50 protein-coding genes and 1 pseudogene (2 of these 51 running past the window's edge) are annotated in these 57,671 nt (G+C 48.8%); 19 read left to right on the top strand and 32 right to left on the bottom strand.

Translation table 11 applies throughout. From position 1 onward, the window contains the following. Nucleotides 1-731, bottom strand: partial view of a hypothetical protein gene (locus tag DXT99_RS00740; protein ID WP_246000377.1) — the 5' portion only. The gene continues 664 nt to the left of window position 1, outside the view; only the first 731 of its 1,395 coding nucleotides appear in the window; the start codon lies at nucleotides 729-731; its stop codon lies off the left edge, out of view. A 580-nt stretch (nucleotides 732-1,311) separates the two neighbouring features. Between DXT99_RS00740 and DXT99_RS00735 the strand changes: the two genes are divergently transcribed. Both DXT99_RS00735 and DXT99_RS00730 read left to right on the top strand, forming a co-directional pair. Next, nucleotides 1,312-1,575, top strand: coding sequence for a hypothetical protein (locus tag DXT99_RS00735; protein WP_115563596.1), 264 nt, complete (start codon nucleotides 1,312-1,314; stop codon nucleotides 1,573-1,575). Nucleotides 1,576-1,736: 161 nt separating this feature from the next. Continuing rightward, entirely contained in the window at nucleotides 1,737-2,006 is a 270-nt protein-coding gene (locus DXT99_RS00730; RefSeq protein WP_115563595.1) for a hypothetical protein, read from the top strand. A gap of 330 nt (nucleotides 2,007-2,336) precedes the next feature. Here the strand turns inward: DXT99_RS00730 and cysK are convergent, their stop codons facing one another. The 4 genes from cysK to DXT99_RS00710 form a co-directional block, all read right to left on the bottom strand. Beyond that, a complete protein-coding gene (cysK, locus tag DXT99_RS00725; protein ID WP_115563594.1) occupies nucleotides 2,337-3,251 on the bottom strand; it encodes a cysteine synthase A in 915 nt (304 codons plus the stop codon). 137 nt (nucleotides 3,252-3,388) lie between these two features. Then, the gene (gene epsC, locus DXT99_RS00720; protein WP_115563593.1) at nucleotides 3,389-4,222 is read right to left on the bottom strand and encodes a serine O-acetyltransferase EpsC; all 834 of its coding nucleotides are present in this window, start codon (nucleotides 4,220-4,222) and stop codon (nucleotides 3,389-3,391) included. 179 nt (nucleotides 4,223-4,401) lie between these two features. Continuing rightward, nucleotides 4,402-5,565 carry an MFS transporter gene (locus tag DXT99_RS00715; protein WP_115563592.1) on the bottom strand — a complete coding sequence of 388 codons (1,164 nt, stop codon included), beginning with the start codon at nucleotides 5,563-5,565 and terminating at the stop codon, nucleotides 4,402-4,404. An 87-nt stretch (nucleotides 5,566-5,652) separates the two neighbouring features. Next, on the bottom strand, nucleotides 5,653-6,171 hold the full coding sequence (locus tag DXT99_RS00710) for a hypothetical protein (RefSeq protein WP_115563591.1): 519 nt from the start codon (nucleotides 6,169-6,171) through the stop codon (nucleotides 5,653-5,655). A gap of 85 nt (nucleotides 6,172-6,256) precedes the next feature. Between DXT99_RS00710 and DXT99_RS00705 the strand changes: the two genes are divergently transcribed. Then, entirely contained in the window at nucleotides 6,257-8,233 is a 1,977-nt protein-coding gene (locus DXT99_RS00705) for a peptidylprolyl isomerase (protein ID WP_181884987.1), read from the top strand. Further along, nucleotides 8,230-8,649, top strand: a complete 420-nt coding sequence (locus tag DXT99_RS00700) for a VOC family protein (RefSeq protein ID WP_115563589.1) — start codon at nucleotides 8,230-8,232, stop codon at nucleotides 8,647-8,649. Before DXT99_RS00705 ends, DXT99_RS00700 begins: the two co-directional genes overlap by 4 nt. 236 nt (nucleotides 8,650-8,885) lie before the next feature. Here the strand turns inward: DXT99_RS00700 and DXT99_RS00695 are convergent, their stop codons facing one another. Then, the gene (locus DXT99_RS00695) at nucleotides 8,886-9,548 is read right to left on the bottom strand and encodes a thioredoxin family protein (RefSeq protein ID WP_246000376.1); all 663 of its coding nucleotides are present in this window, start codon (nucleotides 9,546-9,548) and stop codon (nucleotides 8,886-8,888) included. 226 nt (nucleotides 9,549-9,774) lie between these two features. On the opposite strand from DXT99_RS00695, the gene DXT99_RS00690 reads away from it, so the two are divergent. Then, nucleotides 9,775-10,743 (top strand): NAD-dependent epimerase/dehydratase family protein, encoded by a 969-nt coding sequence (locus tag DXT99_RS00690; protein ID WP_115563588.1) that lies wholly within the window; start codon nucleotides 9,775-9,777, stop codon nucleotides 10,741-10,743. A gap of 334 nt (nucleotides 10,744-11,077) precedes the next feature. Here the strand turns inward: DXT99_RS00690 and DXT99_RS00685 are convergent, their stop codons facing one another. Then, a complete protein-coding gene (locus DXT99_RS00685) occupies nucleotides 11,078-12,100 on the bottom strand; it encodes an AraC family transcriptional regulator (RefSeq protein ID WP_115563587.1) in 1,023 nt (340 codons plus the stop codon). 92 nt (nucleotides 12,101-12,192) lie between these two features. Between DXT99_RS00685 and DXT99_RS00680 the strand changes: the two genes are divergently transcribed. Continuing rightward, a complete protein-coding gene (locus DXT99_RS00680; RefSeq protein WP_115563586.1) occupies nucleotides 12,193-12,576 on the top strand; it encodes a DUF6334 family protein in 384 nt (127 codons plus the stop codon). 163 nt (nucleotides 12,577-12,739) lie between these two features. Here the strand turns inward: DXT99_RS00680 and DXT99_RS00675 are convergent, their stop codons facing one another. The 3 genes from DXT99_RS00675 to yidD form a co-directional block, all read right to left on the bottom strand. Next, the gene (locus DXT99_RS00675; RefSeq protein WP_115563585.1) at nucleotides 12,740-13,435 is read right to left on the bottom strand and encodes an ABC transporter ATP-binding protein; all 696 of its coding nucleotides are present in this window, start codon (nucleotides 13,433-13,435) and stop codon (nucleotides 12,740-12,742) included. A 66-nt stretch (nucleotides 13,436-13,501) separates the two neighbouring features. Continuing rightward, nucleotides 13,502-14,977 carry a DUF5687 family protein gene (locus tag DXT99_RS00670; RefSeq protein WP_115563584.1) on the bottom strand — a complete coding sequence of 492 codons (1,476 nt, stop codon included), beginning with the start codon at nucleotides 14,975-14,977 and terminating at the stop codon, nucleotides 13,502-13,504. A gap of 208 nt (nucleotides 14,978-15,185) precedes the next feature. Further along, nucleotides 15,186-15,407 (bottom strand): membrane protein insertion efficiency factor YidD, encoded by a 222-nt coding sequence (gene yidD / locus DXT99_RS27310; protein ID WP_220273326.1) that lies wholly within the window; start codon nucleotides 15,405-15,407, stop codon nucleotides 15,186-15,188. A gap of 97 nt (nucleotides 15,408-15,504) precedes the next feature. Here yidD and DXT99_RS00660 point away from each other — a divergent pair, with 97 nt between their 5' ends. Then, nucleotides 15,505-17,829, top strand: a complete 2,325-nt coding sequence (locus DXT99_RS00660; RefSeq protein WP_246000375.1) for a S46 family peptidase — start codon at nucleotides 15,505-15,507, stop codon at nucleotides 17,827-17,829. Between the two features lie 74 nt (nucleotides 17,830-17,903). On the opposite strand, the gene DXT99_RS00655 is transcribed toward DXT99_RS00660, so the two are convergent. Together DXT99_RS00655 and DXT99_RS00650 are read right to left on the bottom strand one after the other, a co-directional pair. Next, nucleotides 17,904-19,382 carry a SusD/RagB family nutrient-binding outer membrane lipoprotein gene (locus DXT99_RS00655; protein WP_181884986.1) on the bottom strand — a complete coding sequence of 493 codons (1,479 nt, stop codon included), beginning with the start codon at nucleotides 19,380-19,382 and terminating at the stop codon, nucleotides 17,904-17,906. A gap of 18 nt (nucleotides 19,383-19,400) precedes the next feature. After that, entirely contained in the window at nucleotides 19,401-22,592 is a 3,192-nt protein-coding gene (locus DXT99_RS00650; RefSeq protein ID WP_115563782.1) for a SusC/RagA family TonB-linked outer membrane protein, read from the bottom strand. A 381-nt stretch (nucleotides 22,593-22,973) separates the two neighbouring features. Here DXT99_RS00650 and DXT99_RS00645 point away from each other — a divergent pair, with 381 nt between their 5' ends. Further along, complete coding sequence (locus DXT99_RS00645; RefSeq protein ID WP_115563581.1) at nucleotides 22,974-23,810, top strand: PorV/PorQ family protein; 837 nt, start codon at nucleotides 22,974-22,976, stop codon at nucleotides 23,808-23,810. 180 nt (nucleotides 23,811-23,990) lie between these two features. Further along, entirely contained in the window at nucleotides 23,991-26,081 is a 2,091-nt protein-coding gene (locus DXT99_RS00640) for a ComEA family DNA-binding protein (protein ID WP_115563580.1), read from the top strand. A 148-nt stretch (nucleotides 26,082-26,229) separates the two neighbouring features. Here DXT99_RS00640 and sigZ read toward each other — a convergent pair whose 3' ends face one another. The 8 genes from sigZ to DXT99_RS00600 all read right to left on the bottom strand — a co-directional run bounded on the left by sigZ (nucleotide 26,230) and on the right by DXT99_RS00600 (nucleotide 35,111). After that, nucleotides 26,230-26,844: an RNA polymerase sigma factor SigZ gene (gene sigZ / locus DXT99_RS00635; RefSeq protein WP_115563579.1), complete on the bottom strand. Its 615-nt coding sequence runs from the start codon at nucleotides 26,842-26,844 to the stop codon at nucleotides 26,230-26,232. Between the two features lie 183 nt (nucleotides 26,845-27,027). Continuing rightward, a complete protein-coding gene (locus DXT99_RS00630) occupies nucleotides 27,028-27,450 on the bottom strand; it encodes an ArsI/CadI family heavy metal resistance metalloenzyme (RefSeq protein ID WP_115563578.1) in 423 nt (140 codons plus the stop codon). 185 nt (nucleotides 27,451-27,635) lie between these two features. Next, nucleotides 27,636-29,543, bottom strand: a complete 1,908-nt coding sequence (locus tag DXT99_RS00625; RefSeq protein ID WP_115563577.1) for a DUF3857 domain-containing protein — start codon at nucleotides 29,541-29,543, stop codon at nucleotides 27,636-27,638. A 54-nt stretch (nucleotides 29,544-29,597) separates the two neighbouring features. Then, nucleotides 29,598-31,562 carry a DUF3857 domain-containing protein gene (locus DXT99_RS00620; protein WP_181884985.1) on the bottom strand — a complete coding sequence of 655 codons (1,965 nt, stop codon included), beginning with the start codon at nucleotides 31,560-31,562 and terminating at the stop codon, nucleotides 29,598-29,600. Between the two features lie 645 nt (nucleotides 31,563-32,207). Further along, nucleotides 32,208-32,576 carry a hypothetical protein gene (locus DXT99_RS00615; RefSeq protein WP_246000374.1) on the bottom strand — a complete coding sequence of 123 codons (369 nt, stop codon included), beginning with the start codon at nucleotides 32,574-32,576 and terminating at the stop codon, nucleotides 32,208-32,210. 184 nt (nucleotides 32,577-32,760) lie between these two features. Then, nucleotides 32,761-33,534, bottom strand: a complete 774-nt coding sequence (locus DXT99_RS00610; protein ID WP_115563575.1) for a TIGR03915 family putative DNA repair protein — start codon at nucleotides 33,532-33,534, stop codon at nucleotides 32,761-32,763. Between the two features lie 16 nt (nucleotides 33,535-33,550). After that, nucleotides 33,551-33,691, bottom strand: coding sequence for a hypothetical protein (locus tag DXT99_RS26920; RefSeq protein ID WP_181884984.1), 141 nt, complete (start codon nucleotides 33,689-33,691; stop codon nucleotides 33,551-33,553). A 154-nt stretch (nucleotides 33,692-33,845) separates the two neighbouring features. Then, on the bottom strand, nucleotides 33,846-35,111 hold the full coding sequence (locus DXT99_RS00600; protein ID WP_115563573.1) for a putative DNA modification/repair radical SAM protein: 1,266 nt from the start codon (nucleotides 35,109-35,111) through the stop codon (nucleotides 33,846-33,848). A gap of 321 nt (nucleotides 35,112-35,432) precedes the next feature. Here DXT99_RS00600 and DXT99_RS00595 point away from each other — a divergent pair, with 321 nt between their 5' ends. From DXT99_RS00595 to DXT99_RS00570, 6 genes are all read left to right on the top strand, one after another. After that, the gene (locus DXT99_RS00595; protein ID WP_246000373.1) at nucleotides 35,433-37,274 is read left to right on the top strand and encodes a BamA/TamA family outer membrane protein; all 1,842 of its coding nucleotides are present in this window, start codon (nucleotides 35,433-35,435) and stop codon (nucleotides 37,272-37,274) included. Between the two features lie 73 nt (nucleotides 37,275-37,347). Next, complete coding sequence (locus DXT99_RS00590) at nucleotides 37,348-37,974, top strand: Dps family protein (protein WP_115563571.1); 627 nt, start codon at nucleotides 37,348-37,350, stop codon at nucleotides 37,972-37,974. 213 nt (nucleotides 37,975-38,187) lie between these two features. After that, nucleotides 38,188-39,024, top strand: coding sequence for a CvfB family protein (locus tag DXT99_RS00585; RefSeq protein WP_115563570.1), 837 nt, complete (start codon nucleotides 38,188-38,190; stop codon nucleotides 39,022-39,024). 359 nt (nucleotides 39,025-39,383) lie between these two features. Beyond that, entirely contained in the window at nucleotides 39,384-40,055 is a 672-nt protein-coding gene (locus DXT99_RS00580; RefSeq protein ID WP_115563569.1) for an oxidoreductase, read from the top strand. A 44-nt stretch (nucleotides 40,056-40,099) separates the two neighbouring features. Then, the gene (locus tag DXT99_RS00575; RefSeq protein WP_115563568.1) at nucleotides 40,100-40,885 is read left to right on the top strand and encodes an SAM-dependent methyltransferase; all 786 of its coding nucleotides are present in this window, start codon (nucleotides 40,100-40,102) and stop codon (nucleotides 40,883-40,885) included. A 113-nt stretch (nucleotides 40,886-40,998) separates the two neighbouring features. Continuing rightward, nucleotides 40,999-41,490 carry a hypothetical protein gene (locus tag DXT99_RS00570; protein ID WP_115563567.1) on the top strand — a complete coding sequence of 164 codons (492 nt, stop codon included), beginning with the start codon at nucleotides 40,999-41,001 and terminating at the stop codon, nucleotides 41,488-41,490. 120 nt (nucleotides 41,491-41,610) lie between these two features. Here DXT99_RS00570 and DXT99_RS00565 read toward each other — a convergent pair whose 3' ends face one another. From DXT99_RS00565 to cmk, 9 genes are all read right to left on the bottom strand, one after another. Continuing rightward, complete coding sequence (locus DXT99_RS00565) at nucleotides 41,611-42,246, bottom strand: hypothetical protein (RefSeq protein WP_115563566.1); 636 nt, start codon at nucleotides 42,244-42,246, stop codon at nucleotides 41,611-41,613. A gap of 152 nt (nucleotides 42,247-42,398) precedes the next feature. Continuing rightward, nucleotides 42,399-43,340: a succinylglutamate desuccinylase/aspartoacylase family protein gene (locus DXT99_RS00560; protein WP_115563565.1), complete on the bottom strand. Its 942-nt coding sequence runs from the start codon at nucleotides 43,338-43,340 to the stop codon at nucleotides 42,399-42,401. Then, nucleotides 43,341-44,243 (bottom strand): 30S ribosomal protein S6--L-glutamate ligase, encoded by a 903-nt coding sequence (rimK, locus tag DXT99_RS00555; RefSeq protein WP_115563564.1) that lies wholly within the window; start codon nucleotides 44,241-44,243, stop codon nucleotides 43,341-43,343. A gap of 7 nt (nucleotides 44,244-44,250) precedes the next feature. Further along, nucleotides 44,251-44,733, bottom strand: a complete 483-nt coding sequence (locus DXT99_RS00550) for an ATP-dependent zinc protease family protein (RefSeq protein WP_115563563.1) — start codon at nucleotides 44,731-44,733, stop codon at nucleotides 44,251-44,253. A 145-nt stretch (nucleotides 44,734-44,878) separates the two neighbouring features. After that, the gene (locus DXT99_RS00545; RefSeq protein ID WP_115563562.1) at nucleotides 44,879-46,084 is read right to left on the bottom strand and encodes a PQQ-dependent sugar dehydrogenase; all 1,206 of its coding nucleotides are present in this window, start codon (nucleotides 46,082-46,084) and stop codon (nucleotides 44,879-44,881) included. Between the two features lie 189 nt (nucleotides 46,085-46,273). After that, on the bottom strand, nucleotides 46,274-47,086 hold the full coding sequence (locus tag DXT99_RS00540) for an alpha/beta fold hydrolase (RefSeq protein ID WP_115563561.1): 813 nt from the start codon (nucleotides 47,084-47,086) through the stop codon (nucleotides 46,274-46,276). Between the two features lie 222 nt (nucleotides 47,087-47,308). After that, nucleotides 47,309-47,887 carry a DUF502 domain-containing protein gene (locus DXT99_RS00535; protein ID WP_246000372.1) on the bottom strand — a complete coding sequence of 193 codons (579 nt, stop codon included), beginning with the start codon at nucleotides 47,885-47,887 and terminating at the stop codon, nucleotides 47,309-47,311. Between the two features lie 83 nt (nucleotides 47,888-47,970). Further along, nucleotides 47,971-48,861 carry a 4-hydroxy-3-methylbut-2-enyl diphosphate reductase gene (locus tag DXT99_RS00530; protein ID WP_115563560.1) on the bottom strand — a complete coding sequence of 297 codons (891 nt, stop codon included), beginning with the start codon at nucleotides 48,859-48,861 and terminating at the stop codon, nucleotides 47,971-47,973. 10 nt (nucleotides 48,862-48,871) lie between these two features. Then, nucleotides 48,872-49,576: a (d)CMP kinase gene (gene cmk, locus DXT99_RS00525; protein WP_115563559.1), complete on the bottom strand. Its 705-nt coding sequence runs from the start codon at nucleotides 49,574-49,576 to the stop codon at nucleotides 48,872-48,874. 262 nt (nucleotides 49,577-49,838) lie between these two features. Between cmk and ade the strand changes: the two genes are divergently transcribed. Continuing rightward, nucleotides 49,839-51,479, top strand: a complete 1,641-nt coding sequence (gene ade, locus DXT99_RS00520) for an adenine deaminase (protein ID WP_115563558.1) — start codon at nucleotides 49,839-49,841, stop codon at nucleotides 51,477-51,479. A gap of 35 nt (nucleotides 51,480-51,514) precedes the next feature. After that, the gene (locus DXT99_RS00515) at nucleotides 51,515-52,357 is read left to right on the top strand and encodes a sulfite exporter TauE/SafE family protein (RefSeq protein ID WP_115563557.1); all 843 of its coding nucleotides are present in this window, start codon (nucleotides 51,515-51,517) and stop codon (nucleotides 52,355-52,357) included. 265 nt (nucleotides 52,358-52,622) lie between these two features. Here the strand turns inward: DXT99_RS00515 and DXT99_RS00510 are convergent, their stop codons facing one another. Beyond that, nucleotides 52,623-53,057 carry a response regulator gene (locus DXT99_RS00510; protein WP_115563556.1) on the bottom strand — a complete coding sequence of 145 codons (435 nt, stop codon included), beginning with the start codon at nucleotides 53,055-53,057 and terminating at the stop codon, nucleotides 52,623-52,625. Nucleotides 53,058-53,412: 355 nt separating this feature from the next. Continuing rightward, nucleotides 53,413-54,396, bottom strand: a pseudogene (locus DXT99_RS00505) (PLP-dependent cysteine synthase family protein); the annotation flags it as partial. Between the two features lie 328 nt (nucleotides 54,397-54,724). Between DXT99_RS00505 and sucD the strand changes: the two are divergent. Both sucD and DXT99_RS00495 read left to right on the top strand, forming a co-directional pair. Further along, on the top strand, nucleotides 54,725-55,615 hold the full coding sequence (sucD, locus tag DXT99_RS00500; protein WP_115563554.1) for a succinate--CoA ligase subunit alpha: 891 nt from the start codon (nucleotides 54,725-54,727) through the stop codon (nucleotides 55,613-55,615). Nucleotides 55,616-55,777: 162 nt separating this feature from the next. Continuing rightward, on the top strand, nucleotides 55,778-57,172 hold the full coding sequence (locus tag DXT99_RS00495) for a mercuric reductase (protein WP_115563553.1): 1,395 nt from the start codon (nucleotides 55,778-55,780) through the stop codon (nucleotides 57,170-57,172). A gap of 424 nt (nucleotides 57,173-57,596) precedes the next feature. On the opposite strand, the gene DXT99_RS00490 is transcribed toward DXT99_RS00495, so the two are convergent. Then, nucleotides 57,597-57,671: the 3' portion of a porin gene (locus DXT99_RS00490; RefSeq protein WP_115563552.1), read on the bottom strand. It continues 1,014 nt past the right edge of the window; 75 of the gene's 1,089 nt are visible here — the last part of the coding sequence; its start codon lies off the right edge, out of view — the gene reads right to left on this strand; the stop codon is at nucleotides 57,597-57,599.

Genomic DNA, 57,671 nt, shown 5'->3' with positions numbered 1-57,671 from the left:
TCCCTATCTTTGGGGATAGGGCGGTAAACATGGTCTCCGCTCTCTTCATAAACTGCCCACTCCCACTGCCCCTCATGCCTGTCCCGGTCACCTATCAGCAGGTCCAGTAGTCGGGCTTTAGCGAAAGCCAACTGGTCGATAGCGTAGTTGTTGTGGCCGTAGCGATGTTTAAGCATCTTCTTAGTGCCTACTATGTCATAGGCCTCTTGCAAGTCCCCGACCAGGGCGCGTTTGTCATTGTACTTTTCCTCCAGCATGTATAGCTTATCACTCAGCAGCTCTTTGTGCTCTCCCAACTTCTCTTCGTTGGGCTTCACGTATACCAGCATCGGACTTGCCTGCGGAATTTTCGCTGCTATGGCCAGCGGAGCCACTACCAAATCGGCGTAGGGATGAAGCGCCGAAGTCTGGTCAAGTACAAGGTCGGAGATGAATGTTTTGCGGAGCGGAAACGGTAAATCAATCTCCGGTCTTTTGTCAACGGTGCGCAGGGAGTATGTCATCTTATCGCTGCCCACCATGGTAACATTGATGGTCTGCATACCACCACCTATCTTCTCAATCTCAAGGCCTCCCTTCACTGTATCCACCCGCAGCACAGGCACTGTAACAGGTATTATCCAGGACTTGCGGTGGCGTGCCCCCCAAAGCACCTTATACAAAAAGCCGCGGGCATAATGACTGCCAGCCTGCACCGTTACGCTGTCGATGGTGGTAGGTGCCTGTTGCAACTGTCGATGTATAGCAGGATCAGCAACGGGAGTCTCTACATAGAAATTTTTCCTGGCACATCCAGAATAAAGGAATAAAAACAGGAGCGTGATTAGACCCAATAAAGGATTAAGTCTATATATGGCAAATTGTGTATGCATGGTGTAAGTACTTCTGTTGCCAGATAAATGTTCAGAGCCTTACCTCTAAACGGGCAAAAAACTGAGGCAGGGTTGGCCACATAGCTTAATAAGAAGCCGAAACAAAACGAGTCACACCAGAAAAGAACCCGCTTAAACAGCAGAAAAGATGACCAGACCATAAATTTTAACTACAAACAAGGAGAAGTGACACCTTATTTATGTTACTTTCTACACATTTTTACCAAAAATCAATCTGTAATATATATAAGTATGAATATATTATCATACTTAAAACAGGGTTTATTTAACTCTACCCTGTACTCGGCCTTGATGCTTTATTGTGCCCTTAGCTGCTTTTCCCTCAGAATTGATGTTACTTTACCCCTGCAATATTACTGTTAGCAAATATATTATGTTCGTATTGTTGTAATGTATTAGAACCTAAAACCTCTGACTTATGAACACTTTAGCAAAATCTACACTCGCTTACGCTTCAGAAAGCTTTGGAAGCAACGTTTCGGTGTTTTCCTTCCCGGTTAAGGCAGGGTCTTCCCTAAACGAAGACATTATTGGTTTTTCTACCACAGACGGTCACGTGGTTACTTTTAATGCCGGTACAAATGCTATCAGCAATGGTGCGGGTATCTTCATCGGGGACTATTTTGTCGGCTTCGCAGATGGTCCTTTTAGTGATACAGCCATGCCGTTTATAAAGTACTAATTAATTTTTATTACTGTAACATCAAGCTTAACATAGCCTGTATGAAGCTATACCTTGATTATAGCTTTACCCTTTTATACTTTACAGAGGAAGAACACAGCGCCTGGCCAGGCTAAGAGTAATGAAAAAGCTTATCTTTAGTATAAAAAACTTATACTAAGATGGACCATAACTCTTTTAATCCTCAGAACCCCAAAGTAACCTTAGACAGGTTTATTGCCGATTACTATGTAAAGCAGTCGGCTATGGACGCCAGAATAGGCTCTATTCTATCAAACCAGGCAAGAATTATCGCTCACCTCGAAGGCAGGGACCTGGAAGAGGTAAGAAAAGAAGTTTATGACCGGGTAGCACTCAACGTGAAAGACAATGCCAAATTAACATTGGAAGACCTGGGTTTTAGCTCCGAAGATCCTGGAGAAGATATGTAAAGCGCTTCTGCTAATAACGGGTCATTCAATTGTTACTTTTAAGCAATTTCGCTTCCTGCTTTTTTTCCCTTTCTTCCAAAAGGAAAAGGCATTTTCTTGCCTGCCGTCTAAGTAAGAGCTGGTGTGCTAGCTGCAGGTATTTACAAGAGTCCTTCAGGATTGTTGAACAAAAACGCTTTACCCATTTTTAAGTGCACCTTCCAGAAAAGGAAGTGAGCTAAAGGCTCAGATATACTTCACTTATAACACTATAAGCAGGCAGGCCTATATACGAAAGCGCCTCCTGCTATAAAACAGGAGGCGCTTGAAACTCAGGATGGAATGTTCGTGCTATACAAACAGGCCTTCAACCGACAAATAACGTTCGCCGGTATCGTAGCAGAATGTCAGCACTTTGGAGCCTTCCGGGATTTCTTCTATTTTTTTCCCAACAGCAGCAAGGGATGCTCCCGAGGATATGCCTATAAACAAGCCTTCTTCGCGGGCAGCACGGCGGGTATAGTCAAATGCTTCGTCGGCATCCACCTGCACCACGCCATCCAGAAGCGTTGTGTCCATGATGCTTGGTATAAAACCTGCGCCCACTCCCTGGATAGGGTGTGGCCCGGGCTGTCCGCCGCTCAACACAGGCGAGGCTGAAGGCTCTACCGCGTAAACTTTCAGGTTAGGGAAGCGGCCTTTCAGCACTTTTGCCACGGCCGTAATGTGCCCACCGGTACCAACCCCGGTAATGATATAGTCCAGCCCATCAGGAAAGTCCTCCAGTATCTCCTGCGCTGTGGTGTCGATGTGAATCTGTGTATTGGCTTCGTTGTCGAACTGCATCGGCATCCAGGCGTTATTGTTTTCCTCCACCATCTCACGGGCGCGTTCAATGGCACCTTTCATGCCCTTTTCGCGCGGTGTCAGTTCTAGTTTGGCACCATAGGCAGCCATCAGGCGGCGGCGCTCAATAGACATCGACTCCGGCATTACAAGAAAGATCTGGTATCCTTTTACGGCAGCCACCATCGCCAGACCTACGCCTGTGTTGCCAGAGGTAGGCTCCACAATAACACTATCCTTGTTCAGTAAGCCTTTGCGCTCGGCATCTTCAATCATAGCCAGGGCGATGCGGTCTTTAATGCTGCCGCCGGGGTTGCTGCGCTCCTGCTTCATCCACACCTCTACATTTTTGTTGTAAAGCTTATTAATGCGCACATGCGGTGTATTACCAATTACTTCTAATATCGATTTCGCTTTCATGTTTTATCTTGATTTGTGTTTTAAGTACTCCGATAAATTAAATAAGGCAAGCCATCTTCTAATATACAATTTAAGCTACTTAAGACCACCATCACATTCTAAAGAAAGTATTGCGATATCTGTGCCTCTTACAGAGCCTAAATAGAAAAGTTTACCACATCAGTCGGGTCAGCGGAGCGGCGCACATTTATCTGCGGCCTGTGGTATACCCTGGAGTAGGCCGGCACACTCTCCGTCAGCCACACATTGCCCCCGATGGTGCTGTATGCGCCCACCACCGTATTGCCGCCAAGTATGGTAGCCCCGGCATATATCACCACGTGGTGCTCAATAGTAGGGTGGCGCTTGATGTTCGCCATGGTTTTATCAACACTTAAGGCTCCCAGCGTTACACCCTGATACAGTTTCACATAATTGCCGATATGACAAGTCTCCCCAATAACAATCCCGGTGCCATGGTCGATGCAGAAGTGCGTGCCAATCTGCGCACCGGGGTGAATGTCGATGCCGGTCTGGCCGTGGGCGTATTCTGACAGCACCCGCGGAAGCAGCGGCACCTGCAAACGGTACAGCTCGTGGGCCAGCCGGTGAATGGCCACTGCCTTAAAGCCCGGGTATGTTCTGATTACTTCCTGCACACTCTGCGCGGCAGGGTCACCGGCGGCAATAGCCTCAGCATCGAGCAGCAGGAGCTGGTGAATCTGGGGCAGGTGCTGCATCATCTGCTGTACTACCTCCTCCGATGGCATGGGCAACTGCTGCTCCATACCCGATAGAACCCGCATCAGGTTCTGCTGTAAGCTGCTGGCATATTCCTCCAGTTCCCTCACTGTTTCAAAACGTTCATCGGCCAGGGCCGGGAAGAGCAAATGGAGTACCCCCTCTACCAGGTGGCAAATGGCTGAAGCCGGTACCTGATGCTTTGCCTGTTGGTGATGCTGGAAGAGTGTATTTATAAACTGACTGTTCATTATGATTTTATCAACGTATCCCGTAGAATATTGTGTTGCAATTAACAAAAAAAGAGGATACTTGTTTAAGCGCTTTTTATAAGCGCTGTCTAATCTGCAAGTTCTAAACTATTTCTGGCGCTGTATTATACATCAGCAATAACACTAAAAGTCTTTTGTCCTTCTTCTTACTTCATCCCCTACTCCTTCTTTACAAAAAGAATAAGATACAAAAAGGATATGAGAGCAAAAGCGGCCGAGAGCCAGAAAACCAGTGTAAAGTTACTGGCGTCGTTGTTGTAGAGCCATCCTGAGCAGAAAGCGCCTATACCAATACCCGCCTCAAGGGCAATATACATGGTTGCCATCGCCCGCCCCCGGCGTGCCTCATGACTGAGGTCAATTGTCCAGGCGTAAATGGTGGGTGAGTTCATGCCCTGCGCCACGCCGAACAGAACACCTGCCAGCAATAACTCTGTCGGCGACGATACCAGCCCAATAAAAACCATGGCCACCGTGAGCAGGCTTGTGCTGATACGGAGCACGTTTATCCGCCCATACTTATCAGAGGCGCGGCCGGCAAGAAACCGGATAGCCAGGGAGGCCAGCGTGAAACTGGTGAAGAAGAGCCCTTTGTTCCGGATGCCCAGGTGTTCACTGAAATCCGGGATGATAGTGAGAATGGTACCGTAGGCGAAAGTAGAAAACAGCATGACAACAGACGGCGCCAGTACGCGCGGTTCAAAAATCTCGCTTCGGGATATTTTGAGCAACCCCATTCGGAAGGGGTGCGGGTTGTCCAGTGTTTCGTGCATCCGCACCAGCACCCCAACTGACAGAAAGGCCGCCAGCGAAGAAGCATAAAACATGGTATCCACGGAAAAATGGTTCGCGATAGCGCCGCCCGCTGCAGGCCCCGCTGCCATTCCCAAACTGCCGGAAAGACCAATAAGCCCCATTGCCTCGCCACGCCGCCCTACCGGTATCACATCGGCTACATAGGCTGCTGTGCCTGTAGGTGTAAAACCAGTAGAAAAGCCATGCATAAAACGCAGGAACAGGAAAGCCGCCACGGTGCCCGTAAGCGGGTACATGAAACCGGCCACCACGCAGACGGCCCCGCCCACTATCATCACGGGTATGCGTCCTATCTTGTCTGCCAGTTTTCCGCTAAAAGGCCTTGAAAGGCCTGCTGTCAGCGTGAAGAGGGATATTATTAAGCCTTTGTACTCGGCACCACCCAGACTGCTCAGGTAGTCGGGCAGTTCCGGTATAATCATGTTAAAACTCGCGAAGAAGAGAAAGGAGCTCAGGCAAAGCAAGCCAAACTGCACCCCATACACCCGCGTAAGCTGTTCTGCCATACGTTATGTTTCAGGCTGCAAAGTTGGCAAACCTTCTGCTGCCACACCACCCCGGCCGCAAAAAACATCTGTAGTGTAAGAAGGGGATTACTGCAGCATGATTTCTTTCTGCTGCACCATCTCTCTGATTTGCTCTTTCACCTGCTGCAGTACTTCATCATTCTGGATGCGCCCCAGGTTTATATCATGCTCCTCCTCATTTTTCAGCAGGAACTTCACTCTATACTTCTCTATCTGCACGGTATCAACCTCCTCCCAGTCAAACTCGTGCTCCTTTTGCCGAAACTTGGCACGGTAACACACTCCTTTCTCTGTCAGGGTAAGGTGCCGGCGGTATTTTGGCTTATGGTCGAGCCAGAGGTTAAAGAAGTAATAGGCAGGTATAAACAGGTTGACCAGGAAAACAAGCACCAGCTCTACGGTATACATCTCTGACAGAGCAAGATGCACCAAAAAGCCTAACTGCACAGCTACAGCAGCAAAAGCCAGCAGCATCAGGCGTTGTTCTGCTTTCGGCTTCAGTGTGTAAGCACCTTTAAATAATCTGACACTTATTTCCTGCATGAGCAACAGCGGGTAGTTTTGTGTAAAATAGATAATTCCCATCAAATATCAAAATTGTACTCTGCACATAAGCTTCAGGCCCTCTTCTATATTTTCTTTATCTTGAGGGCGTATTATGAACAGAAAAATGAAACTACGCTATACCTGGGCGCTTGCCCTTGGTGCACTCTCTGCTTGCCAGTACCTGCCTTCAAAACAAACAGACACTCCGGTGGCTATAAATAAGTTTGAGGATAAAACCCTGCAGCAAATCTATACCTTACAGGACGAGCGCAACACGATTGAATTACTGCCTTACCTGAGCCACACCTCACCGCAATACCGCACCGAAGCAGCCCTGGCCTTTGCCTCTGTGCAGGACACACTGGCGGTGCCTCCCCTATTGCAACTGCTTACAGACACTGCCGTGGCTGCACGAATAGCCGCGGCTTATGCCCTGGGCCAGATTGGCCATACAAGGGCAGAAAACGACATCATACAACACCTGCAGCAAGAGCAAAACCCTGGGGTGCAGGCCGAGTTGTTAGAAGCCTTAGGCAAAGTATCCACACCTGCCGGTGCGGTATTTCTGAACCGCTATACACCCGAAAATGAAACAGCAATGGCAGGCCAGTCGTGGGGCCTGTACCGTGCTGGCCAGCGCCAGCAGGTAACGCAGCAGGGCACAGCAGAGGCGGTGCAGTTAATAACGGCAGACAACCCCTACGAAGCCCGGCTGGCAGCGGCACATTACCTGGCCCGCACCCCTAAAATAGACCTGACACCTTACCGCCGGCAACTGCTTACCTCCGCCACATCCGACACGGCACCCGAGGTGCGCATGGCTGTGGTACAATCGCTGGCAAAGGTGAGAGCCAACGACAAGGCACAGTTTTTATCTACCCTTGCACAAAGCGACCCGGATTACCGTGTGCGCCTGAGTGCTATAAGAGCTATGGGTGGTTTGGAGTTCAGAGAAATAAAGCCTGCCGTGCTGGCTGCCGTGCAGGATGAAAACATTAACACGGCGGTAGCCACTTCTGAGTTCCTGGTGGCGAACCCTGCCGGAGTAGAAGTAGATGCCCTGCTGCAAGTCATGTCGCAGTTGCAGGATGCCCGGGTGCGCGGCAATATCATCTGGGTGATTCTCCGCAACAGCCAGCCGCAGAGCAAAGCGTACCTCAACAACCGCTACAAACAACAGTACCAGCACGCACGTGGCCCTTACGACAAAGCGCACCTGCTGAAGGGGCTCTCCGGCTATTACGACAACTACAGCTTTATTGCAGATGAAATGTTCTCCGCGCAGGACCCTGTTATAGCCACCACTGCCATGGATGCGCTCATCCTGATGCGCCAGCAGCCCGATTTCCCCAGAAGCCTAGAAAGCGAGTTTGCAGAGATATTCAGAAAAGCTGTCGGAACCGGTGATGTGGCGCTGGTGGGAATGGCCGCTGCCGCCATACGCGACCCGAAGCTGAACCTGCGGGACCACTACCGTAGCTTTGGCTTTCTGGTGGAGGCGAAGCAAAAACTGCAGCTGCCCCGCGACATGGAAACAAACATTGAGCTGCAGAAGACTCTTGACTATCTGAATAACCGGGAGGAGAGCACTACACCACAAAACCCTTTCACGCACCCCATCGATTGGGCACTGGTGAAGAGCATACCTGCAGACCAGCAGGTAGTACTGCATACAGAGAAAGGAGCTATTACCCTGCAATTGTTTGTGGAAGATGCCCCCGGATCTGTCGCTAATTTTGTAGCGCTAGCCAGGCAAAACTTCTTTGACAGCCTCTACTTCCATCGGGTGGTACCCAACTTTGTGGCCCAGGGCGGCGACAAGCGCGGCGATGGCTGGGGAAGCTCTGATTACTCTATCCGGTCAGAATTTGCGCCGCTGCGCTATGGCGAGGGCTATGTAGGCATGGCCTCGGCAGGGAAAGACACCGAGAGCAACCAATGGTTTATCACCCACTCCCCCACACCGCACCTCGACGGCCGCTATACTATTTTCGCGAAAGTAGTAGATGGCATGCAGGTAGTGCACCAGTTGGAAGTCGGAGACAGGATTCTGGATGTGGAGTTAAAAAAAGCAATAACAAACCAGGTAAGCGCAAGATGAAGACTGATTGGCCGGGCAGCCTGCCGGTAACACAGGTACGAATCGCCCGCCCCACTGATAAACTGCCCGAAGTGGAACGGTTCTACTGCGAGGGCATTGGCCTGAGAAAGCTGGGTTCTTTTGAAGGTCATAATGGGTATAATGGCATCATGATTGGCCTGCCCGGTTTCCCCTACCACCTGGAGTTTACGCAACATATAGCAGGCAGCCCCTGCCCTGCCCCCACTCTTGATAACCTGCTGGTTCTATACATACCGGATGAAGCTCGTATCAGACAGCTAGTCCAGCAGTTGGAACAAATGGGATACCCGGAGGTAGCGCCGGAGAACCCGTACTGGAAAGAAAAAGGCGCAGTAACTGTGGAAGATCCGGATGGGTGGCGGTTGGTGCTAATGCCTACTGCGGGTATAGAATAGATAAGCCATCTTTTCTACTGTCGCCCTTGCTGCGAGTTTTCACCACCAAGCAAAAAACCATGGATAAACCTGGCGAAACCTGGCGCGGGAATCCATCCCGTGTCTTGCAGTGGGTACGAGTCTCCAGACTCGCCTGAGCAAAATATGTATATGGTAATTACAGGAACTAAGCATTTTCAGAAACAACAAAGGCGACACTGCGGTGTCGCCTTTGTTGTTTCTGAAAAATTTGAAGTCTATGAGCAGCGCTCAATCAACCGGTTCTCCGGGGAAGTAAGCTGAGCCCAGTTACGGAGCAGGCATTTAAACTCCTGCTGCAAAGAGCGGCTACGGTCTTTGCCATACCAGCCGTGCAGCTTTTCTGCCATTTCTTTGAAAGGAAGGTTGTTATCTTTTGCTTCCTGCACTACTTGCTGCGCCGGCTCGGGGCGTGGCCCCCATGTCCCCAGTACTTCCAGCGTACCTGTGTCAAACGCAATCAGTTTTGGGATAGAGCGGGTATTGTTTGTCAGGAAAGCATCCATCACTTCCGGGTGCTCATCGCGCAGCAACAGCTTTACCTCAATAAGTGGGGAAGCATCCGCTATTTTTACAATAGCCGGTATGTTCTGAGCAGCATCCCCGCACCAGGCTTCCGTTAGAACCACCCACGTCATCTTATTATCCACACTCAAAAGCAGCTGCACTATCTCATCATCCAGCACAACACTCTTTTCCATGCGGTACATACGGTGCATGTTCATGCGCGTGTATTCTACCATTTCCTCTGAATGATTCTCGCCGGTGGTTTTGCCTTCTGCCAGCAGCCGGTCAATCATCTCGAGGTACTGCATGTAAGAGATAGCTTTTGAAAGGTGTTCGTGTGTGATAGGTGTTTTTGCTATAAGTGTATCAGCCATATTTTACTTTTATTGGTTTTTTGTTTTACAATATTCTACTAACTATATATTACAATTGTTTCTATAGAAATAGTTCCTGCTGCCTTAGCCTCTGCAGTAATCACTTTGTGGCTAAAAGCTAATTGTTTGTTGTTTTGCGCAATTAGTCAAGTTGTTTGCGGCATCTGTCAAGCACAAAACGTGCTGGTGCACATACCTTTGTCCTATAACCTTTAACCACAGAGACATGGCAACAAACACCTTCAGATTTTTAATTCTCGGCGGAACAGGCAGTATAGGATATGCCTTTACACAAGAGCTTTTGCGACACCAGGAGCAGGTCACCCTGCTCGTACGTAACAAGCAGAAGGCTGCAAAGTTATTTGGCCAATGGCCGACGTTACAGCTGATAGAAGGAGACGCGCAAGACGGTGAACTGCTGAAGAAACTCGGAGCAGAGGCAACGCACATCTTCCATGGGCTTAACTACCCTTATGATAAGTGGCAAAACAACATGGAGCGTGTAACGCAAAATGTAATTGAGGCCGCAGCCATAAACAAATCTACCATTTTTTTCCCGGGAAACATATATAATTTTGGATTGGTTGCTGCCATTACCGAGGAAACTCCTCCTAAACCCACTACTAAAAAAGGGGCAATCCGCGTTCGGCTAGAGCAGATGCTGCAGCAGGCGGCACAGCAGGGCAAGTGCCGTGTCATCAACCTCCGCATGCCCGATTTCTGGGGCCCAAACGTGATGAATGAAGGTATAGCGCCTATATTCAAGGGTGCCCTGAATGGCAAGCCCATGCCCTGGCTCTACCGCAACGACATCCCGCACCAGCTGGTGTACACACCCGACGCCGCTTATGCCTACTACGAACTGGCGAAGCTGCAGCCGAAAGAATCTTACACCGAATATAACTATGCCGGGGAGGTCGTACCCAGCATTAAACAGTGGCAGACCCGGATTGCCACTGAGGCCGGCACCGAGCCGAAGCACAAAGTATATCCGGGCTGGCTGTTTAAGCTGATGGGGCTGTTCTCTCCGGGCATGCGCGAGATAAGCGAAATGGGCTACCTCTTGCAGAACACCATCCTGCTCAAGGACGACAAATTGCGCCAAACCCTCCCAAACCTGCGCCACACGCCCATGCAGCAGGCGATAGCCGAGACACTGGAATGGCACAGGGGAGTTGGGGAGTTAGAGGGTTGAGGAGTTAAAAGGTTAAAAAGTGGAAAAGAAGGTGTTCTGGAAGTGAGACTTTGATTTTTGGCGCATTTCTTCTATTCGTACGGACAGGTCGCGACCTGTCCCGCATCGGCTTATGGATGGAACAAAGGCATTTGAGGTAGTCATGTATGTTCATCCTGAAAATTCTACTAATCCTGAAAATCCTGATTCAGACAGATTGGCTCGGGAACAATTGGACAGGTCCCGACCTGTCCGTACGAAGTAATATGGCAACATAAAGTGCTGCTGCAAATTACAGCCATAGCACCTTCAGAAGTTCTTTTTCTTTTATCCATCATCCTTTGTCCGAAACAACCTACGCTGCCGCCATACTTTGGCGGTAAGCAGCGGGGGGCATACCGGTCCATTTCTTGAAGGAGCGGGAGAAAACGCTGGGTTCGGCAAAGCCCAGCAGATAGGCAATGTCGGAGATGGTGCTTTGGTTGTCCTGCAGGTGCTTTATGGCAATCTCTTTGCGCACCTCGTCCAGCAGCGCCTGGTAAGTTACACCTTCTTCCTTCAGCTTTAATTGAAGGCTGCGCACGCTCATGGCCAGGTTCCGCGACACCATGTTGATGCCTGGCTCCTCGCCCTTGAGCAGCCGGGCAATTTCGCGCTGCACCCGCTCCTGCATTGTTTTCGGCTCATGCAGCTTTTGCAGGTACTCGTCTGCATACTTCTCGAACAACTGATTCAGTTCCGGGTTAGCTGATACCACCGGCAGCTTCAGGTAAGCCGCATCAAAAACAAGACCGCTAAAGGCAGCGCCAAATACCAGTTCGGCTCCGGCAAAAATCCGCTCATACTCTTTTATACTGTCCGGCCGGAAATAAGCAAACAACACCTGCTGAAACTGTACCGGCTGCCCCACTAACGCTGCAAACGCATTTTTATAGATGACCACCTCAGAATCCACAGCATTGCGCGGGTCTTGCAGCGCCGGGCTTACCACCTGCAGCTTCACGATAGCCCTCTGCCCTTGCACTTCCAGGCTCGTTTGGATGGCGCCGCACACAATGTCCTGGTATTTGCACAGCTTCTGCAGCGACTCGTGCAGGGTGGCTGCATTCATCATCACGTAAGCAATAGTGCCCATGGCGGTTGGGTTGATGGTCTCGGCAACATGCAGCGCCAGGTCCGGGTCCTGGGTGGCGGCAATGGAGGCATTCCAGAGTTCCTGCACCAGTTCCACCGAGATGCGGGCATTCACGTCCTGCACCAGCCGTTGGTTCAAACCTATCTGCTGGCAAATAGCGTCCACGTCCTGCCCCTGCTGGCGCAGCACATGCAGCAGTAGCCCCACCGACGGCGCACTTAGAGAATGAGCTTCCTGGTTCATAGGATGAGAAGAATGATGTATGTAAAAATAAGAATTGCTTAAACAGATACCACCATAGTGAGGTAAAGTAAAAAGCCATACCTTAGAATTCCATGGAAAATACAGTAGACTTAGACGCTCTGACCGGAAAAGAAGTAACGCATGCTTATGCACTGCACGACCTGGAGACGGGCTGGCTGCAGCAGGTGGTGTTTCAGGTGGAGGATATGTACCTGTTCGTTGCTGTAGATACGGATGATGATGAAATCATACTTTCTCTGCTGCCGGAGCTTAATTTTACCGCACTGGAACAGCAGTTCAGCAGAACCCAAATTTCCAACCAGCGCAAGAAAATCAGCTGGATGTGGCGCATGACCAACCAACGCGGCTATGAGGATGGCTTTCAATTGGAGTTTGATGACATGGAGGGAACAACTGTACAGTTGGTGGCAGAGGCGGCGCAGTTAAAGCTTTACATCTTTCAAAGGTATCGCTAACAACGCAAGAGCTCTGCTGGCATGAGCCCGAACCCTTGTCCTGTCCCATAACTTTTCAGCTTGCATTACTTCAGAAACTGGCCAGCAGTAGCGCCCCCTTGTGAATATGATTTTCGCAGTTTATACCAGCACAATTCAACCTCAAGCACAAAAACGGCAGCACCTACACTGTAAAGTAAGTCTCCAGCTCACTGAGCGTGTTCTCGTTCGTCTGCATGTCCTGCACCAGTTGCCCTTTTTCCATCACCACAATGCGCTCGCATACTTCAATTACGTGGCTCAGGTCGTGGCTGGAGATAAGCAGCGTGATGCGCTTCTGCTCCCGCAGGCTCCTTAGCAGGTTCTTCAGGCGGATTTGGGAACTGGGGTCCAGGTTGGCGAAGGGTTCATCCAGAATCAACAGTTCCGGGTCAGACAGTGCAGCAGCGGCAACGCCAATCTTCTTCTGATTGCCCTTTGAGAAATCGCGGATGTATTTGCGCTGATTCAGGATTTCATCATTAAAAAAATCCATAAAAGGCAGCAAGCGTTCTGTAATGTCTCCGTCTGAGAGGCCGTGCAGGTCGCCTATAAACTTAAAGTACTCCTCTGCTGTCAGGTAATCAATCAGGAAGCCTTCGTCCAGGTGCGAACCAGTATAGTCCTTCCATTCTTCGGATTTTGCTACGTTCGTGCCTTTGCTATATACCTCACCTTTGCTTGGCCGAATCAGGTCCAGCACCATCCGGAAAAGCGTGGTTTTGCCTGCTCCGTTGTTACCCACCACCCCTACTGCCTCACCGGTTGCAATGGTCAGCTCGGGTATGTTCACGACTACAGTGCCGTTATAGCTTTTCTCAATATTCCTTACCTCTATCATGGTCTGGGGCGTTGTGTTTTCTTTAACAAGTCTTTAAAGTGGATTTCTACTTCGTCTGGAGAGCCTTTAGGCCTGGCGGAAACCGGCTGCCAGCTTATACTTATGTTTTACAAAGCGGTTGGCTGTCCACTGCAGCAGGGGCTTATGGAAGGTAATCCCTACCAGGCCCAGCAGCCCGATGGTAGCAATGCCTATATAAGGCACTCCCATAAAACCAAAAGGAGCATAAATAAGCGAAGGCAGCACCAACAGGGGCAGCGTCATCAGGAACTTAGAGGCGCCTACTCCCTGCCAGTTAAAAGCAGAGCTTTTGCTCAGGTCCAGCCGGCTTTTGTTATAGACTGAGAAGTAGAAAACAACGAATAAGTTGACACCAATATTAAAAAGCATGGCCGCTGTGTTGATGAGAATGATTTTGTAGCCAAAGACACCGTAAGGCAGCGTAAGAATGTATACCAGTACGACGGTAGGTACAAAAATCCAGAACTTGGCAGCATAAAACTGGTAAGGAGAAATGCGCCTGGTCAGCAAGGCATCGAAGTGCGCGCTCTGCCAGCCCGGCACAAACTGCCCATAGTTAAATACCGGCATGCCCGTCATGGCAATTCCCACAAAAATAAGCATGGCAAAGCCGTCCATGTACGTGTCTTTGCCATAGAAGATAAAGCCGTAAAACAGGAAGATAACGGACATGGTCACAACTGACTTGGAGCGCTTGTGCCGCCAGATAAGCTTTAGTTCCAGCTCTATCAGCTTCCCTAATTCGCCAAAGCGGTTCAGGAAAACAATGCCTTTCCCCTCTACCTGTTTATTTTCGCGCACCCTTAGCTCCTCAGGATAAGTATGGGCTTTCAGGAAATTATAGTTAAGCACATATACTCCTGCCAGCAGGAGCACCGGCACCGCTACCAGCCAGGGCTGTAGTAACAGAGCTCCAAAAACAACTCTTGAAACAGCATACAGCGAAAATGCCCCGGCATAGTCCAGCAGCATTAAACCAGCCACTCCTACACCGAACAGCAGCGTGAGCATCGGTTTATTGCTGAGTTGCCGCTTAAAATAAATCAGCAGAAAGTTATTAAAAAGTGTGAGGGCGATAGCGGCAAAGAGCCAGGCCAGCGCCGTGCCTGTTCCATATTCCGGTATTATCGCCGAAAGCATAAAAGGCACAAAAATCAGCAGGAACAGCAGGTTAAAAATGCCCGGCACCGACTTCAGCAGCACAAAGTGAATGAGCTTTTGCTTCGGGATGGGCAGGTGCAGGTAGGGCTGCACCGCCAGCACTGGCAACTCCTGCATAACAAACCGGAAGAACAGGTCGATCAGGAAGTAAAACAGCAATGCTCCGTTAAAAATGTCTATCGGCGACTGCTTCGGATACGCTTTGGCTAGAATTGTATCCAGGTTAAACCCCAGGAACAAAAATATCGCACCGAAGTAGAGGATCAGCAGCGCCAGAATGATGTTTAGCACAAGGCTTTTTTGAAATACCGGCGAACGGCTGTTTGCTTTCCACTGGTGCGCGAGTAGTGTTAGGAGCATATTAATTTGGGGGAGGTATATCGTTTTCTAAATATGCTTAGAAATACCTAAAAACCCAAACCTAGCTCGCTGTCTTTAGACAAATCAAAGGAAAATTAATACTTGCAGGCAATATCAACTTTATAAAAGAACTGCAGCTTTGCCAACGGACAAGAAATAATGTGCAGTAGAAGCAGAAGATCTGAACGTGATGAAGGACCTATCATGATTACTTCACCGGGTCATGTCCGCTCCCGCCCCAGGGATGGCAGCGGCCAATGCGCCTGAGCGCCATCCAGCCCCCTGTGAATGGGCCATACTTCCCTATCGCCTCCACAGCATACTGCGAACAGGTGGGGGTGTAGCGGCAGGCCGAGGGTGTGAGCGGCGATATCATGTGCTGGTACACCCATATCAGAGCCAGCATCATCTTTTTCAAAATCCAGGTCATGGTTTGATTCTTGCTTCGGCTAGAAAGCCTAACAGTTGTTAGGAGCCGCAATTTTTTATTAAATTTGCAATACTTTAATCTACCTAAACAAATTTCAATGCTAAAAAGAATCCTTTCACTCTTACTTTTAGTCTCGCTGAGTGCGCCATTCGCGGCCAAAGCAGACGAAGGTATGTGGCTGCCCATGCTGATTCAGCGTCTGAACCACACAGACATGCAGAAGCAGGGCCTGCAGCTGACTGCCGAAGAAATTTATTCTGTAAACAACTCCAGCTTGAAAGATGCCATCGTGCAGTTTGGCGGTTTCTGTACCGGGGAGTTTATCTCACCAGAGGGCTTACTCCTTACGAACCACCACTGTGGCTTTGGCGCTATCCAGTCACATTCTACTACAGAGCACGATTACCTCTCCGATGGCTTCTGGGCGACTTCCAAAGACCAGGAGCTTCCGAACGAAGGGCTTTTCGTGGACATTCTGGTACGCATGGATGATGTAACCGGCAAAGTGCTGGAAGGCATCGACAATAGTACACCAGAAGAGCAGCGCAGCCAGCTGGTAGCACAACGTGTGCAGGCCCTGGCAAAAGAGGCCAGCAACAACGGCGAGTATGTAACCTATGTGCGCGACTTCTTTAACGGCAACGAATTTTATCTGTTCGTATATAACCGATACTCCGATGTGCGCCTGGTAGGGGCGCCGCCATCCTCTATCGGTAAATTCGGTGGCGACACCGACAACTGGATGTGGCCACGCCACACCGGCGACTTCTCCATGTTCCGTGTATACATGAGCCCGGATGGTAAGCCTGCCGCTTACTCTCAGAACAATGTGCCTTACCAGCCAAAGCACCACCTGCCCATTAACATTGCAGACAAAGAGCCGGGAGATTTCTCCATGGTATTCGGTTTCCCTGGCCGCACCAAGCGCTTTATGACCTCGCACGGCCTGAAACTGGAAGTGAACCAGCTGAACAAATCGCGCATTAAGTTGCGTGAGCAAAAGCTTGGCCTCTGGAAAGAGGATATGGACAAAGACCCGGCTACGCGTATCAAGTATGCCTCTAAGTACGCTTCTACAGCCAACTACTATAAATACTCTATCGGCCAGAACGAAGGCATCAAGCGCATGCGCACCATCGAAGGCAAAATTGTAGACGAGGATAAATTCCAGAACTGGGCCAATGCCGATGCTACGCGCAAAGCTACTTTCGGTAATGTGCTAAGCGAGATAAACGATGCTTACACCAACATCGAGAAGTATAACCTGGGCACCGTTTACCTGAACGAGGCGGTGCTGGGCGTTGAATCGCTGCTGATGGCTTACCGTTTGTCACCGCTCTATAATACCCTGAACTCCGGCAACCCTGCTGCTGTACAGAAAGCAGTGGAGGATGTAATGCCTCGCGTGGAGTCTCACTTCAAAGACTACAATGCTCCTTCTGACAAGAAGGTATTTGCTGCCCTGATGAAGAATTACTACGAGGACATCCCGAAGGAACAGCAACCGGAGGAATTCAGGAAGCTTGTAAGCAAGCACAACGGCGATTTTCAGAAGCTGGCTGATGAAGTGTACAATAACTCAATTGTAGTATCAGAGCAGAAAACGAGGGAGTTCCTGAACAACCCAACGCAGAAGAAACTGGAGAACGACCCAGCCTTCCAGATTGTGAACACCATCATCAATAACTACAGAAGCAACATCGCCCCTGCTCTGGCTGAAAGCAATGCCAAACTGGACAGAGCGAACCGCCTATATGTAGCTGGTCTGCGCCAGATGAACCCTGACAAGGTGTTTTATCCGGATGCTAACTCTACCATTCGCCTGAGCTACGGTACAGTAAAAGACTATAGCCCGCAGGATGGCGTGCTGTATAACTACTACACGACGCTGGATGGTATGATGGCCAAAGAAGACCCGAACAACGAGGAATTCGTGGTGCCAGCTAAACTGAAGCAGTTGTACCAGGCGAAAGACTACGGCCGCTATGCGAACTCTAAAGGCGAACTGGTAACCGACTTTATCACTGATAATGATATTACAGGCGGTAACTCCGGTTCTCCGGTAATTAACGGGCGCGGTGAGCTGATTGGCCTTGCCTTTGACGGTAACTGGGAAGCCATGACCGGTGACCTGGTATATGACCCGGACTACAAGCGCTGCATTAACATGGACTCCCGTTACCTGTTGTTCCTGATCGATAAATATGCGGGTGCTACCAACCTGATAAATGAAATGACGATTGTGGACAATGAGAACCCTGGTGCCGGCGACGCTGCCACTGCCGAGGCGAAGACACCGCAAGGCGAACTGCTGCAGGCAACCATAGAAGAGGCAAACCAAAAGCTTCGCAACGGCAATACAGATTTCAAGATTCAAAAGAAGAATGGCAAAGCGAAGGTGAAGCTACAAGTGAAAGACTAAACATTCGTCTTATAAAAAGCGAAAGGCGCTGGGGGTATCCTCAGCGCCTTTTTGCTATTTGTTTGCTTCAAAAGTTAAACTTCCTCTTCGCCATCCATCCACCAAATCGGGTTGGTAAAGATTTCAATACCCCTGATATCTGGCACATTTGCTTCGTTTGCATCAATCTCTGCCTGTGGATAAGGGAAGCGTACAGGGGGTGGAGAGATTGGGTGCTCGTCCACAAATTCGGGAATACCTGTTCTTCTCCAGTCATTATAAGCTTCAAATGGCTGAAAGTAGAAGAAAGCAATCCACTTCTGCCGGATGATGTTTTCCAGTGATAGCGCAGTAGCCGTCTGGGGCAAAGCCGGGTTTGACAGGTAATCCTCAATGGCCTCATCAGAGGGGTTTATCTGGCGCATCATGGCTGCCCGGATGCCCTCCTGGTATGCCTCAAAAGCCTCAGCTGTGTTGCCTAGCCGCAGGTGTGCCTCTGCCCGGATAAACTGTAGCTCATCATACGTCATCATAGGCATAGGAGACGTAGGACTAAGCACATAGGGTCCGGTGGCGGTATTGTTAGGATTCGTGACATCAGAAAACGAAACGTTTGCCTGATCGTTTGTTTGCGTTCCGCTCGGTGCCCCGACAATTCTGCCCGAATCAGGAACGATGGCTACCATTGCTTCCAGGCGAGGGTCATTCAGGGTCTGCAGTGTCTCTACAAAAGATTCGCTGACTGCATGGTGACTTCGGTCGTTCGCTTCCTGCCACCATGGGTGCTCACCGATGGCAGATGCCACATACTGGTTAAATGTAAAATTATCTGCGGCACTCTCAAAGCCGTTTTCAGCTGCATCAAGTGCATTTTGAGCTGCAGCAGTATTTACATTAGACAATCTCATCCAATATCTAGCTTTAAGCGAATAAGCCGCCTTTGTCCATAACTCGGCATTCCCTCCATATATAAAGTCCTGCCCCCCTGGGTTGGTCGCCGCTGGCTTGGCCAGGTCAGCAATTGCTTCGTCCAGCAGCGCATGAATTTGGTTATACACTTCCTGTTGTGCATCAAAGGCCGGCCGCCGGTTCTCTATACCCTGGCCAGCCTCGCTTGCAGGCACCGGCCCCCAGGCATCAGTGGCTGTTGATAGCGTATAGGCTTTTAGTACCTTTGCAATGCCCACATGGGTCCAGTTTCCAGCTTCATCCCCGCCCTCAGATCCTTTTCTGATGATAGCATCCAGGTCAGGAAGCACAACGAAATAGATAGTGTTCCATATGTTGTTTAGCAGCGTAGCATCTTCAAGGCCAGAGCGACGGTCAGCATCCTGCATCTGGCCGTGCACACCGGTTGTATGCTGCACCAAAACAGAAGAATACCAGGCCAGGTCTACCCCGGTTACCGCTGTAGGCACAGCCATGGTTACCTGCGGCATCAGCAGGCTCACCGACACATCTTCCGGGCTGTTCGGGTTGGTGTCTACTTCGTCTAATGTATCTTCGTCGCAGGCAGCGCTCCCCAGTACAAGGCCCACTGCCAGAAGCAGGTGTAAGAATCTATATTTTTTCATATCCGTAGTCTCTTTCATTTAAAATGTTAGTCTTAAACCGGCACCAAAGCTTCTGGTCTGTGGCAGCGTCACATACTCCAGGCCCTGAAAGTTACTGCCCCCTCCCACACTCGTTTCCGGGTCAAAGTTCGGGTAATCTGTTATCAGAAACAGGTTTCTGCCTGTTAAAACTACAGAAGCGCTCCTTATAAAGGTGCCTCCCAGAAGCGTTGTTGGCAGTGTATAATTTAAAGCTACTTCTCTCAGCCGTACAAAGCTTGTGGAGTACACATTGGATTCCGTAATGGCATCCATTCTGTTAGACCAGAAGGTCTGGCCCTGTACTACTGCAATGTCATTGGGCCCCTCTACCACCAGGTTGCCGTCGTTGTCGAAATAACCCTGGGAGCCGCCGAATACCTGTGGCGTCTCGCGGTCTTCTGTTATCTCGGCCATACCATATAGCTTCAGCAACCTGGTATTACCTGCATACATGTTTCCGCCTTTTCTCCAATCCACCTGCGCTGCCAAGGTAAAGCCTCCATAGGTGATGTTATTGGTGAAAGACATCTCGAAATCAGGCTGCACGTTGCCAATGTTCTGGGCTGGCCCCACTAATGGCATGCCATAAAATGGATTGGGGTTGTTGTTAACAGTCTCACGACTGTCTACTACAATGTTTCCGGCATCGTCTCTCACATAAGAGGTACCAAAGATAATCGGGTAACGGGCACCGGCCTCCGCTCTGATGTTAGGCGTCACGAAACCACCCAGGAAGATGTTCTCCACGCCTTCCGCCAACTCTATTACCTCGTTTCTATAAGAGGTGAAGTTAGTTGTTATTGCCCATTCAAAACCCTCGTTCCGGAGAGGCACAACTGTTGCAACCAACTCATGCCCTGTTGTTTCCAGTTCACCTGCGTTTCTAAATTCAAACTGAAAGCCTGTGGCTGGTGACACTGGTACGCTGAAAATCTGGTCTTCTGTGGTCTGTATGTAGTAGGTATAATCAAAAGAAAGGCGGTTGTCAAAGAACCTGAAATCACCACCAAACTCAATGGTTCTGGTGTTTTGCGGACGAAGGTCTTCTGTGCGGAAAGTATTACTCAGGGTATACCCAATGGTGCTATTAAAAGGAAACTGTATGTCATCGGTTAGGAAACCGGAACCAGCACCACCCTGTACAAACACATTCCTGGTAATGTAAGCCTGGTCTGGCGCCTGCCCAGCCTCCGCATAAGAAGCCCTAATCTTACCGAAGTTCAGAATCTCGCTATCCATCTCAAGCGCATCCGTAAAAGCCAGACTTGCTCCAATAGAAGGATAGAAGAAACTACGGTTGCCCCTGGCGAGGTTAGATACCCAGTCCTGCCGGGCAGAACCATTGATAAACAGGTAATTCCTAAAGCCTACCTCTGCATTGGCATAAACACCCGCTACCATTCTTTCCGTTATTGTCTCAGATGTTGTCTGTACGGTTGTGTTGCTTATATTATGGAAACCGCCTTGAGCGATGCCATAACCGGTATTATTAATCAGGCGGTTGTAGATATTGTATACCTCGTTACCAATAAGCAGGGTAGCAGTCAAATCTTCTGAAAAATCACGGTTAAAGGTTACCGAGAGGTTGGAGTTAACCTGATTTTGTATAAAACTATAATCATTTATCTGGCCACCTGCCGGCGGACTTCTAAAGCCTCCGGTCTGACCAGAGCCTAGTTCATATACTTCTTTACCGTCCGTCACAAAGAAGTCATTACCCAAACGGTAATTCAGTGTAATCCATTCAAGCGGCTGATAATTGATACTGGCGGAACTGATCACACGGCGGGTATCTTCATAAAACCTGTTATTTGCCAGCGACCACCTTGGGTTATCTATGGCACCACGGTAATTGATTTGTTCGAACTGGTTATTTGGGTTTGCGAAAGGCAAGCCCCACAGGTCGAATGTTCGGGGCGCGGCATAAAGCGTGAAGAGCGGGTTAGACAAGTTAGAGCCTCCCGGAACTTTGTCGATGTGCGTGTCTGAGTAGTTAACGGATGCTCCGATGTTCACTTTCGGGCCCGCCTTAAAATCACCAGCCACCTTCCCGTTGAATCGCTCCATACCAGTTGTTGGAATAATACCTTCCTGATCAGTATAGCCCACTGATACGGCATAGTTTCCGATTTCACCATTGTTGGCCACTGTTACGTTGTTTGTAAAGGTATGCCCTGTCTGAAAGAATGGCTCCACGTTTTCATACACCTGAGCTTCCTCCTGCTCCCCGATGGCGTTTGTTATAGTTCCTAAGTCTTCTATCCGAGGACCCCATGAAAGCGATGTTGTGCGGTTATAAGTACCACCAGAGCCTTGGGCATACGTGCTCTGGAGGTCCGGAAGCCTTGATACTCTATCGAAAGTATAATCGGAAGTGAATGTGATGGTAGCTCCCTCTCTGGTAGCCAGTCCTCGTCCTTTTTTTGTTGTAATGAGCACTACGCCATTTGCTGCCCGAACACCATACAAGGCAGCAGCGGCACCGCCTTTCAGCACCGAAATGGACTCTATATCGTTCGGGTTTATGTCGAGGGCACGGGCAGAGGCATCTGTACCACTCACCCCTCCAATTCCTATACCACCGGCTGGTGCCTGTTGGATAGCGTTACTTTCGATGGGCATACCATCTATCACATACAGCGGCTGGTTATTGCCTGTAAAAGAGCGGTTGCCCCGAATAGTAATGGAAGAAGAGGAGCCAGGCATACCACTGGACTGGCGCACAATCACACCGGCTACTTTACCCTGCAGCGCATTTGTTACGTTCGGCTGGTTTGCCCTGTTAACCTCTTCGCCTGTTACCTGCTGTACAGAATAGCTCAATGCCTTTTCATCTCTCTCTATTCCAAATGCAGTTACAACAACCTCGCTTAGCTGCTCTGAATCAATACCTAGTTGTACATCTATAGTTGTCGTGTTTCCTATGGCACGCTCCACATTCTCATAGCCAACATATCTGAACTGAATAACTTTAGTGTTTATCGGCATAGGTACATTGATAGCATATTCTCCATCTGCTCCTGTTGTTGTACCTATAGTGGTTCCTTTTACAAGAACAGCAACACCTGGCAAAGGCTGCCCCGTTCCCTGGTCAATAACTGTACCTTTCACAGTCTCGGTGTCTTGTGAATAGCCTGACAGTGGCAAGAGTAAAGCCAGCATCAGACTAAGAAGTAAAACCTTTTTCATAAGCATGTATTTAACTGTTAAACCATTGATTAATTTACTCCTAAACCACTAAATAAATGTACAGTTACATACGAAGTAAATACACCGGCTGTCTCTTGGTTTAATACAATTGCTATTCAATTATGCTCCAACAATCTTTTTCTAAGTGCAAACAAACATTTTTATTGAGTATATAATGCAAATAAAGAAGGAAAGAGTTTTAATATTATCTCACTATATACCAATGCTTTAGACTCAAAAAAACACTATAGTTATAATTAAATGTATTGATGTTTTATATAAAAAAATCTCTAGTTCGTATAAGTATACCCGCAGTTAGTATAGATAAACTCACGTGCACATGTGCTTTTAAAGAGCCTTGTCACGATACTTTTTAACCTAATGAAGCTTAATCTGCTATCTATAGTTATAGTTGCCGGAATACTGCTATCTCCTGAGGTACATGCGCAGGCAGATGAGCCAATGGGGGCACGTGCCGCTGCCTTAGGCAATGCTTCTGTTACACTGCCGGGGCTGTGGGCACTGCATAACAACGTGGCAGGCATCGCAAATATGGTTCAACCCGAGGCAGGTGCCTATGTGCATAACAGGTTCGGTGTGCGTGCTTTTACAACGGCGGCCTTGCAGGCAGTGTATCCTACCGTCAAGTACGGTACTTACGGCCTGAGTATAAGCCGGTTTGGAGATGAACTGTACAGTCAGCAGGCAATCGGTATTGGTGTAGCTCATAAATTGGGGCAGTTTAGTTTAGGTGCCAAAGCAGATGTCTGGCAGATAGCTGTGGAAGGCTATGGCAGCAGGAAAGCTTTGGCGCTGTCGGTAGGTGGGCAGGGCGAAATTATCCCGAACCTCTACTTTGGTGCCTATGCCTATAACCTGAACCAGGCAAGGCTTTCTTCTTTTGAGGATGAGCGCCTTGCCACCATCATGAAAGCAGGACTTTCTTACAGGCCCTACCAGCGGCTGCTGCTAGCCATCGAGACAGAGAAGAACATAGACTATGAGGCAGATTTTAAAGCAGGCGTTGAATACCAGGTGCTGCAGGAGAAGTTTATACTTCGTACAGGCTTCAGCACCCTCACCCGCAAAGCGACCTTCGGCGCTGGATTCCGGGCAAGGCAGTTACAGGTAGATTATGCCCTTGGCTCCACTACCCTCCTCGGCCTCGGCCATTACCTCTCCATCTCATACCAGTTTGCTGCCACCCGGAGCAGATAGAACAACACTGCGCACTATTTTAAGCGAAAGCTGCCCCCTGAACGGCACTGCGTAACTATTAGCCGCTGATAGATAGTAGTCTTATTATTTGTTGCAAACGGACACTTTGGGCATGGTGGAGGATACCCTATTGCGCCGGGAGCCTGTCAACAGGTATTTATAAATCGCTGGAAATTGCCTATGGTACGAAGGTTACTGCTGTGCTGGTTTACTTTGTGTTTGATATTACCGCTGCAGGCGCAGGAATATGCGCGCCAGAACATAGACCTTGACCTGCTGGTGCAGGAGCTTTTTGCTGAACAGAATGATGAAAACATCAACTACGAGGACTTTTATGAGACGCTTTTCCAGTACTACCAGCGCCCCATCGACCTGAACCATACCACGTCCGAGGAACTTGCTTCACTCTACCTACTTTCGCGCCCGCAGATAGCTTCCTTTTTTGATTACCTGGAGCAGAATGGAAGACTGCTCAGTATTTATGAACTACAGGCCATTCCAGACTTCGACCTGCTCACTATTTACCAGTTGCTTCCGTTTGTGCGGGTGCAGGATGCGGGGTTGCAGGCAGACCAGAGGCCGCTGTGGCAACGCATAGTCGGGGAAGACAACAACGCACTGACCCTGCGCTATGAGCGCACGCTGCAACAACGCCGTGGCTATTCACCAGTAGACACGAGCAGCCGATCCACCACCCGCTACCTTGGCTCCCCTCATAAACTGCTCTTACGCTACCGCGTAAGCCATGCCCGCGATTACAGCTTTGGCATTACGGCAGAGAAGGACGCCGGAGAGGAATTCACCTGGTCACCCGATACCCGCCGCTATGGATTCGATTATTACACGGCGCACCTGCAACTCTACAACAGGGGCAGGTTTAAAACAATCGCGCTCGGTGATTACCAGTTGCAGCTTGGGCAGGGCCTGTTACTTTCTTCAGGCTACAGCGTGGGCAAAGGCAGCGAAACCATTACCACGGTAAGCAGAGCAAACCTGGGCATCAGGCCCTATAACTCAGTGCTGGAATATGCTTTTCTGAGAGGAGCAGCGGTTACGTATACAGCAGGCAAAATAGATGTCACCGGCTTTTACTCCAACAAACGGGTAGATGCCAACCTGCAGGCGCAACTTGACACACTGAGCACCTTTAACAACTACTTCACAGGCATCCAGACCACCGGCTTCCACCGCACCCCTACCGAGTTGGCAAACAAGCACCAGGCACGGGAGCAGGTGTACGGCGCAAACGCCTACTACAAATCTGATAACAGAGCCTTTTCAGCGGGCATTACCGCCATGGGCACCCACTACAGCTCGCCTATTCAGAAGGCGGGAGCACCTTATCAGCGTTTCGAGTTTAACGGCACCAGCAACTATAACATCGGCGCCAACTACAGCTATACCTGGCAGAATGTGTACCTGTTCGGGGAAACAGCTATGAGTAAGAGCAGTGGCATTGGCAGCGTAAACGGCCTCATCGCCAACCTATCCAATAACATAGAGTTGTCGATGCTTTACCGCTACTATGCCCGTAACTTCCACACCTTCTACGGAAGCGCCTTTGGCGAGGGCACCCGAAACATCAATGAGCAGGGCTTTTACACAGGCATTAAAATCAGGCCTATGCCCAAATGGGAAATCACGGCGTACTACGATCGTTTCCGGTTTCCGTGGCTCCGCTACCTGGTAGATGCACCTTCTTATGGTCATGAATACCTGGTCCGGCTATACTTCAGGCCCAACCGCCAAAGCAGCCTTTACGCCCAGATGCGCTATGAGAGCAAGGGGCGTAACATAGTGAACAACAGCACTAACATAGACTATATAGCACAGACGGATCGCCGGAATTACCTGGTCTACTTCGAAACCACCCCTACCCGCACGCTCAATCTAAAGTCGCGGGTGCAGTTTAGCACCTACAGCCACGAATCGCCGCAAACCACGGGCTACCTGATTGCGCAGGATGTGAATTTTACCTTTGACAAGATTCGCCTCAGCACCCGCTACGCCCTCTTCGACACCGACAGCTATGACACCCGCCAATATGCCTATGAGCGCGACGTGTTAGGAGCCTTCTCTATACCGGCATTCAGCGGGAAAGGTACCCGCCTCTACGCGCTGCTGCAGTTCCGGCCCCTCCGCGACCTGGATATCTGGATTAAGTATGGCATAACACACTACCGCAACCAGGACACCATCGGCTCTTCCCTAGAAACCATTGAAGGCCCCAGAAGATCAGATGTAAAGGCGCAGGTGCGGTATAAGTTTTAGTTGCTCGTTACTCGTTGTTCGTAACTCGAAAATTTGCCGTTAGCTGCACCTGGAAGCCCCAGGCTCACCTAAGGCAGTGGGGGCGCCTGCTCAAAGTCACATCTGGCTACCTAATACGCGATACGTGCTACGAAAAAATGAACAACAATTAACGAGCATCAGATAACGAACCACTACAGCTGGCTTTCACTTGTGCGCTGATCACTTGCCCGTTGTGGCTAAATTCGAGATGGCAGCACTCCAGGAACAGCTGCTTCAGCTTCTCGCGGCCGCGTTGGATGCGGGATTTGGCGCCAGAGTAGGAAATACCCAACCGTTCCGCGATTTCTTTCTGGCTGATGCCTTCCAGTTCGCTCATGCGGAGCGGTTCTGCGTACTCCAGTGGCAACAAATTTATCAGCGGTTCCACCAGGGCCTCCACCTCATGGCGGGCCTGCTCGGGCAGTTCCTCCTCTGGCAATTCTGCTTCGGCGCCCAAGGGTTGGCGGCGACTACTTTCCCGAAAGAAGTCATAGACCGTGTTGCGGGTAATCTGGTATAGCCAGGCCTTTAGGTTATGCACTTCCTGCAGCTGTTCGCAGTTCTTGTACAGTTTCAGGTAGAGCTGCTGCAGAATATCGTTTGCCTCTTCCTTGTCCTGTACCCGCTTCTGCACGAAGCCTCTCAGTTGTGCTTCGTAAGCCAGAAATACAGGCGCCACGGCAGCACAGGAGCCTGTGGCAGCAGCTTTGTTTAACTCGGGATTAGTACAACATTTTTCCATGTTCCGCTATCTGCTTTGATGTATGATTAAGGCACTCGGTGTAAAACTTTCCCATTATTAAATTCATAAAAACCAACCAGAATAGCAACAGCTTATTCCCTATCTGAAGAAAGGCAGAGCAAGTGCAGAAGCAGCCATATCTTTGTTCAGGTACGGCTGCTTCTGCACCTGCTCTGTCTTGCACTAATGGGCAATTGCTGCTTCTGGCTCTTTGGTGCGGGCGTTAGCGCCCTCTCCATAAACGGTTGCCTCACCAAACGTATAGAATGCTTCCCAGTCCACACCCTGCGGGTCGGTTATCCACGACTTTTCTGATTTTGCATAGCAGCAGGTGCATTTTCCTTCTTCCCGGATAGCACCTTTCGCGCTTTTCAGGTTGCCGTATACTTCTGCCAGTTCTTCCTCACTTTCTACCTGAATACCCAGGTGTTCGATGCCGGCGTTTTCCGGGTGCAGCGATATGGCGAAGTTGATGCGCGGGTCTTCCAGCATCCATTTGGCATAGTCTTCTTTTAAAACAGTAGGCGGTGTAGCAAATAAGGCGGTGTAAAAAGCTGCTGACTCTTGCAGGTTCTTTACGCGTACGTTTACATGGAATCTTTTCATGGCTATTATTCTTTTAGGTGTTTTTTTTCATTTACACCCTGATGACGGAGCCACCTCTGAAAAGACGCAGGCCTTTGAAAGAATTATTTAAAATTCTTTCAAAGGCCTGCGTTCTACTTATGACTTATGTGTTACATAGGTTTTAGTTACTACCTGGTTAAGACGTTCAGATTTATATTGCGGCTTTACGGAATGTTCTTCACAAAGACCACCTGCTGGCTATCAAATTTAATCACATTGTTCAGGAATGTTATCAACTGTGCATAAGACTCCGGTTTGAAGCGGCCTTTGCCCATTTGCATGCTACGCATGTAGATAACCCGCTGTCCGTCTACTTTTACAGAGGCTTTGTACTCCCCGAAAACAGACTGATGCACTACTTCCTGGGGCAGATACTCTACCGTATAGCCAACCGGCAGTTCAAACTCCACCGTATCCACATCCAGAAATGCCATGCCACGCACGACCTCCGTTAGCCGCTTTTCCTTTTGGTTAGGCACATACGTCCACTTGCTCATCAGGTTAGGCGAGACAAACATACGTTTGCCGCTGATAGTGGCACATTGGCGAAGACTAAGCTCCAGTTGCTCTGTTACAACTGGCAACCTGTCCTTCTGTTGCGCAAAAGCATATTTCTCTATCTCAAAGGCAGGAATCTTCACCTGCTGGTACAGCCATTTGCGCTGCTCTTCAGGCTCCAGGTTCTGAATAGCATTGTCACGCGCCTCCTGCTGCATGCCGGTGTAGCGGGTTGTCACGCTGGCGCTGCCGCTGCCCTTCTCATCCAGCTTTACTTTGATATGACGTAGCTGGGCATTATCAACGGCTGCGTAATCAGGTGTTTTTACCAGTTTGCCTCCTTCAGGTGTTATCAGCAGCGCATGGCGGCCACCGGTAGAGCTACCCGAATAACCGGCCGCCTCTGTCTGGCTGGTGCACTCCAGCCAGAGCGTATCGCTAGCCATTGGCACACACAGCACCACGTGGTTAAACTGGCTACTCGGAAAATCAGTCTTTATATCCGGCACACCGCCTCCGGCGCGAATCAGGGCGTGGTACGAGTTTATACCAACCGTTTTCAGCATAGCTTGTGTATAGTTGGTGAGGGCTTTGCAGTCGCCGTAGCCTTTGCTGTCCACGAAGTTGGCTTCGAATGGCTGCCAGCCGCCAATACCCAGTTGTATGGACACATAGCGTGTTTTACCCTGCAGGTAGTCATATACAATCCGCACCTTTTCTTCCGGTGTCTTCGCTTTGGCTGTCATTTCCACAAGCTTTTGCTTCGTTGCCTCCGGCAGCACATCACGGCCTTTGTTCAGTTGCTCCACCCATAAACCATAGCTTTTCCAACTCTCCATGTTGCCTTTGTAGCCTTCTACCTCAAAATCAGTTGGCGCTGTGCGCACAACAGGCACGAGTTCTTCCAGTTCAGGGCCATAAGGCTCTGTTTCTACCGGCTCCAAGTTTTGCACCTGCCAGGTATATACTTCGTGTGTGGCAGTGGTTGTTTTCTTCACCGGTTGCGGCATATTGCTTTCGAGGTAACGCAGTCTCATTCCTACCGGCATCTGCACCTCGTAGCTTGCCTTCTCCACTTTCAGGTGCTCTTCGTCCTGTGGATTAAAAATGGGGTAAAACAGCAGATTTTCTGATGTGAGCGCATATTCGAATTCAACGGTGTACGGGTACACTGTATGGGTCAGGTCTGCAATCTTCACCCGGTTATCTTCATATAACGAGAAGTCGCTGATGGCACTTACATCTGTGATATCCTTATTCTTGAGAGCTTTTATTTTCTTGCCTGACCGGTCATAAGAGGCACCTTTGATATACTGCACCTTCCGCAACTTGTCGTAGTGCACATATTGCTTTGCCCGGTGGTTGCCATTGCTGTTCAGGATGGTGATGGACACCTTATATTTTGTTGTACCACTTTTAAGCGATTCAACGGTAAACACGGTTTCCTCTGAGTGAATAATAATATTGGTATCCTCTGAAGGTTCGCTAACACTGTTTTGGCTACCTGCCTTTGTTTGTAACTGCAGGAGCAGCAGGCTAACCACAACCCAGAGAAAGATATAGTTCTTGCACATAAAAAATTTACATAAGTTTATTATCAGATAAAAAGGTGGCTGTGGCGGCCGGGCTTAGTTTGCTGCGATTCTTTTCAGCACAATCTGCTCCGCCTGCTTCGCAATTATCTGGTTGTAGAACTCTTTGAGATAGGCATATTCCGGTGCAAAGAAAACGGGTCTGCTGATGTTTACCTTGCTCATCACCTGCAGGCTGTTTCCCTCCTGCTGCACCACATACATGAAGCGGCCGCCTTTCTCAGGCAGGTTCACAACCAGACTTTTGGGAACTTCATCTAATTCATAACCGGCTGGTATAGTAAAGCGGCAGATATAAGTCTCATCTATCGGGGTACCAAAGTCAACAGGATACAGGCGCTCATTTAGCTTGAAAGGGTTCTCCTTCTCTGCCTGCCCCAGCATGGGGTTCAGGTAAATGATGTGATTGGCCTGACCACTGCCACTGGCGCTGATGTTATAAATAATATCCAGCGCATTATTAATGTCACGCAGATTTTTGATTTCAGGCTTACTCATTTTAAAATCACCTATTTCTTTGGTTATGCGCTCGGCATATTTGCTCTCCCCTTCCTCTAAAATAGTTTTGCGCAGGTAAAGGGCACGGTAACCGCCAGCAGACTCGTGACCAGTACCTGTTAACTCCCCCTGTTCGTTGATGGTGATTGTGGCGTTGAATAGTTTAGTAAGGGAGGTAGTCGCTGTCAGTTCTACCCAACGCTGGTCCGCTTTCTTTATGAGGCGGCCATTTCCGTTCAGGCAGCGAAACGGCAGCATGCCTACAGGCAAAAGCGGATCTGTGGCATCCAGCAGATACTCCTTGCCGCCCACCTGTACATGCGCTATCACATAATTGAATTTATTTAGCATCGGAGAGTAAGACGTTATAACACGGCCGTGCTCCCGGGTGCTCACCAGCACCGGCCCTGCATCCAGCCCTGCCTCCAGCAGCATAGAAGTAAGCAGCAGGTTAATTTCTGCAGCACTTCCCTGCCGCAGGTCATATGCTTTCCGGATTGGGTTGCTAGTATAAATGCCGTACTTCTCATTCCATTTCATCCGCGACTTCACCAACTCAAAAATAGCCTGCATCTGCTGCTCCGGTTCCTTATACTTTGCACTGATAGCGGCAAGATCCTCCTTAAAGAAACCACTGCGGTTTAGCTGTATGCCAAAGGAGTGATCCCCGAGCAGGTCATCTGTTACTTTGCTCCAGCTTCCGGTCATAACCTCAGTGCCTCTTCCGGGTATGTTCACTTGCTGCAGCTCAAATTCTATTTTAGACTGGTAATCACTGAGCGATGTGATGTACTTCTCTTCCTTTAGGGCCGGCACATCTTTCATCGCCCACACATAGGAGTTGTTGATCATTTCATTGCCACTCTGCTTCTGATTATCGCTTTTGTGCAATGGATGGTATCCCTGCATCTGGAACTTATAATCGAAGTATTGTGGAATTCGTGCACGGTACTCGCTCCATACCGTTGGGATAGTTGACTGAAACTCCCACTCACGCATATTGTACACCCTGTCAGACGTAATAACGTAGCTCACATCAATCACGGACCCTTCTTTTACATTGGGCATCGTGAACTTCTTCATGTACCAATACTCACTTCGTTGCTCGTCGAAAACAGTTTTAGAATCCAGCTTCTCTTTCTGCACTTTACCGTTTTCGAGGTTATAGGTAAACCCTTTAATGCTACCTACTCTATCTCTTGTAGAACCGTGCTGATAATAAGGTACTGTTATATTTGCCCAATCATAACCTGATTTCTTCAGAATCTTAATGCGGATATGGCGCTCCGTTACTACCTGTAGCTCATTTATCAGGTTGAAATGAGTATAACCGTAGTCTGACAAAATAACTGCGGCTGCGCTGGTATCTTTTTCATAAGTGCGCATGGTAAGTTCTGCCTCATCAATTTTGCCGAATTTAGCAGCCTGTGCCCGCACCTGCGACCAGGAGCAGCATACCAGGAAAAATAAAAGAATAAGTTTAGTAGAAATTTTTGCTTTCATAGATAAGCTGTTGTAAAGTGAATGAATTAGGTATAGATGTATAAAGCGCCTCTGTAGCATAAAGAAAGGACCTGAACGTAAGCGGCAATGACTCGCCTCCCTCTAAGCATCGTATAAATAAAATAATATTCCTTTATATATTCAAATAAAATATATAATATCTGATCTATTTCACTCGAAACTCAGTAATAGGTATCTTTGAGCCACCTGCCTGCCGGTTTTTTTTCAGGTCCTGATGAAGCACTCATACAACGGCATGAATAAGTTCAAAATAGCACTTGGCTTAAATTACTTCCTCATTGCGGTAAAAGAATTCTCTAAGTCAGCATGTTCACTATACTTCTGGAGTCGTTTTTTAAGAAGCAGTTGTTATTAAACTGCTAAGGCAGGATTATTTTTTTCGATGATGCCACGCTTTTTAAATAAGAAAGAGAGTTCTCACCAGTTGGATTTCAATTGCACTAATGAAAGCAGCAGTAAGAATTTTGGAGCTTGCTGTTTGATACCACAGGAGGAGGAGTATGTGGTGTTTAAGAGATGTTTAGATGCACAAAAAAGGTAGAGTGGCAGCCTGGATGTTCCCTTGCTACCACTCTACCTTTTAAACTCACTGTTTTTCTTTCGGAGGCTCTACCTCATGTTATGCTACAGATAGGACTTAAAATTTTTACCGTCCTGCCAGAATTCGCGGCAAGCTTCCCGCTGCTCCTGGATAAACTTATGATTTCGTTTCAGATCTTTCCAACTGCCATAGCCGAGACGCTCACAAAGCCTGAAAAAGTTGTCGCCTTGGTTTTTTTGTCCTTTCACCCGCACCAACGCGCTGAGCAAAGGTCTGCCAGCAGCATGCTCTTTTTCTGAAATCTCGTCGATTACCTCAGTCAGCATCGACTTCTCATAGGTGTTTTCTAAATTCAGGCCGAGTTCAGCCTCGTAGATTAGATTTTGGAAGGACATCAGGTGCGCCCGACCTCGGGCTACTTGAATTAATTTCTTTCGTACCCTTGTGTTCATAGTGCATAATATGTTTTACGCAGCGTAAAGAACAAAGCGATTTTCTCCCCTAATCCTTTACCTGCAGATACAACTTAAAAGTAATATATATCATATTGAACGTATTTTAGGGAAAATGGTTGCAACATAAGTGCAGTTATTTTCCATTTTTAGTACAAAATATGATTTGATGCACAAGAAGCTGCTACCGCAGCACCTGAGGCTGCTTCTCTGACAGGTATTTCCAGTAGCGCCGGGGGATGTGGCGCAGGTGCAGTTTCGGGTTCTTCCGCTCCGGTATATTCACGTGGTCGAAGTATACCTGCCACAGCTGCCTGTATTTGTCTTCTTCCGCATCCATGGCCGCAGCGGGTACACTGGCACGCTGCTGTGGCGGCAACTCTAACTTCATGAAAGTGATGGCATGCAGGTCATAATAAGCACCATAGCGGCGGCGGGTGTCATAGATAGCCCAACGCTGATCAGCATACCGCTTCCCGAAGTGATTCAGAATAAGGGGCAACACATTAAAATCAGGGGAAATAGTGGCATAAAACAGCTCATCCGCCGTTTTCTGGAAACGCACAAAAGCTTCCATGCGGTGCTTCTCGCGGTGCACCTGCTTTGCCGCCTGTTGCACCTGCAGCACACAGGGCGCGGCAAAATTGCCTTCAATGTTTTCCTTTGTTTCGAAAACTAAGCGAACGTAGTCAAAAATGATGCGCTCAAACCCCGGTTGCTCCCAAAGGTAGGTATAATAAAGCTCCTGCAAGGCTCCCGCTGACAGCTTTTTCTGTAGCCCCTGCCACACGCGCTGTGCCTTCTGCTCGTTTGCTATTACCGCAATAGTTTCGCCGAACATACTGGGCTGCGCCACTTGCTCCTGCTCAATGCTGGCAGGCCAGCTTTTTCGCTCATAGGCCTCAAACACCACCGTCAGCAGCCCTTCAAAAGTACCATCGTAGGTGTATAGGTGCATGGGCGTACAGGCTATGTTATTTATTCCCGTTATAGCTGTTGCGGTTTTTGTCTCCGGACTCAGACTGCATTCTGGCGGACAGGCTTTGCAGCTGCGGCACCAGCATATTCAGTTTACAGCAAAGAGACACACGGGCAACCTTCTGATTTTTTCTCATGACAGTAACTTCTTTAGTTTGAACAGAATTAGAGGTATGATTTGACTTGACTGTTTTCTTTTTTGCTGCGGCCATCGCTCTCAAAGTCATATGATGCTGAACACAAGGCTTTCCCTTCTTTTTTCCTCTCACATGCAGGAACATATGCCCGGTATTAGCCAACCTGGCGGAACAAATCCAGCTGCTGCGTTAGCAGCGCGCTGCGCACAGAACCATCACCAAACAGAATCTTGTTGCGAATCTGCTGCGAGTCGAGTTCTTGCCTTTGCAGGCTTTTGGTCTGGCAGGTGATAAAATATTTTGCCCGTTTCAGCACCACGCCCATTTGGCGCAGGTGCTCGAAGTTTAGCTGTGTAAACCTTCTGGCCGACACAATCTTTTTAGCTGATTTCACCCCGATGCCCGGCACCCGCAAAATCATTTCATAGTCGGCTGTGTTTATCTCCACCGGAAAAGTAAACCGGTTACGCAGCGCCCAGGCCAGTTTCGGGTCAATATCCAGTTCCAGGTTCGGGTGCAGCTCGTCTACAATCTCTTTCGCATCAAACCCATAGAAGCGCATCAGCCAGTCGGCCTGGTAAATGCGGTTCTCCCGGATAATGGGTGGCTCCGTGATAATAGGCAGCCGGTTATCGCTGCTCACCGGCACATAGCCGGAATAGTACACGCGCTTCAGGCTATAGGACTTGTACAACTGGCTGGAGAGTTGCAGAATCTGGTGGTCGTTTTCAGCCGAGGCACCCACAATCAGCTGCGTGCTCTGGCCGGCAGGCGCAAAGGCAGGCGCCGACCTGAACAGCTTCTTCTCTTCCTTTGCCTGTAGCAGTTGCTGACTGATGGAACCCATCGGCAGCAGGATTTCAGTATAGTTTTTCTCCGGTGCCAGCTGCTGCAGGCTTGCCTCCGATGGCAGCTCAATGTTTACGCTCAGCCTGTCGGCATACAGCCCCGCCTCTTTTATCAGCTCTTCACTGGCTCCTGGTATTGTCTTCAGGTGAATGTAGCCATTAAACTTGTGCTCCTGCCGCAGCTTTTTAGCCACCCGCACAAGGCGCTCCATGGTATAGTCCGCATTCTTGAAAATGCCGGAACTAAGGAACAGCCCCTCAATATAATTGCGGCGGTAGAAGTTAATGGTGAGGTCCACTACCTCCTGCACCGTAAAGGCAGCCCGTTCCACGTCATTGCTTTTGCGTGTAACACAGTAAGCACAGTCGTAAATGCAGAAGTTGGTGAGCAGAATCTTGAGCAACGATACACAGCGTCCATCTTCTGTATAGCTGTGGCAGATTCCCATCCCCTCGGCATTTCCTAAACCTTTGTTCTCATTTTTGCGCTTCCCGCCGCTGGAAGAGCAGGAAACATCGTACTTTGCAGCATCTGCTAATATCTTTAGTTTCTCAGTTATCCTACTGTCCATACACTTGACCTTCTGTACTTTTGATGTTTTAAAGGTACAGCCAAGCAGGCATATAAACCAATATTTTTAGCAAATTTTATTCACAATGTTATCAACACCTGTTGATAAACTAAAAATATTAGTATAGCTGATACACTATGCAGCTATTCAGTTAAGCTCCCATGGTTCAGACGCTATATTATGAACAGGAGGAAACACTATTGGCATAATAAAGCGTTATATTAGTAGCCACAAAAATCTATACCCGAGCACGGTTAACTTCTGTTCATGTTTTGTTCACACCATTTCTTCCGCTGTTTACCATTAGCATGCCTTATCGGCTTGCTCTTGCTGCTGGTGGAGGTGTGCCAGGCACAGCAGGCAACTCCCCCACTCCAACAAGACTCCACTCTCACCGATACCACAAAACAGAAGTTCGATGACCGTGTAATGGAGAACCTGCGGCAGATGTCGGAGCGAAAGACCATCATGGGTAAACTACTGAAGGCCGTGCTGGTGTTTGACCGGGGAGGTGAGGAAGTGTATGGTTTGGATGCCGAGCTGATTGAGAAAGAGTATGAGAAGCACACATACAAGATTGTGCGCCGCATCGATTTTATGGGAATGAAGCCCTTTGGCTACTCCGTCCACGATACCACCAAAGCACCCAAAAATTTCTTTGAAAAGGCTGGCAACTCCCTGCACATGAGAACGGGGCGCGGCCTTATTCGTAATAAATTGCTCTTCGAGAAGGATGCTCCCCTAGAGCCACTGGCACTTGTAGAGTCTGAGCGTTTACTACGCCAGACAAGGTACATTCTAGATGCCCGCATTATAGTGAATGAGGAAACTACTACCGAAGACAGCGTGGATGTGTTCGTCATCACAAGAGACATTTTTAGCCTGGGCGGTTCCGGCTCTCTTGATCCCTCCTCCGGCCGGGGACGCATTACGCTGCGTGAGTTAAATTTCCTGGGCCAGGGCCACCAGGTGGAAGGCTCCTACCGCTTTGGTATAACCACCAGGCCCCGCCCCTGGGAAGCAGCCGGCTACTATACCATCGAGAACATCGGGCGCACCTATATTACCGCCGACATGGCCTACGTAGACAAAAACTTCTATAAAGAGAAAAGTGTGTTGCTGCGTCGCGAATTCTTCTCTACCAACACCAGGTATGCCGGTGCTTTAGGAGTAAACTGGATAGAACAACGCATCATGTTAGCCCCTACTTCTGAAGACACCATAGCCCGTTATGCCAATTTAGGCTATAACCAGCAGGATGTCTGGCTGGGCCGCTCTTTCAGGTTTAAATCTTATAACCTGGGGTATGAGCCCCGCAGCCGGCTCATACTCGGGCTCCGCTTTACCCGCACAGACTACTCTATCAAACCATCTGACAGCTTTCAGGACAACACGCTGGTGATGGGAAGCCTGGGTTACAGCATCCGGAAATATTATAAAGACCGCTACCTTTTCGGATTTGGTAGAACGGAGGATATTCCGACAGGCACCCTCCTCTCCCTGACCACAGGCTATGAAGAAGGCGACCTCCGGGACCGGAAATACTTTGGCGCTTCAGTGTCCATGGCGAAATACCAAACTGACTTCGGCTACCTGTATGGCAAAGCTTCTTACGGCTCTTTTGTGCGGGATAGCCAATGGGAACAGGGTGTACTGCAACTGGAAACGTTATACTTCACAAAGCTGTCGGAGTGGGGCAACTGGAAACTGCGCCAGTTTTTCTGGGGCCGGGGCACGTGGGGCATCAACCGTAACCCGGAAGAACTGCTTTCCATTAATGACGAGAGCGGGTTGCGGGGCTTTCGCTCCACCCTTTTGCGAGGTTCCCGCCGTGTCGCGTTAAACTATGAAGCGAACCTCTATACTCCGTTCTCTCTCTTTGGATTTAAGCTGGCCACAGTCGTTTTTGCAGATTTCGCATGGCTATCTTCCCAAAGCGAAAGCTCCCCTTTCAAAGGAGCACCATACCGCGGCTATGGCGTCGGGCTCCGCTTCCGGAACGAGTACCTGTCTTTCAGCACCATACAGTTCTCCCTGAGCTATTATCCGCAGCTTCCAATCAACGAGGAAATCAAAGCCTTCCGGATTTTCAACACCTCGCGGCCCTACTACGACTTCCAGGACTTCCAGTTTACGCGCCCGGGCGTAGCTGACTTTTATTAAATTCCTACGTATCTTTTTGAAAGCTTTACCTGTTTAAGAGGTATAGAAAGCATTAAGAATACAAGAAAATACTATGGAAAAAGTTAGAGAAAAATCAGAATACGAAGGAAATCCGGTTGGCTTAACAAAAGACACGGCCACTAAAATGGCAAAAGAACTTGACCGCCACCTTTCCTCCTTCATTATCTTATATAACCAGTACCACAAGCACCACTGGCTCGTTGAAGGCCCACAGTTCCGCGACCTGCACCTGTTTTTTGAAGAACACTATACTGAGATTCATGAGCAGTACGATGCAATTGCAGAGCGACTGACCGTGATGGGCGTTGTACCAACCTGCCACCCGGCAAAGCAGATAGAGCTTTCTTACATTGAGCATGAGGAGGAAGGAGAGTTCCGTATTCGGGAGATGCTGCAGAAGGACATGGAAGACGAGAAAACCATTGCCGTAGAACTGCGCAAGTCTATTAAGCTGGCCATGGAACACAGTGACTTCGGCACAAAGACGCTATTGGAAGGCATTCTGTTCAAAACAGAAGACCGTTGCCACCACATTGAGCACTTCCTGGGCGAAGACGGCCTTACAATTGGTTTACTGCACAAACCAGGAGATATTCTGGAGGAAGATGACAAAGCCTCAACGGGCACAAAAGGCCTGAGAACGACTGCTAAAAAGTCTACTTCTAAAGAAAAGGCTTAAGCCAAAACACAACTGAAACAAAGAAGGCAGCCTGACAACGGGCTGCCTTCTTTGTTTCCAGAGCAACAGAAAAGCCTGTACATTTTAACACACTATCCGGAATATATAACACGCTCCTTCTATATCCTTTGCCATATCTTTTAACCGGGGCAGGATTTCATTAAATTTGTAAAGGCATTCCCGTATAACAGCAAACACACAGAAGATAAAACTATGGTAGAACTTGGCAATTACAATGAACTGGAGATAGCACGTGAAGTGGATTTTGGGGTATACCTTACCTCTGAGGACGGGGACATCCTGCTACCGGCCAAATATATTCCCAAAGGAGCACAGGTGGGCGACACGGTACGCGTGTTCGTGTACCGCGACTCGGAAGACCGTATTATCGCCACCGACCTGGAGCCTTATGCCACAGTGGGCGAGTTTGCCTGCCTCACCTGTACCGATACCGCTCCTTTCGGTGCTTTCCTGGAATGGGGACTGGAGAAGGACCTGTTGGTGCCCCTCACCAACCAGAAAGACAAAATGCAGGTGGGCCGCAAGTACTGTGTATACCTCTATTTAGATGAAACCTCAGACCGCGTGGTGGCGACCACTAAACTGGGGAAGTACCTGCAGAACGAGGACATGCAGCTGACAGAAGGCGAAGAAGTACAGCTATTGGTGGCAGGCTTTACAGACATCGGCATAAAGGTGATTATTAACAACGCCTACATGGGCATGCTTTACCAGAATGAGGTATTCCAGGACCTGCAGCTAGGCGACAAAACCACCGGCTACATCAAAGCCATCCGCCCGGACAACAAGGTTGACGTAACGCTGCGCAAGCCTAATGCCACCATTCTCAGTGAGGCTGACGAGGCATCTGAAAAAATAATAGGCTTGCTAAAGCAGGGCAACGGCTGGCTACCCCTCTCCGACAGCAGCACTCCGGAAGATATTTACAAGACTTTGGGCATGAGCAAGAAAACCTTTAAGCGCGCTATTGGAGGGCTTTATAAAGCAGGCAAAATACAACTGGAGGAGGGCAGCATCCGCTTGAAATAGTTCTGAACGTTACACCTTTTGGTTTGGAGTAAAATCGGGCTATAAGAGCATGTTTAAAATTCATCCTTTGCGCTGCAAACTGCCCATAAAGGAACCTGACTTCACAGTTTTCTCGCTCCATAGCGCTGCTATGAAGCTCCAAAACCGTTTCGCCAGAACCCTTCATGGACAATTTTCGCATCCAAAAACGAAATTTAAACATGCTCTAAGGCAGGGCCTGCAAAACAATGTGAGGCGCAATTTGACAATGTAGTCACAATACTCCAGGTACTCCAAAACAACAATTTTGGGTTAATCTACTACACTTTTCAGACTATACAGCCCTAAAGAACGTACTGTCTGCGTAAGAGAACAACCCTATGCAAAAAGTGAGGACTGCCCTTATTGCAGGAGGCAGCGGACTTGTAGGCGGCCACCTGCTGAACCTGCTCCTGAGGAGCCAGCGTTACAGCGAAGTAATTTCGATTGGCCGCCGCGAACTGCCCCTGATACACCCTAACCTGGAACAGCGGGTGATGGACTTTGACAACTTTAAAAATCACGCCTCCGCATTGGTGGCCGATGATGTATTCTGCTGCCTCGGCACTACTATTAAGAAAGCAGGCTCCAAAGATGCTTTTTATAAAGTAGACCACACCTACGTAGTGCAATTAGCGGAAATCACGGCTAACAAAGGCGCGGCTCAATTCATCGTAGTTTCTGCTATGGGTGCCGATGTCGGCTCCATGATATTTTATAACAAAGTGAAGGGCGAGATGGAACAGCATGTGCAACAACAGCCTTTTACAGCCACGCACTTTTTCCGGCCATCGCTGCTGCTGGGTGAGCGGGAAGATCAGCGCACTGGCGAGGAACTGGCGTCTAAAATCATGAAGCCCCTGAGCGGGTTGATGATTGGACCGCTGGAAAAGTACAAGCCCATAGAAGCCGAAACAGTGGCCAAAGGCATGCTCTACGCTGCTTCTCAGGACAAACCGGGCGTGCACATCCACCCATCAGACGACATTGCCGGACTGGGCGCCAAACTTTAGCGCCTCCCTACCGTACAGTTGCAGGCAGACACATTTTCATTTTTATGCCCTCCCAACCACTACAGCACGTTTTTCCGAAGGTTTCAAACTATGATCCGGAATGGGTGCGCCAGCACTCCATGGGGGAGAATGTGCTCTTCAACCTCGAGAGCCTAACGAAGTCGCTGGAACTGAAGCCGGGCATGCGGGTATTGGATTTAGGTTGCGGCAAAGCCATCAGCTCCATTTTCCTGGCAAAAGAGTTCGGCGTAGACGTCTGGGCCGTAGACAATGCCATATCGGCCAGCGACAATTACCAGCGCATACTGGATGCAGGCTGCGAGGGAAAAGTTACTCCGCTGGAGGCTGATGCACGTGCTCTGCCCTTTGCTGAAGAGTATTTTGATGTAGTAATTGTAGTAGACTCCTATACCTACTTCGGCACCGACGAAAAGTACCTCCCTTACATTGCCCGTTTCCTTAAGCCGGAAGGCTATCTGGCGATAGTAGATGTCTGTTTTACAAAAGAAATAGACTCGCTGGAGCAGGTACCGGACTTCCTGCGCGAGGACTACCAGAAGTACTGGTACTTTATCCACACTGTAGACTGGTGGCGCAAACTATGGGAGAAAACGGGGCTGGTGCACATAGAGGCGGCGCAGGAACTGGAAGAAGCACAGCACGTGCGGGAACAGTATGTAAAGGACTTTGAGAAGGAAGGCCAGCCAGACCCTTTTGCAAAAGCACTACATCTTGATAATCAGAATTTTGTATCTTTCTTTAAACTGATTGGGCGGCGCACCCAAAAGACCGCTTACCTGCAGAACTACAAAAAGGAAACTAAAAAGTAGCGCCTCCTCACACAATAGTCACTTTCTGCTTCGTTAGAATTTCTATATTTGCAGCCGCTGCGGCATGCTGCACAGCAACGTCTATTGCTTATTTATCAATTCTTAACGATTTCATGAAGACTACTATTTACCGCTTTTCATTCGCTCTTGCTCTCATGCTCTGCATGAGCTTTGGCGCCCAGGCACAGGAATACCAGACAGGTATTGGTTTTAGGGGTGGTGCCGCATCCGGCCTCACAGTGAAGCATTTCATCCAGAGTGATGCCGCAATAGAAGGCATCCTGAGCACCAGCTTTAAGTACAGAGGCACTGTTATAACGGTACTGTACGAGAAGCATGCGCAGGCATTTAACGCCAGTGGCCTGCAGTGGTACTATGGCTTAGGTGGCCATGTGGGCTTCTACAACGGCCACGACTACTATGACCGTAACCACAGAAACTATGACGACAATGTTGTTGGTTTAGGCGTAGACGGCATTCTTGGTCTTGAGTACTATATCCGTGATATTCCCTTCACCATCGGTGCCGATGTAAAGCCATACTTCAACATCCCACGCGGCGGCGGCTTTTGGGACACAGCACTGCATGTGCGTTATGTGTTTTAAGTGTTGATTGTTGAAACTCAGCCCTAAAGATTTTTAGAATAGAACAGGCCTCGCTAGAAGTATAGCAAGGCCTGTTTTGTTTATAGCTCTTTTTGGCTGCTATTATAATCAGATAATATTTTATAATACAACCTGCACTATAAACTCCTCTTTCGCGTCCATTTTATCTGTATTCAGGCCACCTCTAGAAATAGGAGGAATCGCCAGAAAAATATCTTTATTGCTATCCTCTAAATCAAACTTATAGTAGATTCTGGAATAAGAAGCTTGTGTTATGCAATTTGAGAAGTAGTTTTGGTCACTTATACGCAAAGAGTATATTCCGGGCGTTAGCAGCACAAGCCCAACTTTAAACTTATAGTCAGGTTGATTACAGGCATAGTAGAAGAACAGGTATGGGTCTTGTTTCTCGACCAAATCAGGATGTATAGCCTTTACAAAACCACCTGTTGTACTCGAAGGATTTTTATAAAGATCGTGGTAAAATAACTTCAGAGGCAAGGACACAGAATCTATAAGAACTCTCTGAAAAATCTTTGTGTCATATAGGTATTTACCCGTTAGGTTTGTTTCAACCCAATTAGTGTCGCCTACATTATAAGTTTTTTTGTAAGGTGTTAAGCTTAGCGTCTCCTGAATAATATGGCTATATTCAGGTTCAACATATTCATCACACTGCAAGCCCATCGTTAAACAAGAAAAAACAGCCAGAACCAGGTATCTGAACTTACTTATAAAAGGCTTCCGCTTCTTCATACTCTTATAGCTTTGATACGCAATTCATCAGGAATAACTCCTACATGCTTTACTCCTAAAACCCTATATAGTTGAGAAGAGCCGCTGCAAATTTTTACAGCGGCTCTTCTCAACTATATGCTCTTCAACTAATATCTTACATCTAACCTTTACTAGAAAGAAATATGCATCAGCGCATCGCCCTGGTTTACAACGGGCATATTATTAAGGCCAACGATGTAGCCGGATGCGGGAGCATTCAGCCGTACTTCCATCTCCCCGTACGGATCCGTGATACTGCCGATGTTCTGGTTTTTCTTTATGTACTCGCCTAATCTGACATAGCTGCGCCACAAGCCTGCATTCTTTGCCCGTAGCCAGATGTCTTTCATACATACGACGCTTTCTTCATGTGGGGGCGTGAAATTAGTCATCATGCCCAGGTGGTGCAGCACGCGGCAGGTACCTTCTATACCCAAACTTATTCCCTTCTCATCAAACCGCAGCGACTCACCTGTTTCGTACACCATAATGGATTTCCCCAGTTTTGCAGCCTCTTTACGCAGTGAGCCCTGGCGGTAAGGGGAGTTCAGTATAAATGGCGCTCCAAAAGCCCTGGCCAGTTCTTCGTTTCGTGAGTCAGCCAGCACACAGCGTAGCTGGGGGTAATTGGCGCGGCTGGAGCCACCCGTATGGAAATCCAGGCCATAGTCTACGTACGGTATTATCTCTTTCATGAAGCGGTACGCCACGCGGCTGGCCAGTGAGCCGTCGCGGTTGCCCGGAAAACTGCGGTTCACGTCTTTGCCATCGGGCACCTCCCTCGAAAAATTAAGGAAACCGTAAATGTTCAGCACCGGCACGGCAATGATGGTTCCTTTCAGCGGGTACAGCATTTTCTTGCTGAGCATGCGCCGGACAATCTCTGTTCCGTTCACTTCGTCGCCGTGCATACCGGCCATCAACAGCACCACAGGGCCATCATGCACGGAGCGGAATACATAAATGGGGATTTCAATAACGGTACCGCTGGGCAGTTTGCTGATGGCCAGTTTGGTCAGCACCTTTTCTCCACGGTCTATGCTTTTACCGTTTATAACAATGGTTTCAGGCATCTATTCTTTTACTTTTTTCTTCTGCTGCCTGTCCGGAAGCCCTTCTATATACTCGATTATTCTTCCTGCAATATCTTTTTGCGTGGCGCGCTCTATCCCCTCTAACCCTGGTGATGAGTTTACCTCCAGAATCAATGGTCCGCGCTTGGACTGCAGCATGTCTACACCGGCAATGCCTAAGCCTAGCGACTTAGCGGCCAGCAACGCTGCTGCTTTTTCCTGGCGCGACAACTTAATCAGCATGGCTTTGCCGCCGCGGTGCAGGTTAGATCGAAACTCCCCTTCCTTGCCCTGCCGCTTCATAGCGCCTACCACCTCGCCGTTCACTATAAACGCACGGATGTCGGCACCACCGGCCTCAGATATAAACTCCTGCACAATAATGCGGGCTTTCAGGTTATGGAATGCCTCAATCACCGATTCAGCAGCTTTTCTTGTCTCGGCCAATACCACGCCCAGCCCTTGTGTGCCCTCCAGTAATTTAATCACGAGCGGGGCGCCACCCACCTCTTTCACCAGTTCGGATGTTTGTTTCGAGTAATTGGTAAAAGCTGTTTTAGGCATACCCAGCCCGGCACGCGAAAGGATTTGAAGGCTGCGCAGTTTGTCCCGGGAGCGCACAATAGCCTGTGAGTCTACGGCACTTCTCACTTTCATCATCTCGAACTGGCGCACCACTGCGGTGCCATAGAAGGTAACAGAAGCACCAATACGCGGAATAACGGCATCTATGTCGGTTAAGCGCTCGCCCTTGTAGAGAATATGGGGGTCGCCCTGCTCAATTACAAGGTCACAGCGCAGGTGGTCTAATACAACAGCCTGGTGCCCCCGCTGCTCGGCTGCCTCTACTAAGCGGCGGGTAGAATACAGTTTCTGGTCACGGGAGAGAATAGCAATTTTCATAAATGCTTTATTTCTTGTTTTGTTTGATCTTTAGTTTGTGTGCGAGGTTTTTACGGGATACATCCACTATAAACCTGCCTTTCAGCAATTTTCGCCCAATAAGAACGGGGTACTTCATATCACTACGGTCCGACAACGAAAACTCGGCTTCAATTGTCTCATCGAAGAATTTTATTTTTGTACGGATGATGTACCGCTCCTGCACCTCCCCGAAGGAACTTTTAATCTCGCGCAGTTCGTACTCTGTAAACCTGAGCTTCTTGTGGTTATACTGTGGGTGCGAGGGGTCCAGCAGGTCCAGGGCAATTACCATCGTTCCATCTGACCTTGTCTCTTCGTGTATATTAGAACAGTGAATGGCGGATGTATAAGCCCCGGTATCTATCTTCGCCTCTATCTCATGGATGTCCAGTTCTGGAAGCGAGACGAGTTCGCGCCTCCCGATGATTCTTTTCTCAGAATTGGAATTGACTTGTTTTCCCTCTTTCATAGACCTTTCTGAATTATGAGTTATGAATGCTGAATTATAAATGAGATTGAGAGGGTAACGGTTATATATAAGCTTTTACCACTTCAAGTTGCAGCAACCTTAACTCAAGCTACTACTACACCTTACCAACTCATAACTCAGCATTCTACTTACGGTATGTGATGCGGTAAATGGCATCGTTCTTATCATCCGACACCAGCATAGAGCCATCCGGCATCAGGAGCACATCTACCGGGCGCCCCCAGTCCTCCTGCCCTTGCAGCCAGCCTTCGGCAAATGGTTGATGAGAAGCCTGCCCGTTGGCATCCATCGTAACGGTTGCCACACTGTAGCCTATTTTCTCAGAGCGGTTCCAGGAGCCATGCTCTGCTATGAAAATCTGGTTCCGATACTCCTCCGGGAACATGTTACCGGTGTAGAACTTCATACCCAGCGAGCCACCGTGCGGGTGCAGCTTTTGCACCGGTTGCACAAACTCGCTGCAGTTGCGCTGTGTACCAAACTCAGGGTCCGGCACATCACCTGCATGGCAAAAAGGATAGCCGAAGTGCTGCCCTTTCTCTGTCGCGCGGTTCAACTCGTCTGCCGGCGTGTTATCATCCATTAGGTCGCGGCCATTGTCTGTAAAGTACAGGTTGTTTGTTTCCGGGTGCCAGTCGAAACCGACGCTATTGCGCACGCCCTCCGCATAAATCTCCAGGTTTGAACCGTCCGGATCCATACGGTTGATGGTGGCATAAATAGGATTCTCAGACTTACAGATGTTGCAAGGTGCGCCCACAGGCACATACAGCTTGTCATCAGGACCAAAGGCAATGTACTTCCAGCCATGGTGCGCATCGCTCGGGAACTGGTCGTTCACCACCTCATGTGTTGGGTTATTGCGGAAAGTCTGCTCTATGTTATCAAACCGGATAACACGGTTCACCTCGGCCACGTACAGGGCTCCGTTTCGGATGGCGACACCATTGGGCATCGTTAAACCGGAGGCAACTACCACTACTTCGTCAGCCTTTCCGTCCTTGTCTTCATCCACCACAGCATATACCCTATCTTCCTCCCGGGTGCCCACGAAAAGGATTCCAGACTCACTTAGAGCCATCGAACGGGCATTGTCCACATCCTTGGCGTAATAGTCTATGCGGAAGCCCTCCGGCAGCGTAATTCTTTCCAGATCTGGATCAATGGGGCCTGTTGGCATACCAGTCTCTGATTCACCGAGCGCCTGCTGCGTTTCAGTTGGTCCTGTTTTGGTGATTTCCTCGTTCTCAGCATTTTCATTGGAAGAGCAGCCAACACTAATAGTGGCAACGGCAAAAACTGAAAGGATAAAGCTTAGTGGTTTTTTCATTATGAAAGGCTTCGTAAAGATTTTAGGGTTTAAAATTGCGCATACTCCCTTTAAGTAGCAATAGCCAGGGCAGCATCACCCCTGAATCCAAACTAGGTATACTCGTACAAAGGTACAATGTTTAAAGGGGAATACGGGTTTGTTCCAGACAGAACCACAAAAGGATGGCTATGTTTTACGGTGGTCCTTTTAGCGACCGCCTTGCATGCGCTTCCGGTGCAGTAGTGCCGCCACATCCTGCAACAGGTAGGAGTGCCCGGTTTTCAGGACAACCAACTCCCCCTTATCCAGCGCATCTACAAACACCCCCACCCGCTTAGGGGCTATTATCTGGTCATACTCCCCCAGGAACATGGTAACGGCCACGTGGTGCTTGTTCAGCAGGCGCACTATTTTCCGGATATCAAAGTTTAACTCCCTGAACCCAACCCAACTGCGGTAAACGCGCAGACGCTTAGAGGTGCTGTCCATTTGGTAATGGGCGAAGCGCAGCAGGCTTTTATGCACCATGTTGTATTTGTCCAGCATGCGAAGCAGCCCGAAGAACATATCCGGCTTTACCACCGTGCGCTTAAACAACTGCTGCAACCATCCGGGGTAGGTGGCAATGTTGTACCAGAAGCTTGTTCTGATACCGTCTGGTGCAATCAGAAACAGCTCCTCGATTTTCTCCGGCATGCATTCTACCAACGTGAGAGCAAACTTACCGCCCATGCTGAAGCCCATTAAGGAAAAGCGCTGAACCTGCTCTTTTTCCAGAAAATGCTCTATAAGTTGCTGAAGAAACTTTTTGGACAGCGGCATGCTGCGCTTGTGCAGGTGGCTGCGACCATGAAAGAAAAGGTCGAAAGCGTAAATGGTATAGTCGTTGCCAAGCGCCTGCTCCATGGGGTGGTAATAGGCGCTGTTCTGTCCGTAGCCATGAAAAGCCAGCATCACGCGGCTGCCGTGCCCAATGACCCGGTAGTGCAGTTTAGAGCTATTTATGATGACGTAGGGCAAAGCTTAATTGCTGAATGGTTTAATTGTTAAATGGCGTTAAAGTTAACACCTGCTGTTACGCGAAAAGTCCCAGCGGGACTTAGAACATGTAGCGTGGTGCTTCTTATCACCTGTTGTTACCCAATTATACGCTAGCGTATTAGCCTTTTGCAGGATTTGGATTAAGATTCTTCCGGAATGGGCAACGAACAAACAACCATTCAATAACTAAATAATAAACAATTAAAGTTTAGAGACTCCGCCTGATACGACGAATTTCATCACCTCGCTGCTCGGAATGTCTAAGAAAGTGACATTGCGTTTCGGCACGAGGAAGAGCTCTCCGGAAAAGTTATAGGAGTGCGGAAAGTATACGGCCACTTTGTCTTCTATATTAATGGTATCCAGGGTGTCCTGTGTCAAAAAGCCCAGTTTATAGTTATCAGAGTCTTCTGTCATCTTTACCATTACTGGTTGGTTAAACTTCTGGTTGTCGCCCACGAAGGCATCAAAAAGGTCTTTAATGCTGGAGTAGATAATACTCACGAGCGGCACTTTGTGCAGGAAGCCTTCTGTTACAGAAATAAAGGGCTTGATGAAGAAAGAGGAGCCGATAAAGCCAACCAGCGTCAACAGCAGTACCATTAGCAGAATACCCAGCCCCGGCACACCTAAATCGAACAGGCTGTCTAACCAGTCAATTATTCCCACCACGATGAACACGGTAAGCGCAAGAGGTGCTATGATTAAGAGTCCGTTAACGAAGTAACGGAAAATGTTTCTCATAAAAATAATGTTCAGAAAGCGGAAGTATCGGTTCATGTGCTTATGTTAACAAAAAAAAGGCCTTGCCGAAGCAAAGCCTAAATGTAGCAAAAAAGCCAATATATTATATCGGTAATATTTTACACCGGCTCTGCCTCAATGGCAGCTATACTGTTAGCCACCTGCTCCATCAGCCACATAGGGGTAGACGTTGCACCACAAATTCCTACACTGGCAGCATTGGCAAACCAGGCTTCCTCCAGTTCCTCTTCGTTTTCTACAAAATAGCTGTTTGAGTTGTGCTGCTTACATACGTTGTAAAGCGCTTTCCCGTTCGAGCTTTTCTTGCCGCTCACAAATACAATCACATCATGCTCCGTTGAAAACTTAGCCAGTTGCGGTTCGCGGTTAGACACCTGCCGGCAAATGCTGTCGTTGGCGTCGAAAACAGGTTGGGTACTGTCCTGGTTTGCCTGCTTTAAACGTTCCTCGATCAGGGCCTTAATATGGTAGAAGCCTTTCGTGCTTTTGGTTGTCTGGCTGAAAAGGGTAACCGGGCGGGTAAAATCGATTTTATGTAAATCATCCTCCGTTGTTACGATAATAGCTTCGTCGCCAGTCTGGCCCGCCAAACCAATAACCTCTGCGTGACCCATCTGGCCATAGATGACAATCTGCCCGTTTTCGGCTTTGCCTCCGTCATAAGCGTGCTTCACGCGGTTCTGCAGTTTCAGCACCACCGGGCAGGAGGCATCTATTAATTCAATGTTATTCTCAAGCGCCAGTTTATAAGTTTCCGGCGGCTCGCCGTGCGCTCTGATGAGCACTTTGCAATCTCGCAGTTCCTGCAGCTGCTCACGGTCTATGATGCGGAGGCCTTTGTTGTAAAGGCGTTTCACTTCCATGCCGTTGTGTACTATATCTCCGAGGCAGTAGAGTTCTTCACAGTGCTCCATCTCATCCTCAGCCATCTGTATCGCAAATTCCACCCCGAAACAATAGCCGGAGTTTTTATCTATGGTTACGTTCATCTTTTCTGCTTCAGTTCTGCTGCAAAGAAATTTCGTTTGTTAATATTTTTGAAGTTACCTTATTCATCACAAATTCCACCTGCTCATCAATCGTCATGTGCGAGGTGTCCAGCAGGTGCGCATCATCGGCACGGCGCAAGGGACTCTCTTTTCTGGTAGAGTCTATGTGGTCGCGCTTTTTCAGGTTCTCCCTTATCTCGTCGAGGTTCACCAACTGCTTTTTCTCCAGCAGTTCCTCCTGCCGGCGCCTGGCGCGGGTGTCTACATCGGCGGTCATAAAAACCTTTACCTCCGCATCCGGGAAAACGGCTGTTCCTATGTCACGGCCATCCATCACTACCCCGCGTTTTTTCCCCATCTTCTGTTGCTGTGCCACCATAGCATGGCGCACCTCCGGCACTACGCTTACTTCGCTTACCTGGTTTGAAATATACATTTTACGTATCTCATCCTCCACATTAAGGCCATTTAGATAAACTTCGTTGCGCGCTGTTTTTGGGTTGTAGTGAAACTCAACCTCTATCTGATCCAGTGCGTCCTTCACTTCCTTGGGATTGGTAAGCGACACGTGGTGCTGCAGAAAATATAATGTAACCGCTCTGTACATGGCACCGGTATCTATATAAGCGTATCCAAGTTCTGCGGCTACTAATTTTGCCGTGGTGCTCTTGCCGCATGAGGAATACCCGTCGAGTGCAATTACTATTTTCTTCATAGGGGAGAAAAAATGGAGAATTTAATTAGAGTCGCAGGGGCAAGGCAGATTGCCCAGCTTGCTTTTTCTTTTGAGAGATGCCGTCTTTTTTTGCTGAGGTGTTTTGGCGGTGCAGCCAGCCAGTGGGCCCGTTGCCAGAAAACTCGCTAATATCAGGTATGAAATTATCTTTCTCAAATCAACTGAATTTAATGCAAATATAAAGTAATTTACCGTTTCTCGCCCACAAAAAGGGCAATTTTCAAAACAAACACCTGTTACCATGCCTACCAGTTTTTCCATTAGCGGACATATCGTCGACATACATAACCAAGAAATCTACGAAGGCACTGTTCATGTCTCAAACGGCCGCATTTCTAAAATAGTTCGTGAGGCCACAGCGGCTACCAATTATATATTACCCGGATTTGTGGATGCCCATGTGCACATCGAAAGCTCCATGCTGGTGCCCAGCGAGTTTGCCCGCCTGGCCGTGCCGCATGGCACTGTAGCCACCGTCTCGGACCCGCACGAGATCGGAAACGTGCTCGGCCTGAAAGGCGTGGAGTATATGATAGAGAACGGGAACAAGGTGCCATTCAAGTTTTATTTTGGCGCTCCGTCCTGTATTCCGGCCACGCCTTTCGAAACGGCCGGCGCAGAGATTACGGCCGCTGATATTGAGAAGCTGTTTCAGCGCGGTGAGATAAAGTACCTGGCAGAAATGATGAACTGGCCCGGCACGCTGCAACGCGCCCCGGACGTGATGGAGAAGATAGCACTAGCCCAAAAGTACGGCAAAGCCGTAGATGGCCACGCCCCCGGCCTGCGGGGTGAGCAGGCCCGGCAGTATGCCTCCGCCGGTATCAGCACCGACCATGAGTGTTTTACTGCAGCCGAAGCCCTGGACAAACTGGCTGCAGGCATGAAGATTCTGATAAGAGAAGGCAGCGCGGCCAAGAACTTTGAAGCCCTGATTCCGCTGCTGCCGGAGCACTACCAACACATTATGTTCTGCTCTGATGATAAGCACCCAGACAACCTGGTGGAGGGGCACATCAACCTATTGGTAAAGCGTGCGCTGGCAGCTGGCAACGACCTGTTTCATGTGTTACAGGCTGCCTGCGTGAACCCGGTGGAGCATTATAAACTGGAGGTTGGCTTGCTGCGGGAAGGTGATGCCGCCGATTTTATAACGGTAGACAACCTCGATAACTTTAATGTGCAGGCGACTTACCTGGACGGGCAATTGGTAGCCGAGCACGGCAAAACGAAGATTGCCTTCTCGGAGAGCGAAGATATCAACAACTTTAACACAGACCTTAAATCGCCGGAGGAGTTCGCCGTGCTGGCCGGGAACGCCACCAGAATCCGCGTGATGGAGGCTTTTGACGGGCAGCTCATTACAAAACAACAATGGGCCGTGCCTAAGATAGAAGGCGGCTTTATTGTGCCAGACCTGGCGCAGGACGTGCTGAAACTGACAGTGGTGAACCGGTACGAGAATGCGGCGCCATCCGTCGCGTTCATCAAAAACATAGGCCTGAAGGAAGGGGCCATCGCCTCTTCCGTGGGCCACGATTCCCATAACATTGTGGCCGTGGGTGTGGATGATGAAAGTATAGCTAAGGCTGTGAACCTGATAATACAGTCTAAGGGAGGCGTGGCGGCCGTAGGCATGGGCGTACAGCAACTGCTGCCGCTGCCAGTGGCGGGCATTATGTCGGCGGAGGATGGCTACAGCGTGGCAGCACACTACTCGGCCATAGACCGTATGAGCAAAGACATGGGCAGCAAACTGGAGTCACCGTTCATGACGCTTTCCTTTATGGCACTGCTTGTTATCCCGTCGTTAAAGCTCAGCGACAAAGGCCTTTTCAACGGAGATGAATTTAAATTCGTATCTGTGGCGGAAATAGACTAACCACATATTCATCCCCCAAACGGGAGCCGTAGCAGATGCAGGAGCTTGTGCTTTTTATAGTAGGTGTTATAGTGAGTGCGTTTGGGACAACCGTGGGTTTCGGAGGAGGTGTGTTTCTCGTACCCATCCTGATTATCTTCTTTGGCTATAACATGGAGATTGCCATCGGCTCCGCCATGTCGGCGATGATGCCAGGCGCTATCATTGCCTCGCTCTTTAACCTCCGTGACCGAAGTATCGATTACCTGGTGGGCATACTGATTCAGCTGCCTGCTATGGCCGGAACCGTGTTAGGGGCTTTCATGGTTGCATTTCTTCCTGTGCAGGAGCTTCAGCTGATTTTTGTGGTGTTTGTGCTGGGTATCGGGGTAATCATGATCCTGCCTAAAAAGAAGGAAGTGCCCCGCCACGCAGGCATGATGTACCGCATCCGGCGGGCTCCTACCTCTTTTATCCGGAAAAACAGAGAGAAGAAGCTGGCTTACCGGCTAAATGGCGGCGTAGTGTCTCTCTTTGGTTTTGTATCAGGCACCGTGGCGGGCTTATTCGGCATTGGGGGCGGGTTTCTACAGACGCCTATGATGATAAAACTCTTCCGGATGCCCGCCCAGATTGCCACTTCTACTTCCCTGTTTATACTGGTGGTAACTAGCTTCACAGGCTTTATCAGCCATTTCCTGCTGGGCAACGTGCTCTGGAACCGTAGCCTGCCCCTGATGATTGCCTTTTCCGTAGGCTCTTTAATCGGCAACCTGCTCAAGAAAAGAACCCCACGGGGCAAGAAACTGGAGCGACTTATTGCCATTGGGTTACTGTTGGCTGGAACTGGCGTACTCCTCAACCTGCTGATGAAGACTGGCGGAGGTTTTTCTTTTTAAAAGGTCTTAAAGCTTGTTCAAGAAAAGGACTTAGAACTTGTTTAAGCTTTATCCTTTGAGGTGCAAGTGTACGCTGTCAAAAACAAAATTTAAACAAGCTCTTAAAACACAGCGCGGGCCCTGCATTATTTGCAAGGTCCGCGCTGTGTTAAATGCGAAGCATAAAAATTGTTCCAATAAAGGCTTTATTTATACTACTAACTCATTTATAATTAACAAGTTACTTTATAAAGGCAAAGTCTTGTGACCTGGTACCTGTGTTGATTTAAGCTTCTTTCTGTTCGGAGAGTTTCTGCAGCAGTGCATTTACCTTTTCGGCGGTCAGTGGCTTGGTCAGGTACTCGGCATTATATCTTTTGAAGTTAGCTGTATCCTGTGGGTGTGTGGAGGTGGTGAGTACTGCCATCACAATATTGCTCCTAAAATCGGCATTGAGGCGCTCATACAGTTCCAGCATCTCAAACCCGTCCATTACCGGCATGTTAATATCAAGAAAAATCAGCTCCGGCTTAAAATAGTTACTGCTCTCTGTCTCGTAATTGTTATTGCTAACATTGTACAGGTAGTCAAAAGCCTGCTTACCGTTCACGAACGTGCGTACATTGTCCGTCACCTTCATCCTGTCGAGCAGGCGCTGGTTCAGAAAATTTGTGGTATCGTCGTCATCGATAAGTAAAACGCCTGATAGCTTCTCTTTCATTTCTATGTTAAAAACCCTATGCGTACTTGTATACGGTGAAATCTAATGAAGTAGTTTTTACAAACTCACCAAATAGCTTTCACACTCCTCTTCCCCTGCCTCTGGCTGTTCTTTTTTACAAGGCCAATCTTCTCCTTCAGGTGGCTTATCTACTCAAGAAGCCTAATTCTTTTCTTCTTATCACCTGTAAATTATACCTGATGCAGTGGCGGATAGTGTAAAATTATATAATACAATCCAACTTAAAAAATAAAAGCAGGTCAGGCAGTGGTAATGTTATATTAAAACAGAAAAAGGGGAGCCCGGATTTTATAGTCCGGGCTTCCCTTTTTCTGTTTTTCTCAAAAAATACTTAGTCAATATATCCCTGAGAGCGCATCCAGTCGTCGTTGTAGAGTTTGGCCAGGTAACGGGACCCATGGTCAGGCAGTATTACCACCATCATATCATCCTCGGTCAGGTTGTTTTCTCTGGCGTACTCTAAAGCACCAAACACAGCCGTTCCGCCGGACCAGCCCACGAACAGGCCTTCTTCTTTGGCAAGCCTTCTGGTCATCACAGCCCCGTCTTTATCCGATACTTTAATAAAAGTATCAATAAGGTCGAAGTTCACATTCTTTGGCAAAATATCTTCACCTATACCCTCAGTGGCGTAAGGGTAAATCTCCTTCTCATCGAAAATACCAGTCTCCTTGTACTTCTTAAAAACAGAGCCATAGGTATCAATGCCAACCGTGATGATACCAGACTTCTGCTCTTTGAGGTACTGCGATGTACCGGAAACAGTACCTCCCGTGCCTACGCCAGTCACAAAATGAGTAATATCCCCATTCGTCTGGTCCCATAGTTCAGGGCCCGTTGTCTCGTAATGCGCCACAGTGTTCGACATGTTATCGTACTGGTTCGGGTAAAACGAGTTCGGAATTTCCTGGTTCAGCCGCCTTGCCACGGAGTAGTAAGAATCCGGATGGTCGGGTGCCACGTTGGTAGGACACACAATCACCTCGGCACCTACAGCCTTCAGCACGTCAATCTTCTCCTTGCTCTGCTTATCTGAAAGGGTAAAAATACATTTATATCCTTTTGCAATGGCAGTTAACGCCAGCCCCATACCCGTATTGCCGGACGTTCCTTCGATAATGGTTCCGCCTGGCTTAATGATGCCCGCAGCTTCCGCATCCTCAATCATTTTAACGGCCATGCGGTCTTTGATAGAGTTACCCGGGTTCAGGTACTCTACCTTAGCGAGCACAGTGGGCTTAATGCCTTTGGTTACATTGTTGAGCTTCACCAGCGGGGTATTACCGATTGCCTCGGTTATATGGTTCAGATACTTCATCTGTTTTGTTTTTTGTTGCAAAGGTAAGAAATTAAATCATTTCAAATTTTGAACAGGAACAGCCTCTGCAGGCTGGTTCTGTACAGCAGAGAAACAGCAAATGACAAAATTGCGTTGCCAACGGTTCTGGCAAAAAATGCGTTTACGAGAACAGCAGGGCATACGTTCAGGCCACTTAACCAACAGCATAACAGACATAAGTCGTTCCGTTGGCCGCATTACCAAACACTATATTAGGGACAACTATTTTTTGCAGGGGCCACAAAAAAGCCTATTTTTGCACAAGCTTATAGTTCGACCGTCAATACACAAACTAAATAAGATACACATGAGTGTTTTAGTAAATAAAGATTCGAAAGTGATCGTGCAGGGCTTCACAGGCTCGGAAGGATCTTTCCATGCACAGCAAATGATCGAGTACGGCACTAACGTTGTTGGTGGTGTAACCCCAGGCAAAGGTGGTTCTACGCACCTCGACCGTCCGGTTTTCAATACAGTTGAAGAGGCTGTTGAAAAGGCTGGTGCCAACGTATCTATCATTTTCGTACCACCAGCTTTCGCCGCTGACGCTATTATGGAAGCTGCTGATGCTGGTATCAGCGTTATCGTGGCAATTACAGAGGGGATTCCTGTAAAAGACATGGTGCAGGCTAAAAACTACCTTAAAAATAAGAATGTAACCTTGATCGGTCCTAACTGCCCGGGTGTTATAACGCCAGGCGAAGCAAAAGTGGGCATCATGCCAGGCTTCGTTTTCAAGCCAGGCCGTATCGGTATTGTTTCCAAGTCAGGTACTTTAACGTATGAGGCTGCTGACCAGATTGTGAAAGCGGGACTGGGTATTTCTACAGCTATCGGTATTGGTGGTGACCCTATCATTGGCACGCCTACCAAAGATGCTGTTCAGTTGCTGATGGAAGACCCTGAGACAGATGCCATCGTGATGATTGGTGAGATTGGTGGTAACTATGAGGCCATGGCTTCTAAGTATGTAAGCGAGACAGGTAACAAAAAGCCGGTTGTTGGTTTCATCGCTGGCCAGACAGCGCCTGCAGGACGCCGCATGGGCCACGCTGGTGCCATTGTAGGTGGTGCTGAAGATACAGCAGCCGCTAAAATGAAAATCATGCGTGAGAACGGTATCCATGTAGTGGAGTCTCCGGCTGAAATCGGCGATGCCATGGTAAAAGCTTTGAAAGAAGCCGGTATCAACGCTTAATTTGATTCATACATACTTTTAGTAGGTATAACGAAAAAGAAAGGCTGCCCTGCAAAGGCAGCCTTTCTTTTTTGCCACTACCCTCCCCCGCACAACCGGCCGCTGTTAACTTCGTTTGGTATACTTCAGCACAAACAGTTGAAGTTTAAAACCCTCACATCAATGCCAGAAGAACAGCAGCACTACGACACCATCATTATCGGAACAGGCCAGGGCGGTATTCCTTTAGCCAAAGTCCTGGCCGAAGCGGGGCAGAAAGTAGCCATTATTGAAAAAGATGATGTGGGAGGCTCCTGTGTGAACTATGGCTGCACGCCTACTAAAACCCTGCTGGCAAGTGCCCAAACGGCGCACATGGCGCGTCGGGCGGCAGAGTACGGAGTTCATGTACCGGAGGTGCAGGTGAACATGCAGGAAGTAAAACAGCGCCGCGATAAGATGGTGCTGCAGTCCAGAAAAAACAATGAGGTAGGCTTAGAGGACTCAAAGGCAGTATTGCTGCGCGGTACTGCTTCGTTTCTAGACAAAAAGAAAATTGAGGTGAAGTCAGATGGAAGTGCCACTCAAGCCCTGACTGCCGACAGAATCATCATCAACACCGGCGCCGCCCCTTCTGTGCCTGCTATAGAAGGCATAGACAGTATAGAACACCTCAACCACAAAACCATACAGGACTTAACTGTTGCGCCAGAGCACCTGCTGATACTGGGCGGCGGCTATATTGGGCTGGAGTTTGGGCAGATGTTCCGGAGGTTCGGCAGTAAGGTTACTATTGTACAGCACGGGGCACAGCTGCTGAGCCGCGAAGATGAGGATGTGGCAACAGAGCTGAAAAAGATACTCGAAGAAGAAGGCATCAACATTCTCCTTGACACGGAGCCGCAACAAATAACGAAGGAAGGTAACAGCATTAAGTTGAAAGTAAAATCAAAAGGCAGTCAGCAGCAGGAAATAACCGCTAGCCATTTGCTCCTTGCCACCGGCGTAAAAGCAAATACAGCGGACCTGGACTTAGAGAAAGCAGGTATTGAAACGGATAAGAAAGGCAACATTAAAACAGACAAGCACCTGCACACTTCTGCGGAGAATGTGTATGCGATTGGTGATGTGAAAGGCGGGCCGCAGTTTACACACATCTCCTATGATGATTACCGCATTCTGCGCGACAGCCTGCTGCATGGCAAGCACCGCTCCACCGACGACCGGCCTATACCTTACTGCGTCTTCACGGATCCGCAACTGGGACGCGTAGGGCTAAGTGAGAAGCAGGCGAAAGAGCAAGAAATAAAATACAAAATAGCGAAGCTGGAGATGTCGAAAGTAGCCCGGGGCGAAGAAACCGGGCATACTAAGGGCTTTATGAAAGTGCTTGTGAACGAGGAGAACGAGCAGATATTAGGCGCCGCCATCCTTGCTGCGGAGGGAGGCGAAATAATGACGGCGCTTCAAATTGCCATGATGGGCAAGCTCAGCTATAAACAGCTAAAAGAAGGTGTGTTTGCGCATCCAACCTACCTGGAGGCGCTGAACAACCTGTTCATGAAAATGGACGGTTAGTACCACTTTAAGCTCTTTTCATAGCTTTTTGCCTAAGCTACCGTAGCTACAGTTTATCCAGCGGCTCATTAGCAGCCTTTTCCATCTTGCCTTCCTGTGCTCTCTGGGCCGAGTGGCCTCGTCGTGGGGGTAGGGGCCCTCTTAAGGGCATCGCGCTGTGCATTTGAAGCTGCCGGGGGAAGGGGCCCTCTTTAGCTCTGCTCCGGCTGCCTCGCTGTCGCTCAGCACCGCAACAAATACAAGGCGCTCAACCCAAAGACTGGAAACACATTCACTTCGTGCTGCAGATTTCAGCAGTAAAGCATCAGCAATGGAAAAAGTCCTTCGACCTGAAGCAGCAGGCTCCCATCCTTGGACAAGGAGGGGTAGGGGTGGTTTGACCCGGCACTTCAGAAAAGGTGATTGTACATTACTTTCCCTACTTTTAGAACTTCACAGAAAAGGAAGTAACTAATAGCAGGTTGTTGCCCTCCGTTTCCTCTTCCCCATAAAAGATTCT

Source organism: Pontibacter diazotrophicus (assembly GCF_003367245.1).
Classification (GTDB): Bacteria; Bacteroidota; Bacteroidia; order Cytophagales; family Hymenobacteraceae; genus Pontibacter; species Pontibacter diazotrophicus.
Note: the sequence above shows the minus strand (reverse complement) of the source record. Positions and strands in the feature narration are given on the sequence as shown.

Excerpts from the sequence above, each read along its gene's own strand:
- DXT99_RS00640 (WP_115563580.1), top strand. The coding sequence starts at position 23,991 with ATGGTACGAAGGTTACTGCTGTGCTGGTTTACTTTGTGTTTGATATTA.
- ade (WP_115563558.1), top strand. The coding sequence starts at position 49,839 with ATGCCTACCAGTTTTTCCATTAGCGGACATATCGTCGACATACATAAC.
- DXT99_RS00570 (WP_115563567.1), top strand. The coding sequence starts at position 40,999 with ATGAAGACTACTATTTACCGCTTTTCATTCGCTCTTGCTCTCATGCTC.
- DXT99_RS00610 (WP_115563575.1), bottom strand. The coding sequence starts at position 33,534 with ATGCACCTATACACCTACGATGGTACTTTTGAAGGGCTGCTGACGGTG.
- DXT99_RS00625 (WP_115563577.1), bottom strand. The coding sequence starts at position 29,543 with ATGTGCAAGAACTATATCTTTCTCTGGGTTGTGGTTAGCCTGCTGCTC.
- DXT99_RS00680 (WP_115563586.1), top strand. The coding sequence starts at position 12,193 with ATGGAAAATACAGTAGACTTAGACGCTCTGACCGGAAAAGAAGTAACG.
- DXT99_RS00690 (WP_115563588.1), top strand. The coding sequence starts at position 9,775 with ATGGCAACAAACACCTTCAGATTTTTAATTCTCGGCGGAACAGGCAGT.
- DXT99_RS00735 (WP_115563596.1), top strand. The coding sequence starts at position 1,312 with ATGAACACTTTAGCAAAATCTACACTCGCTTACGCTTCAGAAAGCTTT.
- DXT99_RS00715 (WP_115563592.1), bottom strand. The coding sequence starts at position 5,565 with ATGGCAGAACAGCTTACGCGGGTGTATGGGGTGCAGTTTGGCTTGCTT.
- DXT99_RS00710 (WP_115563591.1), bottom strand. The coding sequence starts at position 6,171 with ATGGGAATTATCTATTTTACACAAAACTACCCGCTGTTGCTCATGCAG.
- DXT99_RS00675 (WP_115563585.1), bottom strand. The coding sequence starts at position 13,435 with ATGATAGAGGTAAGGAATATTGAGAAAAGCTATAACGGCACTGTAGTC.
- DXT99_RS00600 (WP_115563573.1), bottom strand. The coding sequence starts at position 35,111 with ATGGACAGTAGGATAACTGAGAAACTAAAGATATTAGCAGATGCTGCA.
- DXT99_RS00535 (WP_246000372.1), bottom strand. The coding sequence starts at position 47,887 with ATGAACCGATACTTCCGCTTTCTGAACATTATTTTTATGAGAAACATT.
- DXT99_RS00650 (WP_115563782.1), bottom strand. The coding sequence starts at position 22,592 with ATGAAAAAGGTTTTACTTCTTAGTCTGATGCTGGCTTTACTCTTGCCA.
- DXT99_RS00645 (WP_115563581.1), top strand. The coding sequence starts at position 22,974 with ATGAAGCTTAATCTGCTATCTATAGTTATAGTTGCCGGAATACTGCTA.
- DXT99_RS00580 (WP_115563569.1), top strand. The coding sequence starts at position 39,384 with ATGCAAAAAGTGAGGACTGCCCTTATTGCAGGAGGCAGCGGACTTGTA.
- cysK (WP_115563594.1), bottom strand. The coding sequence starts at position 3,251 with ATGAAAGCGAAATCGATATTAGAAGTAATTGGTAATACACCGCATGTG.
- DXT99_RS00615 (WP_246000374.1), bottom strand. The coding sequence starts at position 32,576 with ATGAACACAAGGGTACGAAAGAAATTAATTCAAGTAGCCCGAGGTCGG.
- DXT99_RS00575 (WP_115563568.1), top strand. The coding sequence starts at position 40,100 with ATGCCCTCCCAACCACTACAGCACGTTTTTCCGAAGGTTTCAAACTAT.
- DXT99_RS00730 (WP_115563595.1), top strand. The coding sequence starts at position 1,737 with ATGGACCATAACTCTTTTAATCCTCAGAACCCCAAAGTAACCTTAGAC.
- DXT99_RS00515 (WP_115563557.1), top strand. The coding sequence starts at position 51,515 with ATGCAGGAGCTTGTGCTTTTTATAGTAGGTGTTATAGTGAGTGCGTTT.
- rimK (WP_115563564.1), bottom strand. The coding sequence starts at position 44,243 with ATGAAAATTGCTATTCTCTCCCGTGACCAGAAACTGTATTCTACCCGC.
- epsC (WP_115563593.1), bottom strand. The coding sequence starts at position 4,222 with ATGAACAGTCAGTTTATAAATACACTCTTCCAGCATCACCAACAGGCA.
- DXT99_RS00705 (WP_181884987.1), top strand. The coding sequence starts at position 6,257 with ATGAAACTACGCTATACCTGGGCGCTTGCCCTTGGTGCACTCTCTGCT.
- DXT99_RS26920 (WP_181884984.1), bottom strand. The coding sequence starts at position 33,691 with ATGAGAAAAAATCAGAAGGTTGCCCGTGTGTCTCTTTGCTGTAAACTG.
- DXT99_RS00495 (WP_115563553.1), top strand. The coding sequence starts at position 55,778 with ATGCCAGAAGAACAGCAGCACTACGACACCATCATTATCGGAACAGGC.
- sigZ (WP_115563579.1), bottom strand. The coding sequence starts at position 26,844 with ATGGAAAAATGTTGTACTAATCCCGAGTTAAACAAAGCTGCTGCCACA.
- DXT99_RS00655 (WP_181884986.1), bottom strand. The coding sequence starts at position 19,382 with ATGAAAAAATATAGATTCTTACACCTGCTTCTGGCAGTGGGCCTTGTA.
- DXT99_RS00550 (WP_115563563.1), bottom strand. The coding sequence starts at position 44,733 with ATGAAAGAGGGAAAACAAGTCAATTCCAATTCTGAGAAAAGAATCATC.
- sucD (WP_115563554.1), top strand. The coding sequence starts at position 54,725 with ATGAGTGTTTTAGTAAATAAAGATTCGAAAGTGATCGTGCAGGGCTTC.
- DXT99_RS00585 (WP_115563570.1), top strand. The coding sequence starts at position 38,188 with ATGGTAGAACTTGGCAATTACAATGAACTGGAGATAGCACGTGAAGTG.
- DXT99_RS00565 (WP_115563566.1), bottom strand. The coding sequence starts at position 42,246 with ATGAAGAAGCGGAAGCCTTTTATAAGTAAGTTCAGATACCTGGTTCTG.
- DXT99_RS00560 (WP_115563565.1), bottom strand. The coding sequence starts at position 43,340 with ATGCCTGAAACCATTGTTATAAACGGTAAAAGCATAGACCGTGGAGAA.
- DXT99_RS00695 (WP_246000376.1), bottom strand. The coding sequence starts at position 9,548 with ATGGCTGATACACTTATAGCAAAAACACCTATCACACACGAACACCTT.
- DXT99_RS00510 (WP_115563556.1), bottom strand. The coding sequence starts at position 53,057 with ATGAAAGAGAAGCTATCAGGCGTTTTACTTATCGATGACGACGATACC.
- DXT99_RS00590 (WP_115563571.1), top strand. The coding sequence starts at position 37,348 with ATGGAAAAAGTTAGAGAAAAATCAGAATACGAAGGAAATCCGGTTGGC.
- DXT99_RS00530 (WP_115563560.1), bottom strand. The coding sequence starts at position 48,861 with ATGAACGTAACCATAGATAAAAACTCCGGCTATTGTTTCGGGGTGGAA.
- DXT99_RS00670 (WP_115563584.1), bottom strand. The coding sequence starts at position 14,977 with ATGCTCCTAACACTACTCGCGCACCAGTGGAAAGCAAACAGCCGTTCG.
- DXT99_RS00620 (WP_181884985.1), bottom strand. The coding sequence starts at position 31,562 with ATGAAAGCAAAAATTTCTACTAAACTTATTCTTTTATTTTTCCTGGTA.
- DXT99_RS00685 (WP_115563587.1), bottom strand. The coding sequence starts at position 12,100 with ATGAACCAGGAAGCTCATTCTCTAAGTGCGCCGTCGGTGGGGCTACTG.
- DXT99_RS00660 (WP_246000375.1), top strand. The coding sequence starts at position 15,505 with ATGCTAAAAAGAATCCTTTCACTCTTACTTTTAGTCTCGCTGAGTGCG.
- DXT99_RS00545 (WP_115563562.1), bottom strand. The coding sequence starts at position 46,084 with ATGAAAAAACCACTAAGCTTTATCCTTTCAGTTTTTGCCGTTGCCACT.
- yidD (WP_220273326.1), bottom strand. The coding sequence starts at position 15,407 with ATGACCTGGATTTTGAAAAAGATGATGCTGGCTCTGATATGGGTGTAC.
- cmk (WP_115563559.1), bottom strand. The coding sequence starts at position 49,576 with ATGAAGAAAATAGTAATTGCACTCGACGGGTATTCCTCATGCGGCAAG.
- DXT99_RS00630 (WP_115563578.1), bottom strand. The coding sequence starts at position 27,450 with ATGAAAAGATTCCATGTAAACGTACGCGTAAAGAACCTGCAAGAGTCA.
- DXT99_RS00700 (WP_115563589.1), top strand. The coding sequence starts at position 8,230 with ATGAAGACTGATTGGCCGGGCAGCCTGCCGGTAACACAGGTACGAATC.